Source organism: Peribacillus sp. NPDC096379 (genome assembly GCF_044762875.1).
GTDB lineage: Bacteria > Bacillota > Bacilli > Bacillales > DSM-1321 > Peribacillus.
The window spans coordinates 1-57,671 of sequence record NZ_JBIWFD010000007.1 but is presented as its reverse complement, the minus strand read 5'-3'; the positions used below and the strand labels follow the sequence as shown (position 1 = coordinate 57,671).

The window sequence follows — 57,671 nt, the reverse complement described above, 5'->3', positions numbered from 1 at the left end:
CCTTTACTAATCGTAAACAATTACTTATACTAGTATAATTGCAGTACATACGTTTTTGAAATATAGTGATGAAAAGTATACTATAAGATATTTAAGAGGTGGAGCAAATGCCAAATCTAGTGGATAAATTTTTTAATTGTGAAAAAGAATTGACTCTTTCTGTTATTGGTGGGAAATGGAAAATGTTGATATTGTGGCATTTGGGAAAAGAAGGAACTAAACGATTTGGTGAACTGAAGGCTCTTATGCCAGGGATTACCCAACGAATGCTAGTGAATCAATTGCGTGAGCTAGAGGATCATTTGATTATTCATCGTGAGGTGTATCCTGTTGTACCTCCAAAGGTAGAGTATTCTCTTACTGAGCATGGGCGGAGCTTAATGCCGATTCTAGATTCTATGTATGAATGGGGAAAATATTATATCGAGAATGTATTACAAACAGAAAATGAGTCTAATGAATAGAAATAAAACTATCTCATTATAATAACGTCCACGGTCGGCAATCTTATAAAAATGCTTTCCGTGGTATTATAAAAAATTCCTCTTCCTTTAAAAATATCTCTTGCAAACGCAAACATATTTTTATATAATAATATTAGACAAAGGATTGTTACTGTTCGGCAGGCAAAACCTGGATTGATTGGAGTATTACGGGGAAACTGTAATATTGGGATCAGTTCAGGTTTTTTTGTTAGTATTTAAAAAATCAGTGATAAGGTGACTCATTATGCGCATAAAAAAAGTCTTTAACAACAACGTTATACTGACAGAAGATGGGAACCAAGAAGAAATGGTTGTTATGGGGCGTGGACTCGCTTTTCAGAAGAAAGTTGGAGATGAAATCGATGAAACGAAAATTGAGAAAACCTTCGTCATTCACTCGAAAAATGTCTTTGATAAATTATCTGAATTGCTCAAAGAAATCCCATTTGATCACTTGGAACTGTCTAATGATATTATCGAATTGGCCAAACGAGAATTGGGATATCAGTTAAACGAAACCGTTTACTTGTCATTGACGGATCATATCCATTTTGCGCTAACAAGGATTCAAGAAGGACTGATAGTGAAGAATGCCCTATTGTGGGAAGTTAAGAAATTTTATAAAGATGAATATCGTGTAGCTAAACATGCGGTTCAGATGATTGAGGATCGGACAGGTATTCAATTACCAGATGATGAACGTGCATCGATTGCCCTTCATCTGTTCAATGCAAGACATGATTCGGCGGGCATGGAACAAACCATGGAGATGACGAAGATTGTCAATGACATCATTACGATCGTGAAGTATCATTTTGGCATCATGTTTGATGAAGATTCAATGAATTATAGTCGATTTATTACTCATTTACGCTATTTTGCTTACCGTATGCAAAGAGGGGAATTATCTCATGAAGATGAGGACCCATTATTTGATCAAGTGAGTAAGCAGTATTCACAAGCGTATCAATGTACCATCAAAGTACAAACATATTTGCAGTTAAGTTATAACGTCCAGATGACGAAGGATGAAATGGTGTATTTCATGATCCATATTCATCGCGTATCTAGTCGTGAGAAAAAAGCATAATTTTTCTGATTAGGATTGTTACTGTTCGGCAGGCAAAACCTGAGAAGAAATGTTGAGAAAAGTGGGTGTGTACCCCTCCTTTCTATCTGCATTTCTTTTCAGGTTTTTTATTTTTTACCGTAAATGATGGGGCAGCAAACCCTCTTATCTCGAAAAATCAAGGATAAAAGGAATTTAGGAGGGGGATTACTACTTATAAAAACTTAACGACGGATAGGATATCCTAGTCAAATTACAAAAAGGGGAAACTAACAGATGGATAATAGAGAATTAGCTAAAAAGATTGTTGAAAAGGTAGGCGGCGAAGATAATATAAACTCTCTTGTACATTGTGCAACTCGTTTACGTTTTAAATTGGATGATCGTAGTAAAGCGAAAAAAGACGAACTCCAAAACATGGAGGGGGTCATCACTGTAGTTGAAAGTGGTGGCCAATTTCAAGTTGTTATTGGGAACCATGTGCCCAAAGTGTATGCGGAAGTTATGAAAGTAGCAAAAATTAGTGGGGAAACGAATAAAGAATCGACATCTAATGAAAAGGTCAGTCCAGTCTCAAAGGTTTTTGAATATATTTCAGGAACGTTCTCTCCTTTGATTCCCGCACTAGCAGGGGCGGGGATGATTAAAGCGCTTCTTGCCATTTTAACATTATTACATTGGATTAATGTAGATGGCAGTACGTATGCAGTGCTAAATGCAGCTTCGGGTGGAGTGTTTTTCTTCTTGCCTATCTTTGTAGGGATCACGGCTGCGTTGAAACTTGGTGCGAATCCATATGTCGGTGGCGCGATTGGAGCGGGTTTATTAGAACCTAGCTTTACAGCTCTTCTTGAACACGGAGCTCGTTCGGAATTTTTGAATTTGCCGTTAATTTTGACCAATTATTCATCAACCGTATTTCCGATGTTGATTGCGATTGCTATTTTTGCTCTATTAGAAAAATGGGTTAAAAAAATTACACCGAGTGTACTCACATTATTTTTCACGCCGATGGTTTGTCTACTCGTAATGGTCCCGTTAACAGCCTTAGTATTTGGTCCGTTTGCAGTGTACGTGAGTGACGGAATTATGAACGGTGTTTCTTATCTATCGTCTGTATCAGCTATTCTAACAGGGGTTATTATTGCGGGTGTGTGGCCATTTCTTGTTATTCTCGGTGTCCACTGGGGTGTTGTGCCAATCGCGATTAGTGCGTTTGCCAAAGGCGGGGATGTGATTTTGCCTATCACAGCAGCTTCAACGTTTGCTCAAATGGGTGTTGCTTTTGGTGTGTTCCTGCGTGCACGTGACAAGAAATTGAAATCCTTGACCCTTGGAGCGGTGTTATCAGGTGTCCTTGCTGGTGTGACCGAGCCGATTATATATGGTGTGATCATGCGCTACCGCAGGTTGATTCCAATCATGGTGATTGCGGGTGTTATTGGCGGAGCCATCGTTGCGACATTTGATGTACGTTTATTCACGTTTACATTTAACAGCATCTTAACAATCCCGGCTTACCAGCCTCCAGTTCAATATACAATTGGCGTAATGATTGCTTTCTTGGTTGGGACCATTCTGACTTTTATAATCGGATATGAGAAAAAGAAAGAAGAAATAAAACCGGAACAAACAACACCAGTTCCACCAGCTAGAGATAACAAAATGGCTATAGCTAGTCCTATCGAAGGTACGCTTCTTCCGTTAGCAGATGTACCGGATCCAGTATTCTCTAGTGGGGCGATGGGCAAGGGAGTTGGAATTGAACCTACGATTGGGCGCGCTGTTGCTCCGTTTGACGGAACGGTCACGATGATTTTTCCAACAAGCCATGCGATTGGATTAACTTCAAATGATGGAGTAGAAGTTCTCATCCATATTGGGCTAGATACGGTCCAATTAGAAGGAAAACATTTTACCGCCCATGTCGAAAATGGACAGGCAGTTAATCAAGGAGACATTCTTGTAGAATTTGATATTGCTGGTATTAAAGAAGCGGGATATAAAGTAACGACACCGGTGATTGTAACGAATACAACAAATTATTTAGATGTCATTGCAGATGAGCCAAAAGAAGTAGTTAGCGGGCAGTCTATCCTTACAGTTATTAATTAAGATGTGAATCGTATGTTGAATGAGGCATGCGATTCACAGTGATTAAACGATACGGGAGATAGCAAAAGCCATTTTTTGTTGTGAGAAAGTAATGGATCACTAAAACACAAAGGTTTATTTTGTAAAGAAAGTCAGTCGAAGAAGGTAAATAAATATGAGGGAGAGATTCGAAAATGAAACATACTTCTTTAAAAACATTTCCGGAAAATTTTCTATGGGGTGGTTCAACATCTGCTTATCAAGTAGAAGGTGCATGGAATGAAGATGGCAAAGGCCCATCTGTTGTAGACATGGCTAACCACGTAGAAGGTGTGACAGATTTTAAAGTAACGAGTGACCATTATCATCACTACAAAGAAGACGTGGCATTATTTGCTGAAATGGGCTTTAAAGCCTATCGCTTTTCGATTGCTTGGACACGTATTTTCCCGGCAGGTACAGGGGAAGTCAATGCTAAAGGTGTAGAGTTCTACCATAACCTGATTGATGAAATTAAACAGCATAATATGGAACCAATCGTAACGATGTATCACTTTGATTTACCTTATGCTCTTCAACAACAAGGTGGCTGGGCGAATCGTGCAACGGTCGATGCCTTCGAGCGATACGCAGAAGTATTATTTAACGAATACGGTGACAAGGTGACATACTGGTTAACCATTAATGAACAGAATATGATGATTCTCCATGGGGATGCTCTTGGAACGTTGGACCCGAGCTTGAAGGATCCAAAGAAAGACTTATATCAACAAAACCATCACATGTTAGTCGCGCAGGCAAAAGCGATGAAGATGTGTCACGACAAATTGCTGCACGCGAAGATTGGTCCTGCGCCGAATATCGTTTCGATTTATCCTGCAACGTCTAAACCAGAAGATATTTTAGCAGCAGATAACTATGCGGCAATCCGCAACTGGTTGTACCTAGATGTAGCTGTGTTCGGCAAATATAACCATGTTGTATGGTCCTATCTTGAAGAAAACGGATGGACACCTTTGATTCAGGATGGAGATATGGAAATTCTTAAAGGGGCAAAACCAGATTTCATCGCCTTTAACTACTATACATCTCAGACCGTCCAAGAAAGCACGGGTGAAGGGGAAGACAAGCAAGGAACGGGTGATCAACATTTAACAATCGGAGAGCCAGGCGTATTCAAAGGTGCGAAAAATCAACATTTGAATACGAATGAATTTGGTTGGGAGATCGATCCAGTTGGATTCCGTACAACTCTTCGTCAAATCTATTCACGTTACGGATTGCCATTAATCGTAACAGAAACAGGGCTTGGAGCATTCGATAAGTTAGAAGAAGGCGACAAAGTACATGATGAATACCGCATAGATTTCTTGCGTAAGCATCTTGAACAAATGCAATTGGCAATTTCCGACGGTGTAGAAGTATTTGGCTTCTGTCCATGGTCAGCGATTGATTTAGTCAGTACGCACCAAGGTATTAGCAAACGCTACGGTTTTATCTATGTGAACCGTGATGAATTTGAGCTACTTGATATGCGCCGCATCCGTAAAGACAGTTTCTATTGGTACCAAAACGTCATTAAAACGAATGGACAAGAGATTTAATCTATGCACAAGAGTGTTCTATCCAACGACTACTATTTACAGTTTAAATGGAGTATAAGTCACATTATAGACTGTGTGGTGAGTGTTGGGTTAGACCCTTTTGGGACATCCTTCATAAATGGTTAGAATCTACGGAAATGATAGTAAAATATAGCAGTTTGTTTACATAAATTGAAAGGGGATTATCAAAATGACAATCACAAAAAAAGAATTTCCAAAAGGCTTTTTATGGGGCGGTGCTACAGCGGCGAACCAATTAGAAGGTGCATTTGACCAAGATGGGAAAGGTTTGTCTAGTGCAGATTTAGTTGCTTATATCCCGAAAGATCAAAGAAAGAAAGATAATGCGATCGAAATCAATTCGGATGAAATTGAGAAAATCTTGTCAGGTGAAAAAGTTGCTAGGTTTCCTAAAAGGGACGGTATCGATTTTTATCACCGCTATAAAGAAGATATCGCGTTATTCGCTGAAATGGGCTTTAAGGTTTTCAGATTATCGCTTAACTGGGCACGGATTTTTCCAAATGGAGATGACCAAGAACCAAATGAAGCAGGTCTAAAATTTTACGATGATGTGTTTGATGAACTTCGTAAATATGGAATTGAGCCTTTAGTTACCCTTTCGCACTATGAAACGCCTTATGGGCTTACTGAAAAATATAATGGTTGGCTAGGACGGGAAGTCATTGGTTGCTTTGAAAAATATGCCAAAACCGTATTTACACGTTATAAGGACAAAGTGAAATATTGGCTGACATTTAATGAAATTAATATGATTACATTGAGTCCGTTTACGGGTGGAGGCATTGTTTCCGATCGTACAGATCATCCTTTACAAGCTCAATACCAAGGATTGCATCATCAATTCGTTGCAAGTGCATTAGCTACAAAGGCTTGTCATGAGATAATCCCTGGTGCAAAAATTGGCTGTATGCTTGCGAGGATGGAAACGTATCCGAATACGCCTAATCCGTTAGATGTGCGAAAAGCACAATTAGAAAACCAAATGAACCTTTTCTTCACAGACGTACATGCGCGTGGAGAGTACCCAAACTATATGAATCGTTTCTTTAAAGAAAATCAAATTTCTATTAAAAAAGAAGATGGTGACGATGAAATACTAAAAGAATATACTGTGGATTTCGTTTCTTTTAGTTATTACATGTCTTTAACTGCTTCTGCAAGTCCAGAAGGGGAAAGAGCGCAAGGGAACCTATTTGGTGGTGTAAAAAATCCATATTTGGAATCATCAGATTGGGGTTGGCAAATTGACCCTATTGGATTAAGAATTATGCTGAATGATATGTATGACCGCTATCGAAAACCATTATTCCTTGTAGAGAATGGCTTGGGTGCTTATGATAAAGTTGAAGAAGATGGCTCGATTCACGATGATTATCGTATCGACTACTTAAGAAAACACATTGAACAAATGCGAGAAGCGATTGAAGATGGCGTTGATCTTATGGGGTATACAAGTTGGGGGCCAATTGACTTAGTAAGTATGTCTACTTCTGAAATGTCTAAACGCTATGGATTTATTTACGTTGATTTAGATGATGATGGAAATGGAACTTTAAAGAGATCGAAGAAGGATTCTTTTGATTGGTATAAAAAAGTCATTGAGTCTAATGGTGCTGAATTATAATATCGTAAGTATTTATCTTGGTATATGCGAAATCTAAATAGTAAGAATGAGGATGTCTCATAAGGGTCTGACCTCGCACTCTAAATCAGTATGTAGTGTTTCATACACGTATTTTATACTGTATTTAGTTGTTGCGGGGTCTGACTCTTTGCGTTTGAATGAATTAGGAGTGTAATACAAAAGAGTGAAAGAACTAGTCCATCTCAATATACTCTCTATACTGAATAATCCTAAAAATAGGGTATAATAATAGAATGCAAGTTCATGCACAGAAAAGGAGATAGACATTCTATCTTGAGTGATCTTTAGCAGGATAATGCATGTTGTTAGCGAATGTAGCTAATAATGATTGCTGAAAATGGATAATTGGAGGCGAAGGAATGTTTAGTACAATTGAAGATTTTTTGACAAATTGGAAGCATGAAAGTGGATCTACGCAAAAAATACTGAATGCGTTGACCGATGAATCATTAGCGCAGGAAGTATCTCCTGAGGATCGTACACTTGGACGGATCGCGTGGCATGTCGTAACGACCCTTGATGAAATGATAGGGCGTACAGGGCTTGTTTTTAAAGCGGCTCGGCACGATTTGCCAGTCCCGAAAACGTCGAGTGAAATCGCAGAAGCATATCGCACATCAAGCGAAGAGATGGTCGCTTCGATTCGCGAACAGTGGAATGACGAAACACTGAACGAAAAGAGAGATATGTACGGAGAAATGTGGTCCATTAACACGGTGCTCGGGCTGATAATCGCACATCAAGCACATCATCGTGGCCAAATGACCGTGCTCATGCGTCAAGCGGGTCTGACCGTACCCGGCATATATGGACCGGCAAGGGAAGAGTGGGCGGCGTTTGGAGGACAAGCTCCTGAAGTATAATCGTGTAAATGGAAATTGATACTTAAATTCGGCTGTTATTTAAACATAGTACGTAAAGAACACGTATGAGTTAGCGGTGAAAGCCGCCTTTTATACGTGTTTTTTGTGGAAAAGGGGCGGGGCTTCGCAAAATTGGCTCCGTACCGCCACCTTCATAAGGTGATGTAATTTGAGAACCTGAACCTTTTTCATCGCCTAAGTTTTAGAGCAAGCGCTCATGGCTGTTTTTTAGATAAAGAAATCTACCTATTCTAGCCATGGCATCTAATGTTATAAGTAAGGAAAAGTCCCAACTGATGGAATCTTCATTTGATCAGTCCGCTCCGCCACCACCACCATCTCCTCCGCCGTCGCCACCACCACTATCACCATAGCTGTTGCCTGACGAGCTCCCTTTGGAAGCGGAAGAATTCGACCATTTCCATGTATTTCCTAAGTAGCTGACTGGGTCTTCATCATGATAGATCAGGTAGGTAAGGGGCAAGGCTTGAGCATATTCAAGTTCTGGTATTACTAAGCTTGCTATTTTCGTTTTAGAGTGCTTGACTTGGAGTAAAAGAATTCGGGTTATTGTTTTTTCAAGTTCAGATTCTGTAAGATTAGTAGGTATGCCATCTCTTTTTATTTCTTTTCTGAATTGTCTAATCTCTGAATGGATACTAGTCGCTTTCTGGGAAAATGCAAAACGTGGTGCTAGGACATATAAGAGAAAAACAAATAAGATCGAAAAGAAAAGTAGTTTCATAAGATTGATATCGACTAACATAAGTGAACCGATGACAGACGTTAAGATGAAAAGGATAATTCTCTTTTTTCTTCTATATTGGATCCATCCGGCGATAAGTGTGACTCCCCCAACAACACTGTACCCAATAATAGCTATTGTTGAGAGTGAGTCGATTACATAACAATATAGAACAGTTGTGAATATGATTAGTAGCAATCCCCTCGTTAATAGGGCAAATCTGTTGTTCAAGAATCGTTCCTCTTTCAACTCTTGTAGAACTTCTGCGAACCATTCCTTTTCTTTCCTTTTAAACTCCATATGTCTTCGTTGATATTTCTGTGCTTGCTGTTGGTTCATTTTTTCTCTTTTTGTTAGGCCGGCAATATCGGTCATGGAAAAAGAAAGCTTTCCTTGACCATACTTCTGCTTGAATAGCCAGGAGACGAGCAGCTTTTCAGAAGAAGAAAGCTTACCCAGAGGAGCTGTTAAAGTAAAGAGAAGGCTATGTTTGGGAGCTGTAGGATCCTTTTGAAACCTTCCTCTTGTCTGCTGGATTTGAACAGTGGCTGCTCCTTTTTCAACAAGAGAATATAGCCCGGATAGGAACGCATAAGGATTCAATCTGCCAATACGGTGAATCATATATAGATGAAGTGGATCATGCTTTAGAATGCTCTCTGTACTTCTTCTAGGCACAAGTTTCATGATGAGCAAGACGAAGCAGCAACAGATAAGGAGAACCAAGAAACCAATTAAAAACTTTGAAAAGCCTTCCTTTTGTTTTGTTTTCTTTATGGCTGTTTCTACTCGCTTCTTTTCCTGTGCAACTGCTTCCTTTAAAGACATAGGTGCTGCATTTTTAGCCTGTTCACTCATGATGGATGAGGGAAAGAGTATCCGGGTTTCAGTTAAGGCATACATTTCAGATACCGGAGTGGAGAAATGGACGCTATATGGATCTTTTGATGAAACTTTCCCTTTCCGGTCATGGAAGAATGCATACGTGTTTTGATTATCGACTTCTTGTGGGAAATAAAAATCAATGTTTACATGAAAAAGATCGTTATCATGATTTGAATCTGTTCCAAAGAACGGTACGGTCAAATCACTATAAGAATCATATGATTTCACAGCATTTTTTAACGTATATATATAGAAAATATACTTCTTTTCATTATTGGACGGAAGGGATGCAGTATATGTACGGTCATCTTCTGAAACATGTAGCTGTCTCAGTTCATTCCTCTGCATATAGCCAAGCTTTGCCTTTGGATTCAACAGCTCATATGCCTCGAAATCCTGCACCCCATCATGATGGTCCTTCTGGATAGAACGATGGACTTGACTATACTTTCCATCAAAAGTGTATGTGAAAATTTCATTCACGACTAAATTTCCGTTTGGCTGAATCCAGGCGCGGATATTTACTTGATCAATCGAAAAGGACTTAGCGAAAGTGGTTGAAGCCATGATGAAACCAAGAATAAAGATAAACGGAAAAATAAAGAATACTCTTTTCAACTAGTTCCCCCCTACGATATTACTCATTAGTATCACTGTTAATCTACGAATAACTAAATATTACCATATCTATAAAAGGAATGGAAAGCGAGGCAGGGATTTGTTCATTCTATCTGAAGCGTGGCTATATTTTTTGAAAAAATCACAGAAATTGGTGGATGTGATTGTGATGGAACCTATTTTGTTCCCTTTATCGAAAAAGGCTTTTTCTTTTTTAGCATTCCTCTTGAAAAACCTCAAGACATATGGCAAAGTAAGTAGATGATGAAGCATTAAACGAATTGAATAATGAAACATGTGGGGGGACCAGTGTTGCTGGTTGAGACCGTATCCAATAGATACATACCCTTGGAACCTGATCTGGTTAAAACCAGCGTAGGGAACATATTTAAACAGGACTCATTTGTTATGATATGCACCCTAGGGATAAACCTATGGTGCTTTTTTGCGTAGCGCGATTCCTATTAAACGTTTACATATTTTCCACCTTGTTTCTTCGTTTGCTGCTTTGTAAGACATGTTCAAGGGGGAAATGTAATGAAGAAATGGTTAGTCTTACTTAGTGTGATGCTTATTCTTGCTGCTTGCGGGAATAGTCAGGACAATGGTTCGAAGGAAAAGAATCAAGAGAAATTAAAGAAAGTTACTCTTGTTTTAGATTGGACGCCGAATACGAATCATACTGGTTTGTATGTTGCAAAGGAAAAGGGGTATTTTGAAGAAGAGGGGCTAGATGTTGAGATTATAATGCCAGGTGAGGCGGGAGCTGACCAGCTTGTCGCAGCGGGAAAAGCAGAGTTCGGAATTGGCTACCAGGAATCTTTGACAGAAGCGCGTGTACAAGGTGTGCCATTGGTCTCGATTGCTGCTATTATTCAGCATAACACGTCTGGATTTGCTTCCCCAGTTGATAAGAAAATTACCTCACCGAAAGATTACGAAGGAAAGACGTATGGCGGTTGGGGAGCACCTGTAGAAAAAGCTGTCCTATCTTCTTTGATGAAGCAGGAAAATGGAGATGTGAAAAAAGTCGATATTGTGAATATGGGAGATACGGATTTTTTCACAGCGGTTAAACGAGATATTGATTTTGCTTGGATTTATTATGGGTGGACAGGTATAGAAGCTGAGTTGCGTGGGGAGAAATTGAATATGCAATATTTGACCGATTACACGGAAAAGCTAGATTACTATACGCCTGTTCTCACAACTAATGAAGATTTAATAAAAGAAGATCCAGATACTGTTCGTTCTTTTGTAGCAGCAGTTTCCGAGGGCTATCATTATACGATTGAACATCCCGAAGAAGCGGCGGACCTTTTAATTAAAGCAGTTCCTGATATAGACCCAGAATTGGTAAAGGCAAGTCAAAAGTGGTTATCACCGAAATATCAAGATGACGCTTCAAAATGGGGTGTTCAAGATCAAAAGGTTTGGGAAAACTATGCGAGCTGGATGTTTGAGAACGGTTTGCTTGAAAGTGAATTAGACGCAAAAAAGGCATTCACCAATGAATTTTTACCGAAATAAGGAGGAGAGAAGCATGAGCGACTCATTAGTAAGCATTCAAATTATCCCGAAAACAAAAAATGGGGAAGATGTGATTCCTTATGTAGATGAAGCAATAGCGATTATTCATGACTCTGGAATTAAATATGAAGTTCATCCGCTTGAAACGACCATGGAAGGGAATTTGACAGAAATCTTTTCAATTATCGAGAAAATGAATCAACGGATGATTGAGATTGGCAGTCGTAATGTGATTTCTCAAGTGAAAATTCTTTATCAACCAAGCGGTGCATCTATGGATAAATTGACAGAGAAATATCGCCCATGAAGATTTGGTATAAAGGATGGAGACCAGCTCTGGTCCTCATCCTTTTATTCATCGTATGGGAAGTTTCTTGTCGGCTTTTTGAAATACCAAAATGGCTCCTGCCTTCCCCCTCGCAGATATGGTTAGAAGGAGCTGCTGGATGGCCGAATTATCATCACCATCTAACATCGACGATTGGACTTACAATCTTGGGGTTTTTAATTGGAGCAAGTGTGGGCATTGCAGTTGCTGTTGGTCTACACCTTATTCCGAAGCTTAGAGAAGCCATTTATCCGATCATCATTCTCTCACAAAACATTCCAATCATTGTGTTGGCTCCACTCCTTGTTATTTGGTTTGGGTTTGGTATATTACCTAAAGTCATTGTCATTACGCTCGTTTGTTTTTTCCCAATCACAGTGGCTGCTTTGGATGGGTTTAGACAAACGAGTTCAGAGCTGATGCATTACATGAAAATGGCTGGGGCAACAAAGAAACAAATCTTTTGGAAACTGGAATGGCCTTATGCGCTACCATCCATCTTCTCAGGGTTGAAAATCTCCGCTACATACAGCGTAATGGGAGCAGTTATTTCTGAATGGCTTGGGGCAAAAGAAGGGATAGGTGTCTATATGACCTTAGCTTCGTCATCCTTTCGAACGGACCGTGTCTTTGTTGCGATCTTTTTGATTATGATTTTGAGTTTGGTATTCTTTGCCCTTATTGTATCGATGGAACGAATGATCGTGAAGTGGAAGCCGAAAGGAGATGGCAAGAGACGTGACTAAACTTTTAATTGAGAACATATCGAAATCCTTTGGTGAAAATCAAGTACTGGATCAGTTGTCTCTTCGTGTAGAAGAAGCGGAGTTCGTGTCCATATTAGGTCCTTCTGGGAGTGGAAAAAGCACCTTATTTCAATTAATCGGTGGATTGTTTGCACCAGACTTTGGAGAAATTAGGCTTGATGGCAAACGTATTAATGGAGAAACCGGTTCGATTAGTTACACGCCTCAAAGTCCATCGCTTTTGCCATGGCGAACGGTCCTCGGCAATATCCTGCTTGGTGGAGAAATTGTTGGGGAGACAGACCAGGCACTTGCATTAAAGATGATTGATAAAGCGGGTCTAAAAGGATACGAGAATGCCTATCCATATGAACTGTCTGGAGGGATGAAGCAGAGAGTGGCGTTTATTCGCAGTCTGCTAAGTCCGCAATCACTTATTTGTTTAGATGAGCCTTTTTCAGCACTCGATGAATTCACACGTCTCGAAATGCAAAATTGGCTCTTATCTGTTTGGGAAGAAGATAAACGGGCCATTTTGCTTGTTACCCATAATATTGAAGAAGCTCTTTATTTATCTGATCGGGTTATTGTGTTATCAGAAAAGCCTACCCAAGTGAAAAAAGAGTTTATCGTCCCGTTTCCGAGACCAAGACAAGCATCGATTTTGCTAAGCGAAGAATTTTTATCGTGGAAAAAGAAGATATACAATGAATTGCGGGTGATTATGTGAGGCAGTCTATAATCGACTCTCATATTCATTTTGATCAATATTCAGAAAGTACCCGGTCTACCATTTTAAAAGACTTGCAAGCATACAAAGTAGAGGCACTTATTTGTGTATCAACGAATCTCGCTTCTTCTCAAAAAAATTTAGCTTTAGCAGAGATGGATAAACGACTAAAGCCTGCTTTCGGCTTTCATCCAGAACAAGAGCTGCCGAGTGATTCGGAAGTGAGTCAATTATGTTCATTCTTGAATAAACACAAACATCAAATGGTTGCTATTGGTGAAGTGGGCTTACCCTATTACTTGCGGTTCGAGCATCCAAAAATACAGATTGAGCCTTATATTGAACTATTGGAGGTTTTTATAAAAAAGGCTTCAGAGCTGAATAAACCAATTATTCTTCATGCGGTATACGACGACGCTCCTTTGGTTTGTGACCTTTTGGAAAAACACTCGGTAACAAAGGCACATTTCCATTGGTTCAAAGGAGACGAAAAAACAGTTCAGCGCATGATTCAAAATGGGTATTATATTTCAGTCACCCCAGATTGCTTGTATGAAACGGAGATTCAGCAATTGATTAAAGACTATCCGTTAGCAAATTTGATGGTGGAAACGGATGGACCATGGCCGTTCGAAGGACCATTCCAAGATACGGTGACTCATCCGAAAATGATTCATGTAAGCGTACAAAAAATAGCAGAAATAAAGAACATTCAGGTAGAGAGGGTATACGAAGAATTGTATAAAAGTACGGCAAAATTTTATGGGCTGTAAATCATTTTGACTAGTTAACGAGAGACGGAGTTCCCAGCCCAAAATATTTCTTTTATTAGTTTGCAATCGTTGCCAAATCCTGTTATTATTAAGAGGAATTATTTTTGTTCGGTACTGTAGGAATCTAAAAGTGAGAACTTTTTGACTCGATTGTCACTTTGAGCAAGGATAGTAATATAATGTGTGATGAACGCACTAGGAGGCAACAACAATGGAACAAGGTAAAGTAAAATGGTTTAACGCAGAAAAAGGATTTGGATTCATCGAACGCGAAAACGGAGACGATGTATTCGTACATTTCTCAGCTATTCAAAGCGAAGGTTTCAAATCTCTTGACGAAGGTCAAGAAGTGACTTTTGAAGTTGAACAAGGTCAACGTGGACCACAAGCTTCTAACGTACAAAAAGCATAATTGATACATGCAAAAGGCAGACTCTACTTTGGAGTCTGTCTTTTTTGCGTTTGATTTAGAGTTAATCTTGTTACATAAACAAAATAAATAAAAAATCCCACTCAGTAAACAAGTGGGATAACAACAGTAACAAGTAAGGGAAAATGCATAAAAGATTTTTCCAATTATAACATAGCCATTTTAGAAAAGCCTAGTTCAACTATTTATCCCGCATTAATAGAGCGGAGGTATTAGCGGCACTAGAATGGGACTAACAATCAGTGGGGGCCCACGGATTGAAGTTTCACTTTATCTCTATATAATAGATTTTGACTTACTACTTTTAATAGCTATAATATAAAAAAGGTAATTGAACAAGAAGTTCTGCATATAATTAGGATGGTATGTGAACTCTTGATTTAAATAGTAACAATTACGATTTGCAAGTTTCAAAAAATAGAGTATAATTGAGAAAAATGGGCTTATGAAAACTCGAGGTAGCTAATGATGAATGAGATTCTAATGGAATTTTTACTACGGGATATTGTTTCGCATTTACCGGATGAAAAGCGTGAGATTTATCAATATATAGTAAATGAAGAAGATCAATTGGCACAGCAAGCGGATACTGCCGACCATCTTCTGCAGTTGTTTGTGAAATATGCGCCACATCGAACTGCAGCCAAACACTTTCACTTGGAATATGGTGAAATGATTAAGTTTATGCATGACATTGAAGGAGAAATAAGTGAGAAGTTGGAAGAAAGATGTGCAAAAGTGAAATGGATCGACATGACGGACAAAATTAAACACCCCAATTCTTCAAAAAATCCTGTGCTTACTTATTTGCTAATCACTTGAATTCCACAAAAATAAAGGTTATTTCACAAGGTTTAACCTGTTGAGATAGCTTTTTTTTGCATGATCACAACCGGGAAATGGGGTCTGACCCCGCCATGAAGATACGAGACCCCTTGGTATAAGCGGGTTGGTGGCTAGTGGGTGAAGCTGGGAAATAGGGTCTGGCCCTCAAGGAGTATCAATCTTCCTGTGAGTCCCATTAGGTAATTTCGTTAATTTTTGATACAATGGAGAGTAGCATTTTGTTTTTTGGAGGTATATATATGGGAAAATTAAATAGAAATGCACCGTGTGAATGTGGCAGTGGGAAAAAGTACAAGAAGTGCTGTGGCAGAAAAGTGGATGAAAATCCAATTGCTGTTCATTATGAAGAAGCAACACTATTACAGAAGGCGTTAATGGATTTTACAGAAAAGAATTATAAAGCTGAAATCAATCAGCTTTTGCTTGATTATCCACTTCCGGAAAATGTAAGTGAAGAAGTTCAAGAAATTTATCAATTTAATGTGAATATATGGGGTACTTTCACGCAGCCCGTTGTGAACGGCGATACAATCTTTGATACATTTATGAAGCAAGAAGGGCCTCATATTGTAAGGGAGAAAACGAGAGAGATCGTAGAGTCTTGGAAAGGCACGACTCCTGTATTGTTTTCAATTGAGGAATTAACGAGTGAAACAATAACTCTAGAAGATATCGTGACGAAACAAGCTATCTCGCTTCCGTATACGCCATATGCAAGTCAGGAATTAGGAATTGGAGAAATCATTCTTGGGTATTTAGTTAATATGGGAACGAGAAGTGATTTCTTTGGTCAGTTTATTAGCTTTGAGCCAAAATTTACAGACAACATTTTAACAACTATAAATCAACAATTAGAAGAGTACAAGCATGCGGGTGGAAAAGCAGAAGAATTCATGGCTCGGAATTTCTTGCAAATCTTCCATAGTCTCGCGGCTATTACAGAAGGTATTGAATTACCAAAAACCGAAACAAATGAGCGAGTATGGTACAATGAGAAAGAAAAAGAAACGGCAGAAATGGTGAAACAAGGAATGCATGAAGAGGGTTATCCGCAGTCACTAATAGAAAGTGTTCAAGCGTTGTGGAACACCTATTGTACGGAACAATCTCCATCTATTCGAAAACCAGAAGCATTTGCTGCAGCACTGGAGTATTCAGTGAAACTGCTCTCTAAAGGGGAGTTCAGTCCTTCTCAGACTAAGCTTGCTAAGAAATACGGGGTAGGTGCTTCTACTTTATCGAATCGATATAAAGAAATGGAAGCAGCAGTTGGAGAAAAAATAGAAATATAAACAAGTAGGCTGCCATTTTGGTAGCCTATTTGAATAATAGTGCGTGTTCAAAAAGGAGGAGAGTTTTTTGAGTAAAATATCTATAAAGAATCCCTGTCCGTGTGGAAGTGAGAAAATATATAAAAATTGCTGTGGAAAGAATGTAATCGAGTTTCCGACGATTTCGATTAGTGAAGAAGCGGCAATGTTTCAAAAGGAATTATTAAAATATACTTTTGAAAGATATGAGCATGATATTCTAGATCTTGCGTTTCAATATCCGTTATTCAATTTTATGGATGTAAAAGAGGAGCCGATTCTTGTAGAAACGCATGATACCTATATGCAACACATGCGCACATGGGCAGTATTTAACCTGCCGATTGCTAAAGGACAGACGATCTTTGAAGAATTTTATCGAAAAAAACCCTCTAAAATAGTAAGGAAGAAAACGAAAAATTTGATTCTCTCATGGCGTGGAGCGACACCAAAACTATATCTGTTAAAGACCATCCATTCGGATAGGGTCGTGATAGAAGACATACTTGGTAGGATTGAGTATGAACTACCGCTTGAGTATGGAACAGGAATGGTAGAGGAAAATAGTTTACTACTTGGAATGCTATTAGATAGGGGTACTGGCATGTACTTCTTGGGAGAACCTATAAGTTTCCCTGCTGCTGGGACGGAAAAGTTAGTACAGGAATTTCAGGATGAATTGGAAGAGCATCTTGAAGATGATGGAGGGTATGAAGATTTCTACCAAATTGATTTTCCGTACCTTCTTGAAAGGCTACTCCTGAGGATGATGGGGGATATTGACCTGCCAGATATCACACAGTTTGAATGGAGCTCAGAAAAAGAGTTACAAGTAGCGATTCTTATTCAAGAACATATGAGAGAAGATAATTGCCCAATAGATATGATTATGACCGCCATTGTAATTTGGAAGTCGTATTGTGAGAAAGGGTCTCCTTCTATACGTAAACCAGAAGTGTACGCTGCATTAATTGACTACTTGGTACAATCCGCTTTACTGGATATTTTAGCACCGTCACAAAAGGAAATTGCTGATAAGTATGATATAAGTGAGGCAACCATTTCCAAACTGTACAAAAGGATTGGAGATATCCTCTATGAAGAATTGGAGAGTCTTGGGATGACTGAAGAAATGGATTATGAATATTAATGGAAAACGCAGAACTCCTTTTTCATTAGAGTTTTGCGTTTTTTACTGCGAAAAAAATGAAGAGTTGTGGAAAGAGGAAATATTAGATGAAGTATTGGGGCCAGTAGATAAGATCGATGAATTCTTTTCGGTTGTATGATGGTGAAATACTCATCCTTTCTTGTATCCCGGTTTAACAGGCTGTAATACCTCCACCTCAACTTTTGTTTAGAGAATCAAGGTAAGGTGAAAATAGGTGGGGGATAAACAGCCTGTAAATCCCCGATTGGTTCAACTAACCATCATTGGCGGATGAACCCCCCAATGATGGAAGTTTCACTTTATCAAAAAGCTTGCCTGAATTGTTCGGTTACTTCGGTGATCTTGCCAAGGAATAGGTAGGAGTATACGAACTATAAGTGAGTGTTCAAAAAGGATAAAAAGAGCCTATAAGTTCTGCGAGCGATCGTCACAAACCTTTCGCGTATGGAGTAATACGTGAGGACCGGACTTGCAGGATGTGCTGACTTCTGTGTTGCTCGTCATGACGTGCGCGATTTTAGCAGAAGGTCATTCATGAGCTTTAATGTAATTCGCAAGCTTTTTTACCGTACCCTTTGAACATCCTCTATAAAAAACGATTTGCCAAACGAACATTCATATGGTAAAATTTCCATAACTTAAATGAAACGGAGGGGTTTACGGTGAAGTTTATCAGACTACGTTCAACACTTTGTGCCGCTAACTGAATAGTGCTCAAAAAAACTCTGTCTGTGTGCAGGGTGAACGGGATAAGTCTGCCTAATTACCATAACCCTATAATATAACCATGAGGGAGGGCTGGATGAACGCTCTCTTTTTTTGTATAAAGGACATGGGGAAGGGGCTTCGCGACTTTCTACTATAGACAATCTACTTCGCAGATATACGTACTTTATTGAAGTACTTCAAAATCCGGCTCCGCACCGCTACCATTGTGATTAGGCGAGTGTAGTGTGCTACAGGATGTATTCTTCATGGTAGATGGTGTGGCGTTAATGCCATATTCGTTTGTCTATACTAAAGAGATGTCCTTTACTTCACCTTTTTCGTTTACTCAAACACAGGCGATAGGTCTGTGTTTTTTTAGCATATTCAAACTACGGTGCAGCAAAGACATTAACAAAACTTAAGGGGGAATATGCAAATGGAAGAATTGCAACAAAAAGCAGTATTAGTTGGAGTAAATATTAATAATCATCGGGACTTTGCTTACTCGATGGAAGAGCTTGCAAATTTAGCGGAGGCCTGTGGTGTAGAGGTCGTTGGCGAGATGACTCAAAATTTACAAAGAGTGAATTCATCTCATTATATTGGCAGTGGTAAGGTAGATGAAGTAAAGACTCTTGTAGAATATAGTGATGGAAATTTGGTTATTTTTAATGATGAACTATCTCCATCTCAAATTCGTAACTTAGAACGAGATTTAGACTGTAAGGTGATTGATCGTACGATATTAATTCTTGATATTTTTGCAGATCGGGCGAAGACGAGAGAGGCACAGTTACAAGTGGAAGTGGCGGAACTACAATATATGTTGCCGCGCTTGATTGGTCTCAGAGAGTCGCTAGGGCGTCAAAGTGGTGGTGTCGGTACAAAGAACAGAGGGGTTGGGGAGAAAAAGCTTGAGCTTGACCGTCGAAGAATCGAAGAGAAGATTAATGTATTGAATAAAGAACTAGAAACGCTTGTTGCTCACAGGAAAACACAGCGGAAGCAGAGAAAGAAGAATGCAATCCCTGTTGTTTCACTTGTTGGGTATACAAATGCTGGAAAGTCAACGATTATGAATGCTCTTGTCGAGAAATTTCATGCATCTACGGAGAAGCAGGTTTTTGAAAAGGATATGCTATTTGCGACATTAGAGACATCTGTTCGAAACATCCCGCTTCCGGACAATAAAGAATTTCTATTAACGGATACAGTTGGTTTTGTTTCAAAGCTGCCGCATCATCTTGTAAAAGCATTCCGATCAACGCTTGAAGAAGTGGCAGAAGCTGATTTGCTCATTCATGTTGTTGATTTTTCCAATGCAAATTATGAACAGCTTATTGAAATTACAAATGAAACACTTAAAGCAATTGGAATTGAAAATATCCCAACCGTTTATGCGTATAATAAGGCGGATTTAACGGAAATGGAGATCCCGCAAGTTCGTGCTGATTCTGTTTATTTGTCAGCAAAACAGAGAATCGGCGTGGCTGAATTGATTGAAAAGATTCGTGAAAACATCTTCACAGATTATGTTCGCTGTGAACTGCTAATCCCGTATGATCAAGGTCAGATTATTTCTTATTTTAACGAACATGCGCAAATTCTTGAAACGGAATATGAAGAAGATGGCACGAAAATCAAGGTCGAGTGTAAACATAGTGATTATGAAAAATACCGAACGTTTGTGTTGGAAGAATCGTGAAAGCAAGTAGGCTTTGTGGTTTATTTGCTCTAACTATGAGATTAAAGGCTGGAAGGTAGAGGGGTCATAAAGAAGCGATAGGTAAGATGGGGATTGCGAATCATTTCCTATAAAACGGGTTAGCTCCAATGCTAACCCGTTTTATTTTGCATTTATTTTTTTGATGAGCATTCTGTACACGTAACCACGTAGGATTCTGCTTGTTCATCAATATGATGGCCGCAATCCGGACATTGTTTCGGTGGTAAGTTTCTGAAGAATTCCATAGGTTTATTTGTTTGCATGTGTAGTTCCTCCCTTTTTGTAATACAGATTCAAATTATTGTTTGTTGTTATAATACAGTATATACCCATTTGTTATAAATGTATAGGTTATTATCAGAAAAATATAATAATTATTAATGTTAATATTTTCCGTTTGTTGTGTCGATGTTCTTCTCAATTTTCAAGAATAAAAAGAAACAAGACAATAGGTATGGAATTTCAAAACATTATGACATTTATCACCTCGGTTTCATGATGTATTCTACTAATTGCCAGTGAGTTCTTTTCATAGTATAGATGTATCGGAGGTGGAGAGATGATTACATTTGAACATGTGATGAAATCTTTTAAAGAACATAAAGCGGTGGATGATGTTTCATTTTCAATTCGGGCGGGGGAAATGGTGACAATCCTTGGTCCGAATGGGGCCGGAAAGACGACAACGCTCTCGATGTTACTTGGCTTAATAGAGCCAACAGAGGGGACTGTTCAATTATTCGGTCAACATCCTAAAGATCGATCAGTTCGGGAACGCATCGGTGCCATGCTTCAGGATGTTAGTGTAATGGACGGTTTAACTGGGATAGAATTAATTCGTTTGTTTAGAAGTTATTATAAAAATCCGCTATCATTTGAACAGTTGATAGGGGTCACAGGAATGAGTAGCAAAGACCTGAAAAAACGAACAGAAAAGCTTTCGGGAGGTCAAAAACGGCGGTTAAGCTTTGCTCTAGCCATTGCCGGAAATCCAGATGTGCTTTTTTTTGATGAACCAACTGTCGGATTGGACGTTACAGCAAGGCGATCGTTCTGGGAAACGATTAGAAAACTTAATGACCAGGGGAAAACAATCATTTTTACAACTCATTACTTGCAAGAAGCGGAAGATGTCGCTGATCGGATTATTCTCATTCATAAAGGTAAAGTAGTTGCCGATGGAAATCCGTTGGAGATGAGAGCGAGATTTACGAAAAAGACCGTTTCGCTTGATGATAATCAAACATTAAATATTGATGAATTAGGACAAATCGCAAATGTGTCCAATATATTTAAAGAAAGTAATCGCATTTTTATAGAAACGACTGACTCGGATGCTGTACTTGCCGCTCTTTATGAAAAAAAGGTAAAGATGAGTGGGATTCAAATTGAGCAAGGACGCTTAGAAACAGTGTTTGAACATTTAACAGCAGACAATGAGGAGGTTTTGCTGAAATGATATGGATGCAATGTAAGGCAGAATCATTAAGAATTATTCGAAATCCGTACTATCTTTTTTGGTCATTGTTTATGCCGGTACTCTTTTATTTTATCTATACAAATGTATTTAAAGTGAATGATACTACAGTTTGGAAAGCACATTTTTTAATGTCAATGGCAACATTTAGTGTGATGGGATCCTCCATTATGACGATGGGAATCAGGTTGGTCCAAGAGAGGGCCGAAGGGTGGGCAAAGTTTATGAGAATCACTCCACTCCCTTATAGTATCTATTTCTTTTCAAAAATAGTAGGTCAATCGGTTGTTCATATATTATCGATTGTTGTGATCTTTGCGGCTGGAATCCTCATAAATGGCGTGACCATGTCTGCCGGACAATGGGTGATGAGTGGGATATGGATTCTTCTCGGTTCATTGCCATTTCTGGGATTGGGTGCATTGGTAGGGACAATGAAACGAGTCGACACAGCTTCTGGAGTAAGTAATGTTATTTATCTAGCATTGGCTTTTATGGGCGGGATGTGGATGCCAATGGACGTATTGCCGAAAGTCTTTCAATCTATTTCTCATGGGCTACCTTCGTATTATTACGGAAGTGGAGCATGGGAGATTATTCGCGGGGAGTCTCCTTCTTTGCTTTCAATTATGATTCTACTTGGGTACCTTTTCCTATTTACGGTATTATCAGGGTATATAAGAAGGAAACAGGAAGCGATATAGAGTTAGGAGTGAAAGAATGAAGAATTTTCAGCTCTTCCCTAAACGATATGGGTACTTACCTTATGTGTTTTTAATTTATGGCATTTTACCACTGGGTTATATCCTAACAGAGTCAGGTATGAAACAATTGATTGGTTTTCTCATGTGGGCCTTATTCCTTGTCTCTTATCGGCAACTGTATAGTACAGACAACTGGCATGTTTTCCATCGCTGGCTAGCCATTCAGTTGATTATTATTTTTACATTAAGTCTGGCTTACAATCTTAACTGTCTATTTATGGGCTTTTTTGCAGCCAATTTTATTAGTTGGTATAAGGATCGGAAAGTATTTAAATGGGCGATGATTGCTTTTGGCATTACCCTTCTTGTACCATGGGCCTTTTACTTACCGTCTTTGTCTATCACGTCTATTTTTTATTTAACTCCATTTATCATCGTTATGGTCACAACCCCTTTTGGGATGCGTTCCATGTATGAACGGATGGATTTGGAACGTAAGCTTGATGAAGCAAATGAACAGATTAAGGAACTTGTTAAAAGGGAAGAGCGAATGAGGATTGCGCGTGATCTTCATGATACGTTAGGTCATACTCTTTCTTTGTTGACGTTAAAAAGCCAATTAGTCGCCAAACTAGCGAATAAGCAACCAAACCGTGCTAGAGAAGAAGCGATTGAAATGGAGAAGATATCGCGTTCTGCTCTTCATCAAGTAAGAGAACTTGTGGCAGATATGCGGGCAATTACGGTGGCAGAAGAAGTAATTGAAGTGGAAAAGATTTTAACTGTTGCAGAAATTAAGCTAATCGTTGAGGGAGATACGAAATTAGCGGACGTTCCTTTCCTTACTCAGAACATCCTGAGTATGTGTATCCGTGAAGCTATAACAAATGTGGTCAAACATAGCGGGGCTTCAATCTGCACCATTACAATTGAACAAATAGAAGGGAAAATTGCCATTGTCGTAGAAGACAATGGTAAAGGAATAGGATTGAATTGTCAGAATGGAAATGGTCTAAAAGGCATGCAAGAAAGGCTTTCTCTCTTAGATGGAACCCTTTCGCTGTCTGAGAGCATGGGGACAATTTTACGTATCGAAGTACCTCAAATCTTAAAACAGCATGGGGAGGAGGTCGCTTTATGATTCGGTTGTTACTGGCTGAAGATCAAGGAATGTTGCTCGGAGCATTGGGATCTCTATTAGATATGGAGGATGATATTGAAGTTGTAGGTCAAGCAATTAATGGGAAGGATGCGCTCAATCTTATCGACCAATTGAAACCTGATGTTTGCTTACTTGATATTGAAATGCCCATCAAAACAGGCCTTCAAGTGGCGGAGGAGCTTCGACAAAAGAAATCAGATGTAAAAATTGTCATCCTTACCACGTTTGCAAGACCAGGATATTTTGAGCGAGCGGTAAAGGCAAATGTTCATGGTTATCTATTAAAAGACGGATCAGTCGATGAATTAGCCCAGTCCATACGAAACGTTATAAAGGGAAAACGTCAATTTGCACCTGAACTGATTTTTGGAAGTATCGGAGAAGATAATCCACTTACTGAACGCGAAAAGGAAATATTAAAATTAGTTGCTGTTGGAAAGACAGCTAAGGAAATATCAGGAGTGCTCTATTTGTCTACTGGAACTGTTCGGAATTATATCTCGGAAATACTTAATAAACTACAGGTTAAAAATCGAATTGAAGCCATTACTATCGCGGAACAAAAAGGGTGGGTGTAAGGAAAATGGAGCGAAATCAGAAGGAAGACTAAAATGAGGAAGGTACGTATAGAACAGTTGATCGAGGAAATGGATATTCAATTTGCGGGGTATCAAACCTTCATGTCATTAAAAAATGGAAAGTTTGTCACTGTTTTAGCAGGAGAGTTATGCTTGGCAGAAGACGAGCCACTAGACACAATGCCGGAATGGCAGCAGGAAGAAATTGAGTTGGCGATTGATGTGCTGGATCATTTCGATGAATATAAGGGAATTCCATCCAAGTTTGATATTAATGAGTATCAAATGATGGTGGATTTCTGTTGAGAGCAAAGCGATGAGACTGTTAAAAATCAACTGCTAAGAGCGTTGGATGGCAAAGGTGCTTTTCGGAGATTTAAGGATGTACTTATCGATTTAAATCTGGAAGAGGAATGGTATTCTTTTAAAGAATCGAGCTATAGAATACTGGCAATTAGATGGTGTGAAGATCAGGGAATTGAATATATTGAATAGGTTCGAGTGGAGGTAGGAAAAGACTGGTATGTTTTCCAGTCTCTTTTTGACGAATATGTAGTTTTATTGGTATAATACTTTGTTGTAAGAGTAAAGTGCCTAAAAGGATTACCTTTTATATCTTGCAAATATAAATGGATAGGTGGTAAGAATAATGATAGAAGTTAAACCGTACAGAGTATTGTTGTACTATTATTATGTAACAATTGAGAACCCAGAGGAATTTGCAGCTGCGCATCTTGCTTGGTGTAAAGAGCACGAGCTAAAGGGCCGTATTTTGGTTGCTACTGAGGGAATCAACGGGACTGTATCAGGTACGATTGAACAAACTGATGCGTATATTAACATGATGGAAAGCGATCCTCGATTTGAAGGTATCGTATTTAAAATAGATGAAGCTGACGGACACGCATTTAAGAAAATGCATGTCAGACCACGAAATGAGCTTGTAACGCTTCGTTTGGAAGATGATATTAATCCACTTGAGATTACTGGCCGTTATTTAAGTCCGAAGGAATTTTTAGAAGGACTTCAAGATGAAAATACCATTGTTCTAGATGCAAGAAATGATTATGAATACGAGTTAGGACATTTTAGAAATGCTGTTAAACCAGATATAAAGTCTTTCCGTGAGCTTCCACAATGGGTGCGCGACAACAAAGAAATGCTTGAAGGCAAAAAAGTATTAACCTATTGTACAGGCGGTATTCGCTGTGAGAAATTCTCTGGCTGGCTTGTAAGAGAAGGCTTTGAAGATGTAGGTCAGCTTCATGGTGGAATCGCCACCTACGGAAAAGACCCTGAAGTACAAGGCGAGCTTTGGGATGGGCAAATGTATGTGTTCGATGAGCGGATCTCGGTTCCTATTAACCAAAAGGAACATGTCATTGTTGGTCAAGATTATTTCACTGGTGAGCCTTGTGAACGTTATATTAATTGTGCAAATCCTGAATGTAATAAACAAATCCTTGCATCAGAGGAAAATGAACACAAATATATGCGCAGCTGTACGCACGAGTGCCGCGTGCATCCACGTAACCTTTACGTAAAACAACACAATCTAACAGATGAAGAATGGGCTGAAAGAGCAAGTCAGCTTACTGAAGAGATGGCTATGAAATAATGAATTAAATGAAAAACACCTCAAATCCGAAAGGAATTGAGGTGTTTTTTTTTAGGCTACAACAGTAAATCATCATGTAGGTCATGACGATATTACAATCTCCCTAGGCTTGAATACCCTCTGTCTGTTCGCCTAGCTTGCCAGATAAATCATTAAGTACTTTCCCGATTTCATACGTTTCTTGATATTGTTTCAGTTGTTCTTGGAAGCTAGATAGCATTTGTTCGGCGCTAGCACTTGTCTGTTGCGACAGTGCTACGTATCTTTCGGATGATTGTTCCACTTCTGGTAAGGAACCTTGCAAGTTTTTTAGGATTGATTCAATGAATCGAAGCTTAACGTTCACCTCATCAACATGTAGACTCCATAAATCAATTGAGTCTTTACTCTTAGATGCTCCTTCAACATTTTTATTGACAATATGATGAATGTTCTCAAATTCACGATGTGTCTGGTTTGTTATCTCTTCCATTTGCCCCATCGTTGTAGCAATTTCTTCCGCTGCTTTGAAGGATTCGTTAGCAAGCTTTCTGACTTCCGTTGCAACAACTGAGAATCCTTTACCGGCGTCACCTGCTCTTGCCGCTTCGATGGTTGCGTTTAGAGCGAGCAATTTGGTCTGTTCAGCAACGGTCTGTATCAGTGAGACGATGGAAGTGACGGAGACCGAATGAGTTTTCAATGTATTCATCGTTTGGGTGATTTGTTTAAATTCCGTTTGAAATAAACCAAGTTCATTTACTAGCTGGTCCATATGGTTTGTCCCACTTAGAGAAGCAACCTCCATCGTTTTTGATATATCAAAAATATGCTGCATTTCCTGAAAGGTCTGGTAAATATCTGCTTTCATTCTGTCAAAAGCAATCATGGATACTTCAGAGCTAACGGCTGTTTCATCCGCAGCTTTTTTGACCGTTTCTATTTCATTGATCAATTCCTGATTTCGGACCAAAACAACATTTGAGGAAGTTTGCAGCTTGGCTCCGGTTGTATGTAATTGATTCGTAGTTGAGCTAATGTTTTGTAGCATACTTTTCACTGTTAGTAATAATGAATCGAAGCTTTTAACAAGGGATGTTATTTCGGCTGAGCTCCTTGGAATATCCTTTAGTGATATATCAAAATTCCCTTCGCGGGCTTCTTTCATGAGTTCTCTTAGTTTTTCTAAAGGTCTTGTCAATTGATTAACGAGTACGATGACAAGAAGCGCTGTAATAATTACACAAGCAATCGTGACTGTGAGAATGGAATATGCCATTTCATGTATTTTAGTTAAATAAACTTGCTGTGGTAGAGCAATGACAAAGGACCCTTTTACTTCTTGAATTTGTTGAAAAGCAAATGTATAGGTAACACCGTTAATTTTTTTATGTAAAATCCCCTTTCCTTTTTTCGTGATCTCTGTTTGTAGTGATTCAGGGATTTTTATAGCCATTTTCTGGCTTACAGAGAACGGGACGGTTTCTTTTCCTTTGATAAGAAAGTAATCGCTATGGAGACCATCTTGACTCATGTCTGCATTTTGGCTTTTAATGACGCTTTCTATTTTTTTGTTGAAATTCTCCTCATCCCCTACATGAAGATACATGAGATTCTGTGCCATTTGGTAAAAAAGCATAACTTCTCTTTTTAGACGTTGTTCGACAGCGGTCATCGTCGCATCTTTTGATTTTGCATAAGACATATAACTAATGATACCGGATGTGAAAATTAAGATAAATATGATAAATAGTAAGAGTTTGGTCTTTAAGGACCAGTTTGTATAAAAGTTAAATAATTTCCCCATCATCCACCTCTTCTTTCTAGGTCTAATTATCCATGAATGGTATTAAAAATTTGTTAAGCTTATGTAAATTTTTCATGTAGAAATGATGAATCGCAGTTCGGGAAATGAAGCAAATAAGTATTTCTGATAAATAGAAAAGCCGTTATTATGGTAAATTAAAGATAGAAAACATATAGAAAAGGTGGTTTGAAGGATAGATGGAAATATTTCTAATTGTTTTACTTCTGTTGTTCCTCATTGGCTTATCCAATATAATTAATCACTTTATTCCATTTATTCCTGTTCCTCTTATTCAAATCGCTTTGGGAGGGGTATTGGCAATTTTGCCCATTGGTCTTCAAGTGCCAATGGAGCCTGAGTTGTTTTTTGTATTATTCATTGCACCGTTGTTATTTAATGATGGAAAAAATGTTCCGCGTAAGGCGCTATGGAAACTTAGAGTACCGATTTTATTATTAGCGTTAGGGCTAGTTTTTGTAACCGTTCTTGTAATCGGTTATTTAATTCATTGGTTGATCCCAGCTATTCCTTTACCAGCTGCTTTTGCGCTTGCAGCAATCCTTTCGCCTACTGATGTAGTGGCCGTTGGTGCGATGGCTAGCCGTGTTAAGCTACCGAAAATCATTATGCATACTCTAGAAGGAGAAGGATTAACGAATGATGCATCAGGTCTTGTAGCTTTTAAGTTTGCGGTGGCAGCTACGGTAACCGGCTACTTTTCTTTAGCGGAAGCCTCATTAAGCTTTGTCATTATTGCTTTAGGAGGCCTTATAGGGGGTGCAATCATTGCCTTTGCTATTATCAGGTTGAGAGTCTTCATCCGCCGACTAGGTATGGAAGATGTGACGATTCATATGCTCATTCAGATTTTGACTCCATTTGTGATTTATTTAAGTGTAGAGCACTTCCACTTTTCAGGAATATTAGGTGTCGTAGCTGGTGGAATCGTCCATGCAATTGAACGGGATCGTGAGCAGTCGCCGACGATAAAACTACAAATCGTTTCGAATAGTACCTGGTCTGTTATTTTATTTATTTTGAATGGCCTTGTTTTTGTCTTGCTTGGTTTGCAAGTGCCAGGTGTAGCGAATTCCATTTTTGAAAACGCAGCTTTTAATAATATGGAAGTGACCGGTTATATCATCATAATCAGCATCTCCCTATTTGTCCTTCGGTTCATTTGGGTATTGGTGGCATGGTGGACAGGTTGGAAAATGAAAAAGGGAATGGTAAAGCCATCATTCAAAGCCATTGGAATTATAACTGTTTCTGGTGTCCGTGGCGCTGTTACATTAGCGGGGGCGTTTACTCTCCCATTCGTGTTAGATGATGGCAGTCCGTTTCCAGAACGTTCATTAATTATTTTTATTGCAGCTGGAGTCATTTTGGCTACACTTATGGTTACAAGCATTTTTTTGCCGATTATTGCCCGGCCAAAGCATGAACATATGGGTGAGAATAAAGTAGAAAGAGAAAAGCGTGCTTTGATTCAATCGCAGTCGGCAGCAATCAAAGCTGTAGAATCTTCCATTACAAACGATAACCGTGAAACAGCAATAAAAATCATTTCTAAATATAATGTAAGAATTAGTCAAGCTCATGCAGCCGGAAATCAAAAGAATCAATCGGAAATTAGAGAGAAAGAAAATAAGGCTAGACTGATAGGACTTGAGGCAGAGAAAAGAGAAATAGTGAGGCTCGTAAAAGAAGAACTAGTTGATCGTGAAGCGGCCCATTTGTGTTTGGAGCATATCCGCAGAATGGAAATGGCGGTAACAAATCGAATGAAATATCGTAGACTGATTTTCATACTTTTGTTAAAAAAAGTGCTAGTAAAGAGTGGCAAGCTGTTTTTATCTAAAAAAAGAGAATTAATCGAGCAAAGTAAAGAGCGTCTCCATAAAATGATCGCAATTAAATTGAAAACAGCTAAAGCGGCAATTAGAGAGATTAAGGAAAAGACAAGTCCAGATGATAAGGGGATTTCTTTAATCGTGATCGCGGAATATAGTTTTCTAATTTCCAGGTTAAAACGAGATAATAAAATGGTTCGAGGACACGAACAAGTAAACTTCGAGCGGGATTTACAGTACATAGCCATTCAAGCTGAACGTGATGAAGTGCAGGACATGTTTGAAGAAGGAACAATCAGTTTCGAATTAGCGCAAAAAATGCGGCAACATATAAATATTAGAGAAGCGAATGTAGTAGATGAAGGTAGTTATGATCACTGATGCAATGAAGGAATGACTTTGGAGAGGTCTGTCACACATTAGTCAAATTGTACCGAATGATTGTACCATAAACAAAAATTTAGGCTACTAAAGGGGGATATTAGAACAAATGCTTGAAAACCAGGATATCTCATTACAATTATATGAACCCAAATATAAAGCGAAATTAGCTAAGTTTTACTTAACTGATGAACAGAAAAGATATACAACTATTCCTATCGAAGCATTAGAAAAGTGTACAGAAGATCCAACAAGAAGACCAATTGTAGTCCTATCAGGAGAAGTGCCAGTTGGATTTTTCATTCTACATACGGGAGAAGGCATTCACGAGTTTACCGAAAACCCACAGGCGATGTTACTGCGAGCCTTTTGTATAAATCACCGTTATCAAGGAAGAAAGTATGCAGCGAGGGCATTGTCTGTTTTACCTCCTTTTGCTCAAAAGTATTTCCCGGATAAAAAAGAAATTATTCTCGCAGTTAATAAAGACAACGAGCCGGCAAAAGGATTGTATGGAAAAGTCGGATTCCATAATACAGGTGCTGAGAAAATTGGGCGAAGCGGTCCCATGCATATATATAGCTATACATTGTCGTAATGTATCCGGAATAATTGTGGCGAATTTAGTAAAGTTGATCTAAAAAGGGACCGTATTGTTTGGTGTGAATACTAATTAAGGAACCCTTATGGTACACTTTAGGTAACTTAAATTGATCGTAATTGAGGTGTACATTCATTGAAAACAGTCGTTGTGATAGGTGGGGGCATTACGGGTGTATCTGCTCTTTATGAATTGCAAAAGTGGAAAAAGAAGACGGGCTCAAACGTTAGACTTGTATTGACAGAAGCCAATAAGGAGCTTGGAGGAAAAATTCATTCGGTGCATGATGGTGACTTCATAATGGAATCAGGTGCAGATTCTATCGTGGCGCGTAAAGGGTATATCGGACCATTGATTGAAGAGTTAGGGCTACAAGATAAAGTGGTGTTCAATGCCACAGGGCGCTCTTTCATTCATAGTGATGGAGAATTAAAGCTCATTCCAGAAGAAGCTGTATTTGGCATTCCAACGAGCATCGAGTCATTAGCGAAAACTACATTAGTTTCTGCGGAAGGTAAAGTTGCGGCCTTGAAGGATTTCTACACAAAGAATGAATCGTTCACTACAGATGATTCTATCGGTGAATTTCTGGAATGCTTTCTTGGACAAGAATTGGTAGAAAAACAAATTGCTCCCGTGCTATCTGGTGTATACTCAGGCAAACTTGCTGACTTGACCATTGCTTCTACACTACCATATTTATTGGATTATAAGAATGAATACGGCAGCATCATACGAGGACTTTCTGAAAATAAAAAAGCTTCCCAAGGGAATGCCAGTAAGAAATTCCTTTCTTTTAAAGGCGGTCTGTCTACTTTGCTTGATCGTATGGAAGAACGGATGGAAGATGTTGAGATACATAAAGGGACAGAGGTAGAGGCTGTTACGAGAGCAGGGAATTCATACACGGTCACTTTTAGAAACGGAGAAAGTATCGTCGCTGATTATATCATTTTAAGCATTCCCCACAATGCTGCTCAAAAGCTATTGAAGAATCCTACACTCCAAAAGGAATTTGATCAATTGAAGAATAGTTCCATTATTAGCGTCTATGTAGGCTTCAATTTGGCGGACAGTGAGCTACCAAAGGATGGAACAGGCTTTATTACTGCAGGAACTAGTGAATTAACTTGTAATGCCTGTACATGGACAAGTAGAAAATGGGAACATACATCCAAGAAAAATCAATTGCTAATCCGGCTTTTCTATAAAAGTACAAACCCTGCTTTTGCTTCATTACAAACTGCTACTGAAGAAGAGTTGCTTAAGGTTGCATTAAGGGATATTAAATTAAGTCTGGGCATTTCAGGTACTCCGGTAACGAGTGAAGTGACTAATTGGAGTGACATGATGCCTAACTATCATATCCATCATCGAAAAGTTGTACAACGGTTGGAAGAGAAGCTCGAGCAAGACTTTCCAGGTATTCGTCTAGCTGGCTGTTCTTACTACGGAGTAGGCATTCCCGATTGTATCGGAAATGGTGAAGCGACGGCTAAATGGGTAACGGAGCAATTATGAATAGGGGTCTGGCTTGTTTCATGTGAGTCAGATCCTTTTTTATTTGGGAAGCTGTTAGAAATAAGTTAGTTGTATCTTTTTTATATCTTGTTTTTCTAGTTATCTTATTTAGCGATAAGAAAATGGTTGTGGTACATTATTTGTAAACGATAATCATGTCGAAGACTGACATAGGAGGCAGCGGACATCTATGGAACATCGACTAAAAGAGGCAGAACATTTTATTCGAGTTAGTTATGAAGAACTACACAAAGGTGAAGCTGAAACGCATAAACGTTTAGAAGAAGTAATCCATCAAATTCAAGAACGAGACAAGTATGAACATACGCTTGAAGAGCTTGAATATGGGGCTAAAATGGCGTGGCGAAATAGTAATAAATGTATTGGCCGTCTGTTTTGGGAAACGATGCAGGTAATAGATAAACGTGATTTACAATCAATGGAAGAGATAGTAGAAGCGCTTTTCGAACATATATCGTTTGCAACAAACGGTGGCAAAATAAGACCGTCTATTACTATTTTTCAACCTGACCGTGTTCGAATATGGAATCATCAGCTTATTCGATACGCAGGCTATGAAACCGAGAATGGGGTTATCGGCGATCCAGATTCACTAAGATTCACACAAGTTTGTGAAGAATTAGGATGGAGGGGCAGAACTGGTCGGTTTGATCTTTTACCTCTCGTCATACAAATGGATGGTGGGAAGCCTCAATGGTTTGAAATTCCTCCTCACCTTGTAAAAGAAGTCCCTTTGCGTCACCCTGAATATGAATGGTTTGCAGAGTTAGAGCTCAAATGGTATGCAGTTCCCATTATTTCAAACATGAGTCTTGAAATCGGTGGAATCACCTATCACGCTGCCCCGTTTAACGGCTGGTATATGGGCACAGAAATCGGGGCAAGAAATTTAGCGGACGAAGAACGATATAATATGCTTCCAACTATAGCGGAACATATGGGTCTCGATATTCACAAGAATTCATCGCTTTGGAAGGATCGGGCTCTTGTTGAGCTCAATCAGGCAGTTCTGTATTCTTTTAAAGAGGATGGGGTAAGTATTGTCGATCACCATACGGCTGCCCAGCAGTTTAAGATGTTTGAGAAAAAGGAAAGGGCGGCTAGCCGACCGGTGACTGGTAATTGGACGTGGCTCATTCCGCCAGTTTCTCCAGCAGCGACTCATATATTCCATAAGCCTTATAAAAATCAAATCATTAAACCAAATTACTTTTATCAAAAACTTCCCTATAAATGATACATTCCTAATCTCCGTGGTTTTGCTCACGGGGATTTTTATTGCTTCTAGTTAGGGCGGACTCTTCATTCTTATAAAGTGTATGGTTAAAATACTACAGTATGAGCAAGAAGAATGTAGTATTTTGATGAAATTTATTTCTGGGGAAATATTTATGTCGGATGATGTACCATTAGTTATTACAAAAAAGATGTTGAAGATTGTCATGATTCCTGTATAATGATTGGGGTTGTAAGTAAACTTTAAGTTTACTTATAGAGTACTTTAGTGTCTCGGAGTTTACTAAAACTAAACTTTGGATCAAAGCGATGAAGATAGTCAAAAAATAACCTTCGTTTAAAACGGTGGCAATGACGAGTCACATGGAGATAACTATGCAAATTGGAAAAAAGATTAAGAATTTACGTTTAAAAAAAGGGTTAACCCAAGAGGAGTTAGGCGAACGAACAGATTTAACCAAAGGCTATATTTCCCAATTGGAGCGTGATTTGAGTTCTCCTTCTATTGAAACCTTTTTCAATATCATAGAAGTGCTTGGATGCTCACCGAAGCAATTCTTTGATGAAGAAGAGCGTGTTCAAAAAGTCGTATATGATGAAGATTCACAGACCTTTTTTGCAGAAGTAGAAAAAGGGTATCAGATTAAATGGCTCGTACCGGAATCGAACGAAAAGGAAATGGAACCGATCTATCTGACGTTTAAAGAAAAAGGGGAGTTTAAGAAGTTTGAGCCATCCCTTTCAGAAACCTTTGGGTATGTATTAAGTGGAAGAGTCATTGTTTATTTAGGGAGCCACATCTATGTGGCTAAAGCAGGAGAATCTATTTATTTTCATGCTTCTGAGGCTCACCAATTGGTTAATGATATTGATGGACCTACAGAATTGCTTCTAGTTGTTACAAATTCCTATTTATAAGAATTCATCTGTTTGGTGGAACGGATCATACGAATACATGAAGATACTGAGGAGGAGAAGATTTTGACAAATGAGTCGATCATTCGTTTCGAACAAGTAACTAAACAATATGATGCAGATCCAGCTGTATTGAATGATGTTAGCTTTGAAATCGAACGAGGCAAATTTTATACGCTACTAGGACCTTCTGGTTGCGGAAAAACAACCATTCTACGTTTAATAGCCGGCTTTACGGAGGCGACGCAAGGGAAGATTTATTTTAATGGAAAAATTATTAATCGAGTGCCGGCTAATAAACGGCAAGTAAATACCGTTTTTCAGGACTATGCGTTATTTCCACATTTGAATGTCTTTGAAAATGTTGCATTTGGTTTGCGCATTAAGAAAATGAAGAATAGTGATGTCACTGCAAAGGTTAGAGAAGCATTAAGCTTTGTCAACCTTGACGGTTATGAAACAAGAGAAATTTCAGAAATGTCAGGTGGACAGCGTCAGCGTGTGGCCATTGCCAGAGCAATTGTAAACGAGCCTGAAGTGATCTTGCTGGATGAACCTTTGTCTGCGCTTGATCTGAAGCTGAGAACGGAAATGCAATATGAATTAAGAGAATTACAGCAAAGACTCGGGATTACCTTTATCTTTGTTACGCATGATCAGGAAGAAGCGCTTGCGATGTCAGATGAGATTTTCGTTTTGAATAACGGGAAAATCCAACAAAGCGGGACACCTACAGATATTTACGATGAACCAATCAGCCGATTTGTCGCGGATTTCATTGGGGAATCAAACATTGTTGAAGGGAAAATGATTCGTGATCATCGAGTCGAGTTTACCGGAAAAGAGTTTGAATGTGTCGATGGTGGATTTAATGAAAAGGAGCCAGTTGAGATTGTAATTCGACCAGAAGATTTGGAAATTACCGATGTGGACCGAGGTAAATTGCAAGTGCGCGTGGACTCTCAGTTATTCCGCGGCGTTCATTATGAAATTAGTAGCTATGATGGGGATGGGAATGAGTGGTTGGTTCATTCTACGAAGAAAGCGACAGTTGGCGATCAAATTGGTCTATACTTTGACCCAGAAGCCATTCATGTTATGCGTTTTGGTGAATCTGAAGAAGAATTTGACAAACGTTTAGAAGCATACAGTGATGGAGTGCAAGATGGAAAATAAAGCGAAGTTTAATTTATACTCCATTCCGTACTTTCTGTGGGTTGTCTTTTTTGTCGTTGCGCCAATCGTACTCGTCCTTTATTATTCTTTATTCGATATTGATGGGAATTTTTCACTGGTCAATTATAAGAATTTCTTTACGCCTGTTTACTTAATGATGACGTTGAATTCATTTTGGTATGCGTTATTAATTACATTCTTTTCTTTGCTTTTTGCCTATCCGACTGCTTATTTGTTAACAAAGACAAAGCATAAACAACTATGGTTATTACTGATCATTGTTCCTTCATGGATCAATTTACTGTTGAAAGCTTATGCATTTCTAGGCATTTTCGGTACGTACGGGGCAGCAAATAAATTCCTAGAGGCAATTGGAATTGGTTCCAAACAAATTTTATTTACCGATTTTAGCTTTATTTTTGTATCAGTTTATATTTTTATTCCATTTATGATTTTACCAATCTTCAATGCATTAAATAAATTGAACCCGAGTTTTATGGATGCGGCTAATGATTTAGGAGCATCAACATGGACTACATTCCGCCGTGTCATTTTTCCGTTAACATTGGACGGTGTGAAATCGGGCTGCCAGGTTGTCTTTATTCCGGCCCTTTCCTTGTTCATGCTGACGCGTTTAATTTCTGGTAACCGTGTGATTACACTAGGGACAGCGATTGAACAGCATTTTCTTGTCATCCAAGATTGGGGAATGGGCTCGACCATCGCAGTGTTTTTAATTATTTTTATGTTCCTGATCATGGCATTGACAGGTGCAAGGAAAAGAGGTGTATAAGATGAAGAAGAAATTGTCATCTGTATCTTCGCTATTTTTAGTGCTTATCTTTTTTATCTTGTATGCACCAATCTTCTTTCTTATTTTTTACTCATTTAACAGCGGCGGTACTATGTTCAACTTTGAAAGCTTTACGTTGGATTGGTATCGTGAATTATTTGGTGATACGCGCTTGTTAATTATTGTTTTGAATACACTTGTGATTGCGTTATTATCTGCTTTAATCTCGACGATTATTGGTGTAATAGGTGCTTTGTTTATTCATTCGGTAAGGAAAAGACAAACGAAAAATACCTTTTTATCATTGAATAGTGTGCTCATCGTCAGCCCGGATGTGATTATCGGTGCATCGTTTTTGATTTTGTTTACGATGGCTGGAATCAAGCTTGGTTTTTATTCCGTGTTGCTAGCACATATTGCATTTAGTGTACCAATCGTCGTCTTAATGGTTCTGCCGAAACTAATGGAAATGAGCCCGACCTATATTGATGCAGCACGAGATCTTGGAGCAAGCAACATGGGTGTACTGACAAAAGTGATCTTACCTTATATTACTCCAGGTATATTTGCTGGGTTTTTCATGGCACTGACATACTCTCTTGATGATTTCGCGGTTACATTCTTTGTGACAGGAAATGGGTTTTCGACCTTGTCGGTTGAAATCTACTCATTGGCACGTAGGGGAGTATCTTTGAATATTAATGCTCTGTCTTCCTTACTATTCCTGTTTACCGTTATTTTGGTTATTGGCTATTACTTCATCACGAAGCGTAGTACGAAGTCAGGCGGAATGGGGGTTCGTAAATGAAACAGTTAGTCCGTGTATTTTTGACGATCATTCTTGTTTCTATTGTGCTCCTTTCTATCACGAATCGATTGAATCAATCACAAGGTTTGTCAGGTGGCAATACGTTGACGGTTTATAACTGGGGAGACTATATTGATACGGATTTAATTGATCAGTTTGAAAAAGAAACAGGTATAAAAGTGATTTATGAGACATTTGACTCGAATGAAGCGATGATGACGAAAATTGAACAAGGTGGAACGACGTATGATGTTGCAGTTCCATCTGAATATATGATTGATAAAATGATTAAGGAAGACTTATTAATTCAACTTGACCACTCGAAGCTAACGAATCTGGAGAATATCGATGAACGGTTTCTAGACTTGCCATTTGATCCTGATAATGTATATTCTGTTCCGTACTTTTGGGGAACAGTGGGTATTGTCTATAATCCAGAAATGTTGAATGGGATGGAAATAACAAGCTGGAATGATTTGTGGGATTCTAAATTAAAAAACGAAATTTTATTAATTGATGGCGCGCGAGAAGTAATCGGAATGGGACTTAATAGTTTACATTATTCATTAAATGATACAAATCCATTACATTTACAAGAAGCGAAGGCGAAGCTTGATTTATTGACTCCAAACATCAAGGCAATTGTCGGTGATGAAAATAAATTGCTGCTAGCAAACAAAGAAGCGGCCATTGGGATTACTTGGTCAGGAGATGCTTCAGAAATTATGTCTGAAAATGAAGACCTAGACTATGTCGTACCAAGTGAAGGGTCTAATTTATGGTTTGATAATATGGTCATTCCGAAAACAGCAAAGAATATTGATGGGGCCCATGCGTTCATTAACTTCATGCTAGATGCGAAGGTTTCTGCACAAAACACAGAGTATGTAAGCTACTCAACGCCGAATAAAGCAGCACTGGAATTTTTACCGGAAGAAGTGGTAAAAGATGAACGTTTTTATCCGTCACCGGAATTAACTGATAAGCTAGAAGTATATGAGAACCTTGGGAAAAGAAATCTGGCTACCTATAATGAACTTTTCCTGGAGTTTAAAATGCACCGAAAATAATGAGCGAGGAGGATGTCCTGAATGGATTTGACTTACATTCTATACGCGATTTATAGTGTTTCATACACTTGTTAATTGTATATAGTTGTTGGTTTGACCATTTGGTTTAGGATAGCCTCTTTTTCATTTTGACAAAAATATGTGATTTTCACACTTATTTAAAGACTCGTTCATAGTTTCGTCATATTTTCTCGATATGATGAATGAATAAGAAAAAATCATAGAAACGAACGTATTAATGATAAGGGAGAGCGCTGATGAAAGATTTCTTTAAAAGTACAAAAACGTATATATGGGGTGCAGCCATTCTGCTTATTGTCGCTGCAGCCGTACTTATTGCCGCTTTTTCAAGCAATGAGACCGTGGCAGAAGTGGATGGAAATAAAATTAGTAAGGACGAGTTGTACGATGCCCTTGTCAGTCAATATGGAGCGACTGTCTTAGATACAATGATTACGAATAAATTGGTTGACCTTGAAGCAGATAAAGAAAAAGTGAAAATCACAGATAAGGAAATTCAAACAGAGCTCGATACGATGATGGAGTCATATGGTGGAAAAGATACGTTCGAAGCGCAGCTTGCAAGTAGTGGCTTGAAAACTGCGGATATTGAAGAAGATATTCGCTCGTATTTAAAGACTGTAAAATTATTAGAGCCTAGAATCAAGATTACAGATGATGAAATGAAGGAGTATTTCGAAGCCAATAAAGACCAGTATGCGCAAGCTGAGCAAGTAGAAGCAAGTCATATTTTAGTGAAGGATGAAGCGACAGCTAAAGAAGTAGCTACGAAATTAGCTGATGGAGGCGACTTTACTAAATTAGCAAAGGAATATTCTACTGATGCCGCAAATGCTTCCAATGGAGGGAAGTTAGGCTATTTCGGAAAAGATGAAATGGCACCAGAGTTTGAAAAGGCAGCTTTCTCCATGAAGATAAACGAGATCAGTGATCCAGTTAAAACAGAATTTGGTTATCATATCATTCAAGTAACTGGTAAAAAGGAAGCGAAAGCAGCGAGCTTTGAAGATAGTAAAAAAGACATCAAAGAAGCTCTCAAAACTCAAAAACTATCCTCTGAATTCCCGACATGGCTAACAGAGACGAAAAAAGATCACAAGATTAGTAATACATTAGTTCCTGAGAAGTAATAATGAATTCAAGATCCAAAGAAAGAAACGAGCAGAAATTGCTCGTTTTTTTCTTTGGGTTGTTTTAAGTGTGTGTTTAAAAAAGAGGGAGAAAAGAGCCAAATTCCGCAATTTTCGAGCTTTATTAGCCTATAGCAGCGGAAAGGTATCGGAAGTTGATAAAAAAACATCTTGCATTTTACCCATCATTTTCGTAAAATGATTTTATCAGAATACTTTATTTCGCTAAATAGATAAAGGGGTAAAGAAGTAAAGACGTGTGAGGGGATAAATATGAAAAAGGTCATAATATCATTATTAATGGTGGCAATTGCTTTAATGGTTACAGCTTGTGGCACACAACCTAAATTGCCTGATAGTTCAAATAATAAACAAGGTGAAAATGAAACGGGTGGCGATACCTTAGCTGAAATAAAAGAAAAGGGTGAAATCACCATTGGCTTAGATGATACACTCCCACCTATGGAATATCGCAATGATAAAAATGAGTTGGTAGGTTTTGATATTGATTTTGCCGAAGCACTTGCCAAGGAAATCGGCGTTAAAGTGAAATTTGTCCCATCAGCATGGGATGGAATTATCCCTGGTTTAGATGCGAAACGATTTGACATGATTTTATCTTCCATGAATGTAACGGATGAGAGAAAGAAAAAAGTTGATTTTGTCGAATACTTTGGTGTCGGACAAATTTTGGCTGTAAAAACAGGAAATCCGTTAAATATCAAATCAGTAGATGATTTGAAAGGAAAGACTGTCGGGGTCCAATTAGGTTCTACAGGTGAAACAGCTGCGAATTCTATAAGCGGGCTTAAAGAAGTAAAAAAATATGATTTGACTACCGATGTATTCAATGACATGGGACTTGGACGTGTAGAGGCTGCTGTTGTAGGAGAAATGATTGGCCGTTATTATATGGCGACCAAGCCTGGAGAATTTGAAGTTGTAGGAGAAGCATTCCAAGTACAACCTATGGGTATTGCTGTTCGAAAAAATGATACTCAGCTTCGGGAAGCCTTAGAAAAAGCAGTGCAGACTGTTGAAGATAATGGGACATTAAGTAAAATCAGTGAAAAGTGGTTTGAGACGGACATTACAAAAAAATAATCTATGACGGATAAACCGGGCAACCGTTTTATCCGTTTTATTTTCAAAAGGAGAGAGAGAAATGAACGATTTTTTATCCTTTGCACTTACATATTTACCATACTTATTACAGGGGGCTTTAGTTACCGTTGAAATCGCGGTAATTGGGGTGATTTTTGGAAGTATATTAGGATTACTGGTTGGACTTGGCCGGGTTTCAAAGAACCCTCTTTTATCACAGCTAAGTAGATTTTTCATTTGGGTAATACGTGGCACCCCTCTATTATTGCAATTATTTATCATCCACTTTGCCATTCCATCGGTATTCAGCGCCCTTACGATGCCGCCATTTGTTTCGGCCTGCATAGCACTATCGATAAATGCAGCTGCTTATATTGCGGAAATTGCCAGAGGGGCGATTCAATCGATCGATAAAGGACAAATGGAAGCAGCAAGATCACTTGGATTAAGTTCAAGTCAATCTATGAGACGCGTCATCGTTCCTCAAGCCTTTCGCCGAATGCTGCCGCCTCTAGGGAACGAATTTATTGCTTTAATTAAAGAGTCATCCCTTGTATCAACAATTGCCTTATATGATTTGTTACGGACAGGCCAACAAATTATCAGCAGTACGTACCGTTATATGGAAGTCTTTTTCCTGGTTGGCTTAATCTACTTACTATTAACGACTGTCATGTCCTTTATTATAGGGAAAATTGAGAAAAAGGTAGGTGCATATGAATGATTTCATGTAACAATGTAGTGAAAACATTTAATAAATTAGAAGTTTTAAAAGGGATCGATTTAGACGTTGCTCCCGGTGAAGTTGTCGTGATTATCGGACCCAGTGGCTCTGGGAAAAGTACGTTTCTCCGCTGCATGAATTGTTTAGAAGTAGCTGACAGTGGGACGATCACTATTAATGGAAAAATAGTTGAGTCAAAAGAGTCCTCATTAAACAAACTTCGTCAGGACATCGGGATGGTTTTTCAGCAATTTAATTTATTCCCTCATCGGACCGTAATCGGGAATATCATGGAAGCACCTGTCTTGTTAAAAAAGGTGACAAAGGATCAGGCGAAGAAAAAAGGCATGGAACTTCTTAAAAAAGTAGGATTAGAAGACAAAGTAGATGAGTTCCCTAATCGATTATCTGGGGGACAAAAACAACGTGTGGCAATTGCTAGAGCATTGGCTATGGAACCAAAAATTATGCTGTTTGATGAACCCACATCTGCCCTTGATCCAGAATTAGTCGGTGAGGTACTGGCAGTCATGAAACAATTGGCAAAGGAAGGGATGACGATGGTGGTCGTCACACATGAAATGGGATTTGCTAAGGAAGTAGCTGATCGTGTGATCTTTATGGATGGAGGCTATATTGTTGAGCAAGGCTCTCCAGAGGACATCTTCGATCAGCCGAAGCATGAGCGAACGAAAGAATTTTTAGGACATTTGAAATAGGAGGGGCGATCATGAACGAAGTTTCAACTAAAGAGTTTTCCGCCATGCTAGAAGAAAAAGTAGATCATTTATTCCCTCGATTAATTGAAATCAGAAGACATCTTCATATGAATCCTGAAATTAGTAACAAGGAATTTGAAACGACAAAACGTTTAAACGAATGGTTAGATGAATTTGGAATTTCACAAATTCCTACTGACTTAAAAACAGGGACAGCGGCAACAGTGGTTGGAAAACAACAAGGGCCGACCATTGCTTTACGTGCAGATATTGATGCGCTACCGATTCAAGAAGAGTCTAATCTGCCGTTTCGTTCCAAAATAGACGGCGTCAGCCATATGTGCGGCCATGATGTCCACACAACGATCGCATTAGGTGCTGCGATTATCTTGCAAGGGCTTAGTGAGATCCTACCAGGGAATGTTCGTATATTATTTCAACCAGCGGAAGAAACCGAAGGAGGAGCTGTATCCCTCATTGAAGCAGGTTTATTAAAAGGTGTAAAATCGATCATTGGTCTCCATAATTCCCCCGACATTCCTACAGGTACAATGGGGATAAAAGCAGGTTTCTTTATGGCAAGTGTGGACGACTTTACCCTTACGATAAAAGGGAAAGGTGGACATGCGGCACTGCCTGAAAGAACCATTGACCCAATCGTAATAGGGAGTGCCGTTGTTAGTCAGCTCCAAACAATCGTAAGCCGTAACATCTCCTCTAAAGAATCTGCGGTTGTAAGTATTGGTTCTTTTCAAGCAGGTGCAACCAATAATGTCATCCCCGATCGCGCTATTTTAAAAGGAACCGTCAGAACTTCAAATGAAGAAGTTAGACAAAACATCTATGAGATTTTTACAAAAGTCGTGACAAATACGGTTACCGGACTTGGCGGCGAAGTCGAAATTGATTACAAATTTTTAATTCCTGCCGTAGTAAATGATGCTAGAGTAACAGAAATTGCGCGCTCCGCTTCAATATCCGTTGTAGGTGAAGCAAATACGCTTCTAGCCGATTCAACTATGGGTGGAGAGGATTTCTCGTACTATCAAAAAGAAGTACCTGGATGCTATGTATGGCTAGGCTCGAGAAATGAAGAAAAAGGAATTACCTACGACTTGCATCACCCCAAATTTATGGTCGACGAAGAAGCTATCAAAGTCGGCGTAAAATGGATGGTCCAAGCTGCTTTTCAATTACTGCAAGACAAATAAGAAAAGCAAAGCACCTGTTTAGTTGCATAGAAGATGACAAACAACATAAACGAGGTAAAATTAACAACCTACTCTCATCTCAATTAATATTCATTGCTTAGATTGCACACAAATCGCACAGAATTTCTAGAAATCCTGTGCGATTTGGATACATAAACATTATAATCTTGAGTTACTGGACTTAATGGAATCTATTTATACAAAACGAATATGGCGTTTAAACCCCACAATTTACTATGAATGATCTATCATTAAGCACGCTACGCTCGCCTAATCACAATGGTGGCGGTGCGAAGCAGAATTTTGAAATACTTCCTTACTAAAGTACGTATAACTTCAAAGGGATTGTCTAGAATAGTAAGTCGCGAAGCCCAGTCCCCATGTCTTTAAACAAGTGCTATTTTAGTTCGTCCACTGCCGACAATCTCTTCCACTTCAGATCCTTCAAGTGTTTCTTTCTTCAATAATGTTTCGACAAGTTCTTCGTATTGTTCGCGATTCCTACTGATAAGTTTTTCAATTGCTTGAGTCGCCTTAGTTAAATAATTCCTGCATTTTTTTGTTCTTTTTCGCCTTTATTGAACGTAAGAGTGAAGTCATCCTGAAGCATTCCGGTTTTAACCATAAAACATCCGCTCTGAAACACCGCCAGCAAGAATCATTTTGACTTGATCGATTCATTCACTTGTTGTGGCTGATTAGAATTAGCTATAGATTCTGTTGAAGCGTCCTTTAATTGACTACTTGCTTCAGCGATCTTGGAGCCTATGCCCGCTAAATCATCTTTGGCGTCCATTACTGTAGACGCGGCATCCGTTGAAATATCCTTGACCTCACTTACTTTGCTGAACACATCTTCATTAATTATTGAATAAAGGTCTTGAGCATCACTGATTGCCTCTTTTAGTACTTCGGATGCTGATTTAAAACGGTTAATCATATTATCTTTCACTTCATTCGGGTTTTCTTTCACTTGGGTAATCATGTCCAAGGATGAGTCTTTAATATCCAATGCTGTTTCTTTTACTTTGGTCCTTGTTGATGAATTTAGGAGCATGAGTGCTCCACCTATAATTCCCCCGACAATTATTCCTTTTACCAGTTTACTATTATTTTGATCATCTGCAGCTTGACCCATGTTTAATTCCTCCTAGCATCAAAATGATTAGCTAGTTTGTATTTTCCCGGTTTACTTATTTGTTAAACTACATCATTTAGTTTTACAGTAATTGTTGAGGACCTTAATACGAACTCTTAAGGAAGGGTTAAAAAGACAGATTCATTAATTTTGCTAATTTAATAGGTACAGAAGTGTATATCGACCTTTATATTTACAGTTAATGAATCTTTGGTAATGTTCTTACAGTCACTGCTACTATGTGGATGGTAGGAACATAAAAATAAAAACCCTCCTAGGCAATCATCAGTGCCAAGGAGGGTTTTTATCAAACAAGGGCGATTTAGGGTCGATCAGAACCAATGATTTCTTCAACCTCTGATCCATCAAGTGTTTCCTTCTTTAATAACGCTTCGACAAGTTCTTCGTATTGTTCGCGATTCCTACTGATAAGTTTTTCGGTTGCCTGAATCGCTTCGTTAAATAATTCCTGCATCTTTTTCTCTTTTTCCCCTTTATTGAACGTAAGAGTAAAACCGTCTTGAAGCATTCCGGTTTCAACCATTTGTTCAAGTAGATGTTTCGCTTGTTTGACATCACCGCTTACACCGATGCTATGTTCACCCAAAAACATCCGCTCTGAAACACCGCCAGCAAGAATCATTTTGACTTGATCGAGTAATTCACTAGTCGTGGCTAAATGCAGTTCTTTATGAAGCGGTGCAACATATCCGAGTGCATCGCCACGGGGAATGATGGTTGCTTTACGAACAGAACCTGGTTTCGTAATCGTAGCCACAAGGGCATGTCCGCTTTCATGAATGGCGACACGTCTTTTTGTTTCAGGATCATTCAATGAACGTGATGTGGTGCCTAAAATTGTCCGGTCAATGGCATAATCAAGATCACTTTTCTCAATAAACTCTTGTCCATTACGTAAAGCCCGTCTGGAGGCCGTATCAAATAGTGCACTTAAATCCGCACCGGAAAAACCTGAGGTGCTTTCAGCTAACGTATCAAGAGAAAGAAGAACATCTTTTGACAGCTGCTTGCCTTTTGCGTGGATATCAATAATTTCTTTCCGGCCTTTCGTATCTGGCAGCGGCACCTGGAATGAAAAATCAATCCGTCCAGGGCGCAGGAAGGCGTCATCTAACATATCCTTTCGGTTCGTAGCGGAGATAAACAAAATTCCATCGTTTGAATGTCCGCCATCAAGCTGAACGAGTAGCTCAGTCAATGTTTTTTCTCCTTCTTCGCCGCCATGTTCTTTTCGTTTAGCGGCTAAAGCATCTACTTCATCAATAAAAATGACCGCTGGTGTTTGTTTTCTTGCATTTTGGAATAAACTACGAACACGAGAAGCCCCAACACCGACAAACATTTCATTAAAGGCTGAACCGCTTGTAGAAAAGAAATTTGCACCCATTTCTTTGGCGATGGCCTGAGCAAGCAACGTCTTCCCGGTTCCGGGAGGCCCATATAATAGAATTCCTTTTGGAGCGGTGATTCCTAATTTTTCTGAACGCTCAGGCTCTTTTAAAATGGAAAGTGTCTGTAGAATTTCTTCTTTAATTTCGGTCTGTAATCCGCCGATATCATCAAGGGTAATGGCTGGGAGCGGTTTTGCAGAAGAAACACTATTCTTCATTTTTCCGATTCCAATGCCACCTTTTGTTTTTCTTTGTATAATAATGGTGGTTGCCACTAATGCAGCGATTAATCCGCCTAACAACCATAAACTAAATGGGCTAGTTGATGAGAACGAATACTGAACATTATATGTTTCAACAAGCTTGTTTACTAATTGGCTATTCGGTGGTACGTGAGAAATATAACTTCTATCTGGAGTAATTAATGTCAGCGTACCATTCTGGTTTTCCTTCAACGTTACTAATTCACCATTTTGAGCTACAATCGTACTTTCGACTGAAGAAAAAGGAATTTCTGTTTTCTGTGGCTGATTAACAGCATACAATAAAACACCGGAAATGATCACGAGTAATGCCACAAAGATTGGCAAGAATTTCGAAACGAATCTAGAGTTTGCGTTCAATTTCTCATCTCCCTTTATTATATGAAACTAGTATAGTGAACTAACTTCTATTATAAATGGTTCTTTTGTACTATTTATAGTGGGAAATAATGTAATGATCTATAACGAGGTTTATTTTTTTCAGTAGTAAGTTCGTTGTTAGACAGTAATAAGTGTGGCATGGTAAAGTGAAAAGGCATGAGACTAGTTCTCAAACAACAATAGAGGAATGGTTATGAATGAATAAATTTAAGCGAGATTATATCATTACAATGGACGATATTGTGAGAGAGGGCGATCCGATATTACGTCAGAATACGGAAGAAGTGAAACTGCCCCTTTCTGCAGAAGACAAAGAAACATTGGAGAGTATGATGCAGTTCCTGAAAAATAGTCAGGACCCAGATACAGCAAAGAAGTATCATTTACGTGCTGGAGTAGGGCTGTCTGCGAATCAAATCGGTTTGAATAAACGAATGTTCGTCATGTACTTTACAGACGTAAAAGGAAACCTGTATGAACATGCGCTCGTTAATCCTAAAATTATCAGTCATTCAGCATCAATGGTCTACTTGCCCCAAAGCGAAGGCTGTCTTTCTGTTGACCGTGACATAAGTGGTTACGTGCCAAGATATGAGCGTGTCAAAGTGAAAGCAACGGACTTAGCAGGGGAGGAGATCCAACTTCGCCTGAAAGGGTTCCCAGCCATCGTATTCCAGCATGAATTGGACCATTTAAATGGCGTCATGTTCTATGACAGGATTAATGAAAAAAATCCATTTAAACTTCCTGATAATGTAGATATTACAAGTATATGAAATGTAATCCGTAAAGTAAGGTTTGATACGAAACAATTTTGGGAAATAAAACAAGGCTGTCATAAAGACAGCCTTGTTTTATTTTTGTTTTACAGCCCCTTTTTGCGTCGCTTTAACGCGTGTGTTCCCCATAAAGAAAACGGTAATAACTGCTAGGCTAATTGGAATAAGTGCCAACATAAAAATTAAGGAAATCGAATCTGACATGGCTTGTACAATCTTGTTAAGAACAAAGTCTGGAATGTTTGCACGAGCTTCTGATTGGAACAGCTCACGTGAATCTTTAAGATTAGTAAACGTCCCTTCAGCACCATTCCCCATCCCTTTAAATGAATCAGCTAATTTGCTCGTAAATGCATGATTTTGTATGGCGCCGAAAATGGTGATACCTAACGTCATTCCAAATGATCGCAAAAATGAATTCGTTGAGGTAGCGGATCCTCGAAAACGCGGCTCTAAACCATGTATGGATGCTGTTGGTAGTAAAGAAAATGAAAAGCCAACTCCAATACCAACGATTGTCATATAAAGGGTGAGCAATCCTCTGCTTGTTTCAGGTGTTAATGTTCCGAGCAAGAACATGCCAATAAAATAAGCGGTTATTGAAATAATCATTAAATTGCGGAAGCTTGCTTTCGTTTGGAAAATCCCACCGCATGCACTTCCAACCACAGAACCGAGCATCATTGGCATAAGGATAAGCCCTGCATTTGTAGCGGATCCTCCATATACAGCTTGGACAAAGATCGGAATATAAACAGTTAAAATAATAAACGATGCCCCATAAAGAATCGCTAAAATTTGCGAAGTGGCAAATAATCGATTTTTGAACATCCAGAAAGATATGATTGGTTCTTGCGCTCTTTTTTCGAAAAAGAAAAATAATAACAAGAACACGGCGAAACTAGTAAACAAGCCGATAATCTGGATTGAGTCCCAGCTATATTTACCACCGCCTAGTTCAAGTGCGAACATGAGACTAATTACGGCGATGACAAGTGTTGTAGCTCCGCCCCAATCAATTTTTTGTTCCTGAACTTGTGGAGATTCTTTATAGTAGCGTAGTACGAAAAATAAGGATACTAATCCAATGGGTACGTTCACATAAAAAACCCAATGCCAACTTATATACTCAGTAATATAAGCGCCTAATAAAGGTCCCATAACACTTGATGCCCCAAAAACAGCACCGAGTAATCCAGTCATTTTTCCGCGTTTTTCAGGTGGGAAAATATCAAATACAATCGTAAAGGCAATCGGCATTAGGGCTCCACCGCCAATCCCTTGTATAGCTCTAAAAATACTTAGTTGGACCATGCTTTGGGCAATTCCGCATAATGCAGATCCAAGTAGAAAAACAATAAGACCAAAAATGAAAAAACGTTTGCGACCATACATGTCGGAAAGTTTCCCGAAAATCGGCATCCCAGCCATTGTGGCAACCATATAGGCAGATGTGACCCAGACAAACTTATCAAAGTCTCCTAAATCTGAAACGATGGTCCCCATCGCCGTAGCAACAATGGTATTGTCCATCGCCGACATGAAAATTGCTAAAAGTAAACCAGCAACAATAAGGTTTTGATTTTTATTCTGTTGAATATCAGCTATCAATTAAATCCCCCTTTTTTTAATGGACCCATGTAATTAGTTCATTTGAAAAAAATTAAAAATAACTATCTTGATAATCGAGATAAAACCAAGTTTAGTGGGAGGTTCCAGTCCATGTCAAGGGATAATCTGCAAAAACGAGAGATGTTAGAGAGTTTGTTATAAAGCCTACATAAATATGGGATGAGGAGCGTCTTATTTCAACAAGAGATGGGGGGCGTTTAGACAGATTTAAAGACAGCAGAAATTTTAAATGGAACAGGGCCCATTACCGCGGCTGAACTGTCAAGAATGACTGGTCTAAGCTCAGGTTCAGTTACGGCGCTTATTGATCGGCTTGAAAAAACAGGCTATGTTGAGAGAAAAAGACGAGGAAGATCGCAGGAAAGTCATGATAACCCCGATTCAAAAGCGACAAAAACAAATAAAAGATCATTTCGAATCATTGGCAGAAGCGAACAAAGAAGCGTGCCAGACATATACTGAAGAAGAATTAGCTATCATTCTTAGTTTTATGGAAAAGGTAACAATGATTATGGATCAGGAAAACGAAAAGTTAATGGCAGAGAGAAGATAGTAATTAGTCCTGTAATGCAATTAAATTATAATGATTACAAACTGATATTGATTATTAAATGAAAAGTAGTATACTATTAAGAAAAGCGAGTAAAAGAGGAGGACGTTTCATGGCAGTGAAAATGTGTAACACGTGTGGAGCACCTATAAAAAAATTAAAACATTCAGCTTTATGTCAATGTGGTCCTAAGATTCTTATTGGACTCCAAGCTTCTAAAACGAATAAATAAAATCATTCATTTCAACCGATTATTCTTGCTTAAGGAAAGTCGGTTTTTTATTTTTTAAGAAAATTATGTGCTATAGTGAAAAAAATTTCTCAAATGCTCATTCATCTTGTAAAATAGAACTATGTTTGAGTCGTTAAATCAAACAAAACCATAACGTGATAGTTGGGAGGTAACTATGTTGGGAACGAGAGACTAAGAATTGGTGAACTAGCACAATTAGCGAATGTGACAAAGCGCACAGTCGACTATTATACAAATCTCGGATTATTAAAACCAGAACGTTCTGCTTCTAATTACCGCTATTACAAATATGGTGAACTTGAACGGTTACGAAAAATTGTCACATATAAAAAGAAGCAACATTCACTTGACCATATCAGGATGATGCTTAACCAAGAAGGCGAGTCTAAGATAAATCCATCTGAAGAGCAATTAAATGAAAAATTGAATGACTTAAATGAAGAGTTGCAAATGGTTATAAGATTGCTTGAAAGTGAAAAGAAAAAAAAACCATTAAAAAATCACGTGTCACATGAAAGTGTGACATTAATGCAGTCATTGTTGCTTTTACTATTGTAATGTTCAGTGGGTTAAGAATTCGAGATTATGTGTACATTATATATAAAAATTAGAGATACTTTTACAGGAGGTGCCTGGGATTTAATCGTATTCAAGTGTTTCCTTATTTTGATCAATACAAGATAGCAGAATCAAAAAAGGATTGTTTACCGATTACCCACCCGCATTGGAGATTACCATAAAATTGTTAGCCATAGCATTACTAATTGCTTTAACAGCTTTTTTCGTTGCTTCTGAATTTGCCATTGTCAAAGTGAGAAGTTCACGTATAAACCAATTAATTGAAGAAGGACATAAGAATGCACTTGCTGCGAAGAGGGTAACGACTCATCTTGATGAGTATTTATCTGCTTGTCAATTAGGGATTACGGTTACCGCCCTTGGTCTTGGTTGGTTAGGGGAACCGACGGTCGAGGCGGTTTTGCATCCTTTGTTTGAAAAATTGAATGTCGTTGAACCAGCAATAAGCATCCTGTCATTCGCCATTGCTTTCGCTTCAGTAACATACTTGCACGTTGTTGTTGGTGAATTGGCACCGAAAACAGTTGCTATTCAGCAAGCTGAGCAAGTTACGCTTATATTTGCTAAACCTTTAATTTGGTTCTACCGTATTATGTATCCTTTTATCTGGGTTCTTAATGGTTCCTCTCGTCTGCTCGTCGGTATGTTTGGCATGAAACCTGCTTCTGAGAATGAATTAGCCCATTCCGAAGAGGAATTACGCTTAATTTTATCAGAGAGCTACAAAAGCGGTGAAATTAATCAATCTGAATATAAATATGTGAATAAAATCTTTGAATTTGATAATCGAATTGCCAATGAAATCATGGTGCCAAGAACGGAAATGGTAACGTTTGAAAAAGGAACTTCGCTTCTTGAAGTCATTGAATTAATCCAAGAAGAACAATTTACAAGATACCCAGTAACAGAGGGGGATAAAGATAATATAGTTGGAATGGTAAATATTAAACGGCTTTATACGGCTACAATAACGGAAGAAAATGTGACCGATTTAAATGTTGATGAATTTATCACTCCGGTTATTCGTGTACTTGAGACGATACCTATTCATGATTTACTGCTTAAAATGCAAAAAGAACGAATTCATATGGCGATTTTGTCAGATGAATATGGTGGAACAGCAGGTTTAGTAACGGTTGAGGATATTTTAGAAGAAATTGTTGGTGATATCCGTGATGAATTTGATCAGGATGAACGACCGAATATCCAAAAAATAACAGATGATCATTTTGTTTTTGATGCCAAAACATTAATAGGAGATATCAACTCTACATTAGGAATCCATCTGCCTGAAATGGACATAGACACGATTGGTGGTTGGATTTTAACTGGTAAATATGATGTGGCAGTAGGAGATAAAAGGGAATTCGAGGACTATGAATTCACTGTGAAAGAGATGGATGGACATCATGTTTTATATATAGAAGTCAAGAAGATAAGTTCGTCTTTAGTTAAATAAAAGAATAGATTTGAAAAAAGCCAAAGGTTCATTCGATTGAACAGATCTTTGGTTTTTTGCCTATCTGGGGATTAAAGAGACGTGAATTTTCTAAAGTGGTAAAATAGTTACTATGATATGAATCATGAGAGTCACATTCCTTTTTGGCGAGTACCATTAATCGTTTGAGAGTTAGATTGTATAAATAAAATCATGAGGGGCAGGAGATAGGGTGAGTTTTAAAAAGAAACAATTAGTAGTATTTGGCGTAATCATCCTTTTTTTAGCGATCATGCTACTAGGTATTGTATATATGGTGAACAGTGTAAAAAGCAATATAACGGAAATCGTTGAGGATCGGTATGTTAAAGTAAGTACTGCAATGGAAATACGTCAATTCTTTTCACGTAGCGATCGGGAAATTCTTTATGCGGTCAATGATTCCATTAATGAACAAGAAGTTAGAAATAGTTTGGAGATAATTAAAAATAATCAAAGCGAAATTAATTTGAAGATTGCTGAGTTGTCGCAAGTTGTAAATAGAAGCCAAGCATCGCAGTTGATTAAACAGCTTGAAGCGAATTATGGTTCCTATGTGATAACGGAAACAGAAATCATTTATGCACTTGAGCAAGGTAAATCTGCATCTGATTTAAATGTACTTATGGATGAACAAAGAGATAAGAGATTGAAAGTAACGAGTTCTATAGAGAAATTCAAAGATTTCCAAGAAGGTTTGATGAATGAGGCGTTGAAAGAAGCGAATGAAACCTATAATGCAATTATGCGATTTATCATAATCTCTGTTGGCCTAGTGATTATTGTTATTACTATCACGATGATTTGGTTGATTCGAAGCACGATCAAGGATCTGAGATCTATCACAAGTATAATGAAAAAAGTTGATTTTAATTATTTAACGGACCTTCCGCGTATACATGTGAAGACCAAAGATGAAATTGGCGATATTGCCCAAGCTTTTAATGAGATGGCGGCATCATTAGAAGTATCCTATCAAAAAGAAAAAGATTTCACAACGGAAATTAGTGAGCAAAATTGGGTTCAGACTAGACTGGCCGACATTGCTACGATGTATCAACGTATCGTTACTATGGAAACCCTTGGTCAGCGTGTTATCGGTAGATTGACGCCTTTGATGGGAGCTTCTCTAGGAGTCTTTTATATTAAAAGAGGACAAGGAGAAGAAGCTAAATTTGTAAAACTTTCATCCTATGCTGATGGAGAAGAAGTAGGACGTCTGGAGTTCAGATTAGGGGAAGGTTTAATTGGTCAGTGTGCCTTAGAAAAAGAATCACAGATTATCAATCAAGTCCCAAATGATTATAAAGTATTATCAACAGGCTTAGGAGAAGTAGCGCCAAAAAGCATTTTCATTGCACCGGTTGTTTTTGAAGATGAGGTTGTTGCTGTAATTGAGCTTGCCAGTTTTGAAACTTTCACAAAGTTACAGCAAAACTTCCTTCGACGTGTTCTTGAAACACTTGGGATTACGATCAATAGCGTACAGGGTCGTGTAGAAATAGAACGACTCTTACTAGAATCACAGGCTCAAACAGAAGAATTGCAAGTACAATCGGAGGAATTGCAATCTCAATCCGAAGAAATGCAAGCCCAATCCGAAGAACTCCAGACGCAAGCGGAAGAGCTACGCATGATTAATGAACAACTGGAAGAAAGAAATCGTGAAACAGAAGCGAAATCAAGAGAATTGCAGCGTGCTAAATTAAATCTTGAAGATCAGGCTGTACAGTTGAAACAAAGTTCGAAGTATAAATCAGAGTTCTTAGCTAATATGTCTCACGAATTACGAACACCTCTTAACAGTATACTTATTCTATCTGAGATGCTTTCAGAGCACGAAAGTACTTTGTCAGAGGAGCAACAAGATTTTGCTAAGGTTATTCATTCTTCAGGGCGAGATTTGTTATCGCTTATCAATGATATTTTGGATTTATCAAAAGTTGAAGTAGGAAAAATGGATGTTGTTTTTGACGAAATGAATGTAAGTGAATTACCTGAATTGCTTACGCGGAATTTTGAGCATGTTGCTCAGAAAAAAGGACTGGAATTTAACGTACAAAAGGATAAGGATGTACCAGATATATTCTTTACCGATCAACAGCGCTTACAGCAAATACTGAAAAATCTATTGTCTAATGCCTTTAAGTTTACGGAAACTGGCTCAATATCTGTTCATATTAAGTGTGCAGAAGAAAAGAAACTAGGTAAGTGGATCAATACAAATGGAGCGGATGGCTGGCTTGAAGTTTCCATTGCTGATACTGGGATCGGTATCCCGAAATCTAAGCAACAGTTGATTTTTGAAGCATTTCAGCAGGGCGATGGTGCAACCATGAGAAAATATGGCGGTACCGGTTTGGGTTTATCGATTTGCCGAGAGTTTGCTAAATTACTTAGAGGATGGCTTATTGTTGATAGTGAAGAAGGGAAAGGAAGTGTCTTCACGCTATTCATCCCTAGTCTACCAGAAGGTATCGAGGAATCAGATGAAGTTGGCTCTGCCCTTCTACAAGTGGCGGCAATGATAAATGAGCCTGTTAGTAAAAGCGTTGGATTTAACCATGAACCTTCTGTGGAAGGACAAAGTGTGACTGAGACACATAAACCAAATAATCTCTTCCAAAACAAAACGGTTTTAGTTGTGGATGACGACCATCGCAATATTTATGCTTTAACAAATGCGCTTGAACAGCAAGGAATGAAAATCCTAACTGCTAAGAATGGACTGGAATGTTTAGAAATCGTTAAAAAAGACCATACAATTGACGCTATTCTGATGGATATTATGATGCCTGAAATGGACGGGTATGAAACGATGCGTCGAATTCGTAGTACCGGTCAGTTTAATGACATGCCAATCATTGCTTTGACAGCTAAAGCAATGAAAGGTGACCGTGAGAAATGCTTGAAAGCAGGAGCCTCCGATTATGTTAGCAAGCCGCTCAAGCTAAACCAACTTCTTTCTGTATTACGAGTTTGGTTGACGAATGGAACCGTAAAACCAATATGAAGATTTCGGTTTATTCTTCGACTATCCGACTTAGTTAGGTTAATCATAAGAGAAGTGTATGGAAGATTGTATTTGTGATGGTTTGATACAAAGAGTAATGGGGTATCAATAATTAAATAGGCATAAGTCATGCAAAAGCGTTTAGCGTCCATACATTAGGTGCTTGCGCTTTTGTTTTGGGGAAGAAACCGATAAGTTTTTACTGATTAAGGCAAGTGGTCCATTCTTCGTAGTCATATAACTTTCAGTAAAGGAAGATAAAGTGTGGGTTTTTAATATTTTAAAACCATTACCAGTTGGACGTTTAGGGTACGTCGCGACTTCTGTATTGGTATTAGGAGGGCTAGCGCATTTCTTACTAAAAACAATTTTGGAGAGATTTGGGAAGGATAATTACATGAAAGATTTATTAACCATTGAGGAAAGAGAAGATTTTGAAATAGATTTACTGTTGCAAGCAATCTACCGCGTTTCTGGTTTCGATTTTCGTCGGTATATGAGATCTTCAATTAAGAGACGGATTGAAAACCGAATGAGGTTGGAGCGAGTACAGAAAATTAGCGGGTTAATTGAAAAGGTAATGTATGAAAAAGGGTATGCTGAAAAAATGCTGGAAGACTTTTCGATTAATGTAACAGAGATGTTTCGGGACCCTGGATTTTTTAAAACTTTTAGGAACAAAGTGATCCCGTACTTAAGAGAACTTCCTGAAATCCGGATTTGGCATGCGGGGTGTTCTACTGGAGAAGAAGCATTTTCAATGGCGATTTTGCTTGAAGAAGAAGGCCTTTATGATCGAGCGAAAATCTATGCAACAGATATGAGTGAGAAAGTATTACAACAAGCAGAAAAAGGGGTTCTTCCATTAACTCGAATGCAGTCTTATACAAAAAACTATCTGCAAGCAGGTGGGAATCAAGCTTTTTCCGAATACTATTCTACAGATTACGAGCATGCCTATTTAAATCCTGATTTGCTCCGTAATATTGACTTTTTTCAGCACAATCTGGTTACAGATAGTTCTATTAATGAATTTCACGTTATCATGTGTAGGAATGTTATGATTTATTTTACAGCAGAATTGCAAGAGGACGTTAATCAGTTATTCTACGATAGTCTAAGTAAAGGTGGTTTTCTTGGATTAGGAAGTAAAGAAACCATTCGTACTATGTTATTTTGTGATAAATATGAAGATTTTGATTCTCTGGAGAAAATTTATCGTAAAGTATAAGGAAAACTAAAGCAGCCATGTCTGATGAAACAATGGGTAGGCTGTTTGCACAAGGAACTAAAAAATCTAATTTATTTTTTAAAAACGAGGATGCCTAAAAAAGGGTCTGATCCTATTGAGGCATCCCCGCTCTTATTTGAAAGTAAATTAAAAAGTATAACTGATTTTCCTAATTTGCTTGAATTAAGACAACACACATGTCATCTGGTTGATCTATCTGAAGGTGTTTTGGCAAGACTAAATCGATGGGAGCATCTTCGCGGCAAGTCAGCCATTTTTTTGAAACAGCTTTCCTTAATTGAACTAGCCCGTCTGCTTCGTTAGTTTCAAGTGCCTCCATTACCCCGTCTGTAAATAAAAGTATTTGAATGTCATCTTGGTAAGTCAAAGTATCCTTTTCTATCTTCATGTCATTGAAAAATCCAACTGGACAGCTTCCATTTGAAAGAGGAAATACCTCTTTGTTATCAATTAAGGCAAAACCGGGTGGGTGTCCTGCGTTCACATAGTCTACTGTTTTTTCTTGTGTGTCAATAATCAGATAGATGGCAGTGAAATAATAATGAACTTGGTTTTCCTCTTTATTTAAAATTGACATCCAGTGGTTAAGCTCATTAATAACTTCTTCTGGATTTGTATGAGTTCGTATTGCGTCGCGTAAGACAGATGAGATAAACATACAGACTAAGGAAGCGGTAATTCCGTGTCCCATCATATCCAACAAGATGACCCCGTATCGCTTATCGTCAATTCGATGCCAATAATACATATCTCCAGCTAATTTATTAGCTGGAAAATATGATGCTTTAATGACTAGGTTCTCAAGGGATATGGGCTCGCTCAGCAGACTACTTTGTACTTGCATGGACAAATCAAGTTCACGTGCCATTTTTTCATCTTGCATTCGATGCCAGTCTTTTTCATATTTAAGACGAAGTCCAACTCGGATGCGTGCAAGTAAATCCACTTTATTTATTGGTTTTAGAATGTAGTCGATGCCGCCTACATCAAGAGCTTCAGCAACTTTATTTGAATCCTCAAGTGCAGTAACGAAGATAACTGGAATATCCTTAAGATGTGGGATCGTTTGCAGACGCCTGCAGGCTTCGATTCCATCAATATCGGGCATCATTATGTCTAAAAGAATAATATCAACAGTCGTTTCCTTGGGGCTTCCGGAGTCTATGTGTAAATAATCAAACAATTGTTGAGCAGATGTAAGCGAAGTGAAATCATTATAACCAGCTTTCTTTAATATCTTTTCTATTACGAAAAGGTTAACCTGGTTGTCGTCTACGATTAAAATCGTCATTCTCTATTCTCCTTTGGGTTTATGCATCGGAAGGTACCTTTTCATATTGTTTATCATGGCTGTAATTGAGGTCTGATAGTGAATATCCATCATAATCAAAATATGTATAGCTGAACTTATATGCATTATATTATATCTTAGTTATGTAGAAATCGAAAATAAGTAAAGTGTTATAGGGCGATCTGAACACTCTGATTTTTAGTAGTGTAAGGTGTAAAAAGTCCACATTCCATGTACAATACCCACCGTACAAAATATTAAACATATAATATAGTGAGAATATGAAATTTACGAAATAGAAATCTAAGGCTAAAGGTAAAAAAGATATTGACAAGAATAAGAAAGAGGAGTAATCTATAAAAGTTGCTGATTGAGCGATGGCTAAACATTACTATTTTGACATGGCTAGTTAAGTAATAAGAAAAAATCATTTTATAAAAAAATTGACTTCTTATAACATGGATGATAAGATGAATTAGTCGCTGAGAAACATGGCGAGTATAAATAACGTTGAAACTTCGCAGAAGTTGACAACTAATCATTAGTATGTTAAAGTTAATTTTACTTAACAACAAATTGCTCTTTGAAAACTGAACAAAACAAAGCGCCAACGTTTTAATTGAAGTGAGTACACACTATAAAAACAAATGAGCAAGTCAAACACTTTTTGGAGAGTTTGATCCTGGCTCAGGACGAACGCTGGCGGCGTGCC

50 protein-coding genes, 2 pseudogenes and 1 riboswitch are annotated in these 57,671 nt (G+C 38.4%); of the genes and pseudogenes, 45 read left to right on the top strand and 7 right to left on the bottom strand.

All coding sequences use genetic code 11. From position 1 onward, the window contains the following. Nucleotides 1-107 precede the first annotated feature (107 nt). From hxlR to ACIQZI_RS21685, 6 genes are all read left to right on the top strand, one after another. Nucleotides 108-464 carry a transcriptional activator HxlR gene (gene hxlR, locus ACIQZI_RS21710; RefSeq protein ID WP_062186973.1) on the top strand — a complete coding sequence of 119 codons (357 nt, stop codon included), beginning with the start codon at nucleotides 108-110 and terminating at the stop codon, nucleotides 462-464. 265 nt (nucleotides 465-729) lie between these two features. After that, on the top strand, nucleotides 730-1,575 hold the full coding sequence (gene licT, locus ACIQZI_RS21705) for a BglG family transcription antiterminator LicT (RefSeq protein ID WP_403077288.1): 846 nt from the start codon (nucleotides 730-732) through the stop codon (nucleotides 1,573-1,575). A gap of 255 nt (nucleotides 1,576-1,830) precedes the next feature. Continuing rightward, complete coding sequence (locus ACIQZI_RS21700; protein ID WP_403077285.1) at nucleotides 1,831-3,669, top strand: beta-glucoside-specific PTS transporter subunit IIABC; 1,839 nt, start codon at nucleotides 1,831-1,833, stop codon at nucleotides 3,667-3,669. Between the two features lie 173 nt (nucleotides 3,670-3,842). Further along, nucleotides 3,843-5,252: a glycoside hydrolase family 1 protein gene (locus tag ACIQZI_RS21695; protein WP_403077283.1), complete on the top strand. Its 1,410-nt coding sequence runs from the start codon at nucleotides 3,843-3,845 to the stop codon at nucleotides 5,250-5,252. Nucleotides 5,253-5,442: 190 nt separating this feature from the next. Beyond that, nucleotides 5,443-6,900, top strand: a complete 1,458-nt coding sequence (locus ACIQZI_RS21690) for a glycoside hydrolase family 1 protein (RefSeq protein WP_403077280.1) — start codon at nucleotides 5,443-5,445, stop codon at nucleotides 6,898-6,900. 380 nt (nucleotides 6,901-7,280) lie between these two features. Next, nucleotides 7,281-7,784, top strand: coding sequence for a DinB family protein (locus ACIQZI_RS21685; protein ID WP_403077278.1), 504 nt, complete (start codon nucleotides 7,281-7,283; stop codon nucleotides 7,782-7,784). Nucleotides 7,785-8,097: 313 nt separating this feature from the next. On the opposite strand, the gene ACIQZI_RS21680 is transcribed toward ACIQZI_RS21685, so the two are convergent. Then, nucleotides 8,098-10,032, bottom strand: coding sequence for a DUF2207 domain-containing protein (locus ACIQZI_RS21680; protein WP_403077275.1), 1,935 nt, complete (start codon nucleotides 10,030-10,032; stop codon nucleotides 8,098-8,100). 289 nt (nucleotides 10,033-10,321) lie between these two features. Further along, nucleotides 10,322-10,431: riboswitch (TPP riboswitch) on the top strand. A gap of 138 nt (nucleotides 10,432-10,569) precedes the next feature. Between ACIQZI_RS21680 and ACIQZI_RS21675 the strand changes: the two genes are divergently transcribed. The 10 genes from ACIQZI_RS21675 (at nucleotide 10,570) to hflX (ending at nucleotide 20,309) form a co-directional block, all read left to right on the top strand. Next, nucleotides 10,570-11,562 carry an ABC transporter substrate-binding protein gene (locus ACIQZI_RS21675; protein WP_403077273.1) on the top strand — a complete coding sequence of 331 codons (993 nt, stop codon included), beginning with the start codon at nucleotides 10,570-10,572 and terminating at the stop codon, nucleotides 11,560-11,562. Between the two features lie 13 nt (nucleotides 11,563-11,575). After that, nucleotides 11,576-11,869: a thiamine-binding protein gene (locus tag ACIQZI_RS21670; protein ID WP_062186957.1), complete on the top strand. Its 294-nt coding sequence runs from the start codon at nucleotides 11,576-11,578 to the stop codon at nucleotides 11,867-11,869. Further along, complete coding sequence (locus ACIQZI_RS21665) at nucleotides 11,866-12,636, top strand: ABC transporter permease (RefSeq protein WP_403077271.1); 771 nt, start codon at nucleotides 11,866-11,868, stop codon at nucleotides 12,634-12,636. Before ACIQZI_RS21670 ends, ACIQZI_RS21665 begins: the two co-directional genes overlap by 4 nt. Continuing rightward, nucleotides 12,629-13,366, top strand: coding sequence for an ABC transporter ATP-binding protein (locus ACIQZI_RS21660; RefSeq protein WP_403077268.1), 738 nt, complete (start codon nucleotides 12,629-12,631; stop codon nucleotides 13,364-13,366). The genes ACIQZI_RS21665 and ACIQZI_RS21660 overlap by 8 nt, the downstream gene beginning before the upstream one ends. Then, nucleotides 13,363-14,139 carry a TatD family hydrolase gene (locus ACIQZI_RS21655; RefSeq protein WP_403077266.1) on the top strand — a complete coding sequence of 259 codons (777 nt, stop codon included), beginning with the start codon at nucleotides 13,363-13,365 and terminating at the stop codon, nucleotides 14,137-14,139. Before ACIQZI_RS21660 ends, ACIQZI_RS21655 begins: the two co-directional genes overlap by 4 nt. A 211-nt stretch (nucleotides 14,140-14,350) precedes the next feature. Continuing rightward, on the top strand, nucleotides 14,351-14,551 hold the full coding sequence (locus ACIQZI_RS21650; protein WP_034304915.1) for a cold-shock protein: 201 nt from the start codon (nucleotides 14,351-14,353) through the stop codon (nucleotides 14,549-14,551). A gap of 483 nt (nucleotides 14,552-15,034) precedes the next feature. Next, entirely contained in the window at nucleotides 15,035-15,391 is a 357-nt protein-coding gene (locus ACIQZI_RS21645; protein ID WP_172796912.1) for a hypothetical protein, read from the top strand. A 263-nt stretch (nucleotides 15,392-15,654) separates the two neighbouring features. Next, nucleotides 15,655-16,707, top strand: coding sequence for an SEC-C metal-binding domain-containing protein (locus ACIQZI_RS21640; RefSeq protein WP_403077263.1), 1,053 nt, complete (start codon nucleotides 15,655-15,657; stop codon nucleotides 16,705-16,707). A 67-nt stretch (nucleotides 16,708-16,774) separates the two neighbouring features. Further along, a complete protein-coding gene (locus tag ACIQZI_RS21635; RefSeq protein WP_403077259.1) occupies nucleotides 16,775-17,875 on the top strand; it encodes an SEC-C metal-binding domain-containing protein in 1,101 nt (366 codons plus the stop codon). Between the two features lie 1,165 nt (nucleotides 17,876-19,040). After that, nucleotides 19,041-20,309: a GTPase HflX gene (hflX, locus tag ACIQZI_RS21630; protein ID WP_403077254.1), complete on the top strand. Its 1,269-nt coding sequence runs from the start codon at nucleotides 19,041-19,043 to the stop codon at nucleotides 20,307-20,309. A 152-nt stretch (nucleotides 20,310-20,461) separates the two neighbouring features. Here hflX and yhfH read toward each other — a convergent pair whose 3' ends face one another. Further along, complete coding sequence (yhfH, locus tag ACIQZI_RS21625) at nucleotides 20,462-20,575, bottom strand: protein YhfH (protein WP_403077401.1); 114 nt, start codon at nucleotides 20,573-20,575, stop codon at nucleotides 20,462-20,464. A gap of 314 nt (nucleotides 20,576-20,889) precedes the next feature. On the opposite strand from yhfH, the gene ACIQZI_RS21620 reads away from it, so the two are divergent. The 7 genes and pseudogenes from ACIQZI_RS21620 to trhO all read left to right on the top strand — a co-directional run bounded on the left by ACIQZI_RS21620 (nucleotide 20,890) and on the right by trhO (nucleotide 25,869). Continuing rightward, nucleotides 20,890-21,789, top strand: coding sequence for an ABC transporter ATP-binding protein (locus ACIQZI_RS21620; protein ID WP_403077251.1), 900 nt, complete (start codon nucleotides 20,890-20,892; stop codon nucleotides 21,787-21,789). After that, on the top strand, nucleotides 21,786-22,511 hold the full coding sequence (locus tag ACIQZI_RS21615; protein WP_403077248.1) for an ABC transporter permease: 726 nt from the start codon (nucleotides 21,786-21,788) through the stop codon (nucleotides 22,509-22,511). The genes ACIQZI_RS21620 and ACIQZI_RS21615 overlap by 4 nt, the downstream gene beginning before the upstream one ends. Before the next feature lie 16 nt (nucleotides 22,512-22,527). Next, a complete protein-coding gene (locus ACIQZI_RS21610; protein WP_403077242.1) occupies nucleotides 22,528-23,652 on the top strand; it encodes a sensor histidine kinase in 1,125 nt (374 codons plus the stop codon). Then, on the top strand, nucleotides 23,649-24,251 hold the full coding sequence (locus ACIQZI_RS21605) for a response regulator (protein WP_403077239.1): 603 nt from the start codon (nucleotides 23,649-23,651) through the stop codon (nucleotides 24,249-24,251). The genes ACIQZI_RS21610 and ACIQZI_RS21605 overlap by 4 nt, the downstream gene beginning before the upstream one ends. 33 nt (nucleotides 24,252-24,284) lie before the next feature. Continuing rightward, on the top strand, nucleotides 24,285-24,557 hold the full coding sequence (locus ACIQZI_RS21600) for a hypothetical protein (RefSeq protein ID WP_403077236.1): 273 nt from the start codon (nucleotides 24,285-24,287) through the stop codon (nucleotides 24,555-24,557). 21 nt (nucleotides 24,558-24,578) lie between these two features. Further along, a pseudogene (locus ACIQZI_RS21595) lies at nucleotides 24,579-24,746 on the top strand (UPF0158 family protein); the annotation flags it as partial. Nucleotides 24,747-24,900: 154 nt separating this feature from the next. Beyond that, nucleotides 24,901-25,869: an oxygen-dependent tRNA uridine(34) hydroxylase TrhO gene (gene trhO / locus ACIQZI_RS21590; RefSeq protein ID WP_062186942.1), complete on the top strand. Its 969-nt coding sequence runs from the start codon at nucleotides 24,901-24,903 to the stop codon at nucleotides 25,867-25,869. 103 nt (nucleotides 25,870-25,972) lie between these two features. Here the strand turns inward: trhO and ACIQZI_RS21585 are convergent, their stop codons facing one another. Next, on the bottom strand, nucleotides 25,973-27,553 hold the full coding sequence (locus ACIQZI_RS21585) for a methyl-accepting chemotaxis protein (RefSeq protein ID WP_403077233.1): 1,581 nt from the start codon (nucleotides 27,551-27,553) through the stop codon (nucleotides 25,973-25,975). A gap of 299 nt (nucleotides 27,554-27,852) precedes the next feature. Here ACIQZI_RS21585 and ACIQZI_RS21580 point away from each other — a divergent pair, with 299 nt between their 5' ends. The 15 genes from ACIQZI_RS21580 to ACIQZI_RS21510 all read left to right on the top strand — a co-directional run bounded on the left by ACIQZI_RS21580 (nucleotide 27,853) and on the right by ACIQZI_RS21510 (nucleotide 42,939). After that, nucleotides 27,853-29,889, top strand: a complete 2,037-nt coding sequence (locus ACIQZI_RS21580) for a Na+/H+ antiporter (RefSeq protein ID WP_403077231.1) — start codon at nucleotides 27,853-27,855, stop codon at nucleotides 29,887-29,889. Nucleotides 29,890-29,998: 109 nt separating this feature from the next. Next, nucleotides 29,999-30,487 (top strand): GNAT family N-acetyltransferase, encoded by a 489-nt coding sequence (locus tag ACIQZI_RS21575; RefSeq protein ID WP_403077228.1) that lies wholly within the window; start codon nucleotides 29,999-30,001, stop codon nucleotides 30,485-30,487. A 138-nt stretch (nucleotides 30,488-30,625) separates the two neighbouring features. Next, nucleotides 30,626-32,011, top strand: coding sequence for a protoporphyrinogen oxidase (locus ACIQZI_RS21570; RefSeq protein WP_403077225.1), 1,386 nt, complete (start codon nucleotides 30,626-30,628; stop codon nucleotides 32,009-32,011). A 190-nt stretch (nucleotides 32,012-32,201) separates the two neighbouring features. Next, complete coding sequence (locus ACIQZI_RS21565) at nucleotides 32,202-33,269, top strand: nitric oxide synthase oxygenase (RefSeq protein WP_403077223.1); 1,068 nt, start codon at nucleotides 32,202-32,204, stop codon at nucleotides 33,267-33,269. A gap of 82 nt (nucleotides 33,270-33,351) precedes the next feature. Then, nucleotides 33,352-33,489, top strand: coding sequence for a hypothetical protein (locus tag ACIQZI_RS21560; RefSeq protein WP_403077220.1), 138 nt, complete (start codon nucleotides 33,352-33,354; stop codon nucleotides 33,487-33,489). Nucleotides 33,490-33,643: 154 nt separating this feature from the next. Further along, nucleotides 33,644-34,186 (top strand): helix-turn-helix domain-containing protein, encoded by a 543-nt coding sequence (locus ACIQZI_RS21555; RefSeq protein WP_403077218.1) that lies wholly within the window; start codon nucleotides 33,644-33,646, stop codon nucleotides 34,184-34,186. Between the two features lie 63 nt (nucleotides 34,187-34,249). Continuing rightward, on the top strand, nucleotides 34,250-35,359 hold the full coding sequence (locus tag ACIQZI_RS21550) for an ABC transporter ATP-binding protein (protein WP_403077215.1): 1,110 nt from the start codon (nucleotides 34,250-34,252) through the stop codon (nucleotides 35,357-35,359). Beyond that, on the top strand, nucleotides 35,349-36,152 hold the full coding sequence (locus ACIQZI_RS21545) for an ABC transporter permease (protein ID WP_062186921.1): 804 nt from the start codon (nucleotides 35,349-35,351) through the stop codon (nucleotides 36,150-36,152). Before ACIQZI_RS21550 ends, ACIQZI_RS21545 begins: the two co-directional genes overlap by 11 nt. 1 nt (nucleotide 36,153) lies before the next feature. Next, nucleotides 36,154-36,960, top strand: coding sequence for an ABC transporter permease (locus ACIQZI_RS21540; protein ID WP_403077211.1), 807 nt, complete (start codon nucleotides 36,154-36,156; stop codon nucleotides 36,958-36,960). Then, a complete protein-coding gene (locus ACIQZI_RS21535; protein ID WP_403077208.1) occupies nucleotides 36,957-38,030 on the top strand; it encodes an ABC transporter substrate-binding protein in 1,074 nt (357 codons plus the stop codon). The genes ACIQZI_RS21540 and ACIQZI_RS21535 overlap by 4 nt, the downstream gene beginning before the upstream one ends. Nucleotides 38,031-38,287: 257 nt before the next feature. Continuing rightward, entirely contained in the window at nucleotides 38,288-39,181 is an 894-nt protein-coding gene (locus tag ACIQZI_RS21530) for a peptidylprolyl isomerase (RefSeq protein ID WP_403077205.1), read from the top strand. Nucleotides 39,182-39,454: 273 nt separating this feature from the next. Further along, complete coding sequence (locus ACIQZI_RS21525) at nucleotides 39,455-40,285, top strand: transporter substrate-binding domain-containing protein (protein WP_403077202.1); 831 nt, start codon at nucleotides 39,455-39,457, stop codon at nucleotides 40,283-40,285. A 61-nt stretch (nucleotides 40,286-40,346) separates the two neighbouring features. Next, complete coding sequence (locus tag ACIQZI_RS21520) at nucleotides 40,347-41,009, top strand: amino acid ABC transporter permease (RefSeq protein ID WP_062186912.1); 663 nt, start codon at nucleotides 40,347-40,349, stop codon at nucleotides 41,007-41,009. Then, the gene (locus ACIQZI_RS21515; protein ID WP_403077199.1) at nucleotides 41,006-41,728 is read left to right on the top strand and encodes an amino acid ABC transporter ATP-binding protein; all 723 of its coding nucleotides are present in this window, start codon (nucleotides 41,006-41,008) and stop codon (nucleotides 41,726-41,728) included. The genes ACIQZI_RS21520 and ACIQZI_RS21515 overlap by 4 nt, the downstream gene beginning before the upstream one ends. Before the next feature lie 11 nt (nucleotides 41,729-41,739). Further along, on the top strand, nucleotides 41,740-42,939 hold the full coding sequence (locus ACIQZI_RS21510; protein ID WP_403077197.1) for a M20 metallopeptidase family protein: 1,200 nt from the start codon (nucleotides 41,740-41,742) through the stop codon (nucleotides 42,937-42,939). A 658-nt stretch (nucleotides 42,940-43,597) separates the two neighbouring features. Here the strand turns inward: ACIQZI_RS21510 and ACIQZI_RS21505 are convergent. Together ACIQZI_RS21505 and ACIQZI_RS21500 are read right to left on the bottom strand one after the other, a co-directional pair. Then, nucleotides 43,598-44,077: a YtxH domain-containing protein gene (locus tag ACIQZI_RS21505; protein ID WP_403077195.1), complete on the bottom strand. Its 480-nt coding sequence runs from the start codon at nucleotides 44,075-44,077 to the stop codon at nucleotides 43,598-43,600. Nucleotides 44,078-44,399: 322 nt separating this feature from the next. Further along, a complete protein-coding gene (locus ACIQZI_RS21500; protein ID WP_403077192.1) occupies nucleotides 44,400-46,112 on the bottom strand; it encodes an AAA family ATPase in 1,713 nt (570 codons plus the stop codon). A 218-nt stretch (nucleotides 46,113-46,330) separates the two neighbouring features. On the opposite strand from ACIQZI_RS21500, the gene def reads away from it, so the two are divergent. After that, complete coding sequence (def, locus tag ACIQZI_RS21495) at nucleotides 46,331-46,909, top strand: peptide deformylase (RefSeq protein WP_062186906.1); 579 nt, start codon at nucleotides 46,331-46,333, stop codon at nucleotides 46,907-46,909. 78 nt (nucleotides 46,910-46,987) lie between these two features. On the opposite strand, the gene ACIQZI_RS21490 is transcribed toward def, so the two are convergent. Continuing rightward, the gene (locus tag ACIQZI_RS21490; protein ID WP_403077189.1) at nucleotides 46,988-48,523 is read right to left on the bottom strand and encodes an MDR family MFS transporter; all 1,536 of its coding nucleotides are present in this window, start codon (nucleotides 48,521-48,523) and stop codon (nucleotides 46,988-46,990) included. Nucleotides 48,524-48,766: 243 nt separating this feature from the next. On the opposite strand from ACIQZI_RS21490, the pseudogene ACIQZI_RS21485 reads away from it, so the two are divergent. From ACIQZI_RS21485 to ACIQZI_RS21460, 6 genes and pseudogenes are all read left to right on the top strand, one after another. Then, a pseudogene (locus ACIQZI_RS21485) lies at nucleotides 48,767-48,835 on the top strand (hypothetical protein); the annotation flags it as partial. A 37-nt stretch (nucleotides 48,836-48,872) separates the two neighbouring features. Beyond that, nucleotides 48,873-49,097, top strand: coding sequence for a hypothetical protein (locus ACIQZI_RS21480; RefSeq protein WP_403077186.1), 225 nt, complete (start codon nucleotides 48,873-48,875; stop codon nucleotides 49,095-49,097). Nucleotides 49,098-49,488: 391 nt separating this feature from the next. Further along, on the top strand, nucleotides 49,489-49,905 hold the full coding sequence (locus ACIQZI_RS21475; protein ID WP_403077183.1) for a MerR family transcriptional regulator: 417 nt from the start codon (nucleotides 49,489-49,491) through the stop codon (nucleotides 49,903-49,905). Between the two features lie 166 nt (nucleotides 49,906-50,071). Beyond that, nucleotides 50,072-51,385: a hemolysin family protein gene (locus tag ACIQZI_RS21470; protein WP_403077180.1), complete on the top strand. Its 1,314-nt coding sequence runs from the start codon at nucleotides 50,072-50,074 to the stop codon at nucleotides 51,383-51,385. A 211-nt stretch (nucleotides 51,386-51,596) separates the two neighbouring features. Next, nucleotides 51,597-54,416: a response regulator gene (locus ACIQZI_RS21465; protein ID WP_403077177.1), complete on the top strand. Its 2,820-nt coding sequence runs from the start codon at nucleotides 51,597-51,599 to the stop codon at nucleotides 54,414-54,416. A gap of 397 nt (nucleotides 54,417-54,813) precedes the next feature. After that, the gene (locus ACIQZI_RS21460; RefSeq protein WP_403077394.1) at nucleotides 54,814-55,647 is read left to right on the top strand and encodes a CheR family methyltransferase; all 834 of its coding nucleotides are present in this window, start codon (nucleotides 54,814-54,816) and stop codon (nucleotides 55,645-55,647) included. 169 nt (nucleotides 55,648-55,816) lie between these two features. Here ACIQZI_RS21460 and ACIQZI_RS21455 read toward each other — a convergent pair whose 3' ends face one another. Then, on the bottom strand, nucleotides 55,817-56,959 hold the full coding sequence (locus ACIQZI_RS21455) for a SpoIIE family protein phosphatase (protein WP_403077175.1): 1,143 nt from the start codon (nucleotides 56,957-56,959) through the stop codon (nucleotides 55,817-55,819). Nucleotides 56,960-57,671 lie beyond the last annotated feature (712 nt).

Excerpts from the sequence above, each read along its gene's own strand:
- hxlR (WP_062186973.1), top strand. The coding sequence starts at position 108 with ATGCCAAATCTAGTGGATAAATTTTTTAATTGTGAAAAAGAATTGACT.
- licT (WP_403077288.1), top strand. The coding sequence starts at position 730 with ATGCGCATAAAAAAAGTCTTTAACAACAACGTTATACTGACAGAAGAT.
- ACIQZI_RS21700 (WP_403077285.1), top strand. The coding sequence starts at position 1,831 with ATGGATAATAGAGAATTAGCTAAAAAGATTGTTGAAAAGGTAGGCGGC.
- ACIQZI_RS21695 (WP_403077283.1), top strand. The coding sequence starts at position 3,843 with ATGAAACATACTTCTTTAAAAACATTTCCGGAAAATTTTCTATGGGGT.
- ACIQZI_RS21690 (WP_403077280.1), top strand. The coding sequence starts at position 5,443 with ATGACAATCACAAAAAAAGAATTTCCAAAAGGCTTTTTATGGGGCGGT.
- ACIQZI_RS21685 (WP_403077278.1), top strand. The coding sequence starts at position 7,281 with ATGTTTAGTACAATTGAAGATTTTTTGACAAATTGGAAGCATGAAAGT.
- ACIQZI_RS21675 (WP_403077273.1), top strand. The coding sequence starts at position 10,570 with ATGAAGAAATGGTTAGTCTTACTTAGTGTGATGCTTATTCTTGCTGCT.
- ACIQZI_RS21670 (WP_062186957.1), top strand. The coding sequence starts at position 11,576 with ATGAGCGACTCATTAGTAAGCATTCAAATTATCCCGAAAACAAAAAAT.
- ACIQZI_RS21665 (WP_403077271.1), top strand. The coding sequence starts at position 11,866 with ATGAAGATTTGGTATAAAGGATGGAGACCAGCTCTGGTCCTCATCCTT.
- ACIQZI_RS21650 (WP_034304915.1), top strand. The coding sequence starts at position 14,351 with ATGGAACAAGGTAAAGTAAAATGGTTTAACGCAGAAAAAGGATTTGGA.
- ACIQZI_RS21645 (WP_172796912.1), top strand. The coding sequence starts at position 15,035 with ATGATGAATGAGATTCTAATGGAATTTTTACTACGGGATATTGTTTCG.
- ACIQZI_RS21640 (WP_403077263.1), top strand. The coding sequence starts at position 15,655 with ATGGGAAAATTAAATAGAAATGCACCGTGTGAATGTGGCAGTGGGAAA.
- hflX (WP_403077254.1), top strand. The coding sequence starts at position 19,041 with ATGGAAGAATTGCAACAAAAAGCAGTATTAGTTGGAGTAAATATTAAT.
- yhfH (WP_403077401.1), bottom strand. The coding sequence starts at position 20,575 with ATGGAATTCTTCAGAAACTTACCACCGAAACAATGTCCGGATTGCGGC.
- ACIQZI_RS21620 (WP_403077251.1), top strand. The coding sequence starts at position 20,890 with ATGATTACATTTGAACATGTGATGAAATCTTTTAAAGAACATAAAGCG.
- ACIQZI_RS21615 (WP_403077248.1), top strand. The coding sequence starts at position 21,786 with ATGATATGGATGCAATGTAAGGCAGAATCATTAAGAATTATTCGAAAT.
- ACIQZI_RS21610 (WP_403077242.1), top strand. The coding sequence starts at position 22,528 with ATGAAGAATTTTCAGCTCTTCCCTAAACGATATGGGTACTTACCTTAT.
- ACIQZI_RS21605 (WP_403077239.1), top strand. The coding sequence starts at position 23,649 with ATGATTCGGTTGTTACTGGCTGAAGATCAAGGAATGTTGCTCGGAGCA.
- ACIQZI_RS21600 (WP_403077236.1), top strand. The coding sequence starts at position 24,285 with ATGAGGAAGGTACGTATAGAACAGTTGATCGAGGAAATGGATATTCAA.
- trhO (WP_062186942.1), top strand. The coding sequence starts at position 24,901 with ATGATAGAAGTTAAACCGTACAGAGTATTGTTGTACTATTATTATGTA.
- ACIQZI_RS21585 (WP_403077233.1), bottom strand. The coding sequence starts at position 27,553 with ATGTCTTATGCAAAATCAAAAGATGCGACGATGACCGCTGTCGAACAA.
- ACIQZI_RS21580 (WP_403077231.1), top strand. The coding sequence starts at position 27,853 with ATGGAAATATTTCTAATTGTTTTACTTCTGTTGTTCCTCATTGGCTTA.
- ACIQZI_RS21575 (WP_403077228.1), top strand. The coding sequence starts at position 29,999 with ATGCTTGAAAACCAGGATATCTCATTACAATTATATGAACCCAAATAT.
- ACIQZI_RS21565 (WP_403077223.1), top strand. The coding sequence starts at position 32,202 with ATGGAACATCGACTAAAAGAGGCAGAACATTTTATTCGAGTTAGTTAT.
- ACIQZI_RS21560 (WP_403077220.1), top strand. The coding sequence starts at position 33,352 with ATGGTTAAAATACTACAGTATGAGCAAGAAGAATGTAGTATTTTGATG.
- ACIQZI_RS21555 (WP_403077218.1), top strand. The coding sequence starts at position 33,644 with ATGCAAATTGGAAAAAAGATTAAGAATTTACGTTTAAAAAAAGGGTTA.
- ACIQZI_RS21545 (WP_062186921.1), top strand. The coding sequence starts at position 35,349 with ATGGAAAATAAAGCGAAGTTTAATTTATACTCCATTCCGTACTTTCTG.
- ACIQZI_RS21540 (WP_403077211.1), top strand. The coding sequence starts at position 36,154 with ATGAAGAAGAAATTGTCATCTGTATCTTCGCTATTTTTAGTGCTTATC.
- ACIQZI_RS21535 (WP_403077208.1), top strand. The coding sequence starts at position 36,957 with ATGAAACAGTTAGTCCGTGTATTTTTGACGATCATTCTTGTTTCTATT.
- ACIQZI_RS21530 (WP_403077205.1), top strand. The coding sequence starts at position 38,288 with ATGAAAGATTTCTTTAAAAGTACAAAAACGTATATATGGGGTGCAGCC.
- ACIQZI_RS21525 (WP_403077202.1), top strand. The coding sequence starts at position 39,455 with ATGAAAAAGGTCATAATATCATTATTAATGGTGGCAATTGCTTTAATG.
- ACIQZI_RS21520 (WP_062186912.1), top strand. The coding sequence starts at position 40,347 with ATGAACGATTTTTTATCCTTTGCACTTACATATTTACCATACTTATTA.
- ACIQZI_RS21515 (WP_403077199.1), top strand. The coding sequence starts at position 41,006 with ATGATTTCATGTAACAATGTAGTGAAAACATTTAATAAATTAGAAGTT.
- ACIQZI_RS21510 (WP_403077197.1), top strand. The coding sequence starts at position 41,740 with ATGAACGAAGTTTCAACTAAAGAGTTTTCCGCCATGCTAGAAGAAAAA.
- ACIQZI_RS21505 (WP_403077195.1), bottom strand. The coding sequence starts at position 44,077 with ATGGGTCAAGCTGCAGATGATCAAAATAATAGTAAACTGGTAAAAGGA.
- def (WP_062186906.1), top strand. The coding sequence starts at position 46,331 with ATGAATAAATTTAAGCGAGATTATATCATTACAATGGACGATATTGTG.
- ACIQZI_RS21480 (WP_403077186.1), top strand. The coding sequence starts at position 48,873 with ATGTTGAGAGAAAAAGACGAGGAAGATCGCAGGAAAGTCATGATAACC.
- ACIQZI_RS21460 (WP_403077394.1), top strand. The coding sequence starts at position 54,814 with ATGAAAGATTTATTAACCATTGAGGAAAGAGAAGATTTTGAAATAGAT.
- ACIQZI_RS21455 (WP_403077175.1), bottom strand. The coding sequence starts at position 56,959 with ATGACGATTTTAATCGTAGACGACAACCAGGTTAACCTTTTCGTAATA.